General features: G+C 68.3%; 56 protein-coding genes and 1 tRNA gene (2 of these 57 cut by a window edge). 17 read left to right on the top strand and 40 right to left on the bottom strand.

Features of this window, described 5'->3' with window-relative positions; all coding sequences use genetic code 11:
* Positions 1–1,612: the 3' portion of an ATP-binding cassette domain-containing protein gene (locus FHX60_RS05630; protein WP_183282711.1), read on the top strand. 323 nt of this gene lie to the left of the window's left edge; 1,612 of the gene's 1,935 nt are visible here — the last part of the coding sequence; its start codon lies beyond the left edge, outside the window; it ends in the stop codon at positions 1,610–1,612.
* Between the two features lie 232 nt (positions 1,613–1,844).
* Here FHX60_RS05630 and FHX60_RS05625 read toward each other — a convergent pair whose 3' ends face one another.
* The 4 genes from FHX60_RS05625 to alr form a co-directional block, all read right to left on the bottom strand.
* Positions 1,845–2,330 (bottom strand): disulfide bond formation protein B, encoded by a 486-nt coding sequence (locus FHX60_RS05625; protein WP_092309772.1) that lies wholly within the window; start codon positions 2,328–2,330, stop codon positions 1,845–1,847.
* 145 nt (positions 2,331–2,475) lie between these two features.
* A complete protein-coding gene (locus tag FHX60_RS05620) occupies positions 2,476–3,039 on the bottom strand; it encodes a GNAT family N-acetyltransferase (protein WP_112774174.1) in 564 nt (187 codons plus the stop codon).
* 3 nt (positions 3,040–3,042) lie between these two features.
* Positions 3,043–4,404: a DNA repair protein RadA gene (gene radA, locus FHX60_RS05615; RefSeq protein ID WP_183282710.1), complete on the bottom strand. Its 1,362-nt coding sequence runs from the start codon at positions 4,402–4,404 to the stop codon at positions 3,043–3,045.
* 150 nt (positions 4,405–4,554) lie between these two features.
* Entirely contained in the window at positions 4,555–5,676 is a 1,122-nt protein-coding gene (gene alr / locus FHX60_RS05610; protein WP_112774173.1) for an alanine racemase, read from the bottom strand.
* 580 nt (positions 5,677–6,256) lie between these two features.
* Here alr and lplT point away from each other — a divergent pair.
* Entirely contained in the window at positions 6,257–7,576 is a 1,320-nt protein-coding gene (lplT, locus tag FHX60_RS05605) for a lysophospholipid transporter LplT (protein ID WP_092308765.1), read from the top strand.
* Between the two features lie 30 nt (positions 7,577–7,606).
* On the opposite strand, the gene FHX60_RS05600 is transcribed toward lplT, so the two are convergent.
* The 4 genes from FHX60_RS05600 to tsaB are packed head-to-tail and all read right to left on the bottom strand — an operon-like array spanning position 7,607 to position 10,902.
* On the bottom strand, positions 7,607–8,740 hold the full coding sequence (locus FHX60_RS05600) for a DUF1853 family protein (RefSeq protein WP_183282709.1): 1,134 nt from the start codon (positions 8,738–8,740) through the stop codon (positions 7,607–7,609).
* On the bottom strand, positions 8,715–9,593 hold the full coding sequence (locus tag FHX60_RS05595; RefSeq protein WP_183282708.1) for a uracil-DNA glycosylase: 879 nt from the start codon (positions 9,591–9,593) through the stop codon (positions 8,715–8,717). The genes FHX60_RS05600 and FHX60_RS05595 overlap by 26 nt, the downstream gene beginning before the upstream one ends.
* A complete protein-coding gene (gene rimI, locus FHX60_RS05590) occupies positions 9,590–10,150 on the bottom strand; it encodes a ribosomal protein S18-alanine N-acetyltransferase (RefSeq protein WP_183282707.1) in 561 nt (186 codons plus the stop codon). Before rimI ends, FHX60_RS05595 begins: the two co-directional genes overlap by 4 nt.
* Positions 10,147–10,902, bottom strand: a complete 756-nt coding sequence (gene tsaB / locus FHX60_RS05585) for a tRNA (adenosine(37)-N6)-threonylcarbamoyltransferase complex dimerization subunit type 1 TsaB (RefSeq protein WP_183282706.1) — start codon at positions 10,900–10,902, stop codon at positions 10,147–10,149. The genes rimI and tsaB overlap by 4 nt, the downstream gene beginning before the upstream one ends.
* 129 nt (positions 10,903–11,031) lie before the next feature.
* Here tsaB and FHX60_RS05580 point away from each other — a divergent pair, with 129 nt between their 5' ends.
* A complete protein-coding gene (locus tag FHX60_RS05580; protein ID WP_012353003.1) occupies positions 11,032–11,301 on the top strand; it encodes an acyl-CoA-binding protein in 270 nt (89 codons plus the stop codon).
* Positions 11,302–11,321: 20 nt separating this feature from the next.
* On the opposite strand, the gene FHX60_RS05575 is transcribed toward FHX60_RS05580, so the two are convergent.
* Both FHX60_RS05575 and FHX60_RS05570 read right to left on the bottom strand, forming a co-directional pair.
* Positions 11,322–12,803, bottom strand: a complete 1,482-nt coding sequence (locus FHX60_RS05575) for a DHA2 family efflux MFS transporter permease subunit (RefSeq protein ID WP_183282705.1) — start codon at positions 12,801–12,803, stop codon at positions 11,322–11,324.
* Positions 12,800–13,270, bottom strand: a complete 471-nt coding sequence (locus FHX60_RS05570) for an SRPBCC family protein (protein WP_165835128.1) — start codon at positions 13,268–13,270, stop codon at positions 12,800–12,802. Before FHX60_RS05570 ends, FHX60_RS05575 begins: the two co-directional genes overlap by 4 nt.
* 236 nt (positions 13,271–13,506) lie before the next feature.
* On the opposite strand from FHX60_RS05570, the gene FHX60_RS05565 reads away from it, so the two are divergent.
* The 7 genes from FHX60_RS05565 (at position 13,507) to FHX60_RS05535 (ending at position 18,640) form a co-directional block, all read left to right on the top strand.
* Positions 13,507–13,914 carry a VOC family protein gene (locus tag FHX60_RS05565; protein ID WP_112774168.1) on the top strand — a complete coding sequence of 136 codons (408 nt, stop codon included), beginning with the start codon at positions 13,507–13,509 and terminating at the stop codon, positions 13,912–13,914.
* A 165-nt stretch (positions 13,915–14,079) separates the two neighbouring features.
* Complete coding sequence (locus FHX60_RS05560; protein ID WP_112774167.1) at positions 14,080–14,328, top strand: AbrB/MazE/SpoVT family DNA-binding domain-containing protein; 249 nt, start codon at positions 14,080–14,082, stop codon at positions 14,326–14,328.
* Entirely contained in the window at positions 14,322–14,642 is a 321-nt protein-coding gene (locus FHX60_RS05555; protein ID WP_111517828.1) for a type II toxin-antitoxin system PemK/MazF family toxin, read from the top strand. The genes FHX60_RS05560 and FHX60_RS05555 overlap by 7 nt, the downstream gene beginning before the upstream one ends.
* Before the next feature lie 203 nt (positions 14,643–14,845).
* Complete coding sequence (locus FHX60_RS05550) at positions 14,846–15,655, top strand: MetQ/NlpA family ABC transporter substrate-binding protein (protein ID WP_092308792.1); 810 nt, start codon at positions 14,846–14,848, stop codon at positions 15,653–15,655.
* A 116-nt stretch (positions 15,656–15,771) separates the two neighbouring features.
* A tRNA-Leu gene (locus tag FHX60_RS05545) sits at positions 15,772–15,858 on the top strand.
* A 302-nt stretch (positions 15,859–16,160) separates the two neighbouring features.
* On the top strand, positions 16,161–17,714 hold the full coding sequence (locus tag FHX60_RS05540) for a serine hydrolase (protein ID WP_183282704.1): 1,554 nt from the start codon (positions 16,161–16,163) through the stop codon (positions 17,712–17,714).
* 56 nt (positions 17,715–17,770) lie between these two features.
* On the top strand, positions 17,771–18,640 hold the full coding sequence (locus FHX60_RS05535) for a metal-dependent hydrolase (RefSeq protein WP_260163468.1): 870 nt from the start codon (positions 17,771–17,773) through the stop codon (positions 18,638–18,640).
* A 9-nt stretch (positions 18,641–18,649) separates the two neighbouring features.
* Here the strand turns inward: FHX60_RS05535 and FHX60_RS05530 are convergent, their stop codons facing one another.
* Positions 18,650–19,753 carry a mandelate racemase/muconate lactonizing enzyme family protein gene (locus tag FHX60_RS05530; RefSeq protein ID WP_183282703.1) on the bottom strand — a complete coding sequence of 368 codons (1,104 nt, stop codon included), beginning with the start codon at positions 19,751–19,753 and terminating at the stop codon, positions 18,650–18,652.
* Between the two features lie 293 nt (positions 19,754–20,046).
* Between FHX60_RS05530 and FHX60_RS05525 the strand changes: the two genes are divergently transcribed.
* The gene (locus FHX60_RS05525; RefSeq protein ID WP_146748175.1) at positions 20,047–21,477 is read left to right on the top strand and encodes a hypothetical protein; all 1,431 of its coding nucleotides are present in this window, start codon (positions 20,047–20,049) and stop codon (positions 21,475–21,477) included.
* A gap of 98 nt (positions 21,478–21,575) precedes the next feature.
* Here FHX60_RS05525 and FHX60_RS27655 read toward each other — a convergent pair whose 3' ends face one another.
* On the bottom strand, positions 21,576–22,331 hold the full coding sequence (locus FHX60_RS27655; RefSeq protein WP_112774161.1) for a helix-turn-helix transcriptional regulator: 756 nt from the start codon (positions 22,329–22,331) through the stop codon (positions 21,576–21,578).
* A gap of 169 nt (positions 22,332–22,500) precedes the next feature.
* Positions 22,501–22,983 (bottom strand): DUF1801 domain-containing protein, encoded by a 483-nt coding sequence (locus FHX60_RS05515; protein WP_181486964.1) that lies wholly within the window; start codon positions 22,981–22,983, stop codon positions 22,501–22,503.
* Between the two features lie 91 nt (positions 22,984–23,074).
* Between FHX60_RS05515 and FHX60_RS05510 the strand changes: the two genes are divergently transcribed.
* Complete coding sequence (locus tag FHX60_RS05510; protein WP_183282842.1) at positions 23,075–23,494, top strand: DUF1801 domain-containing protein; 420 nt, start codon at positions 23,075–23,077, stop codon at positions 23,492–23,494.
* Positions 23,495–23,506: 12 nt separating this feature from the next.
* Here FHX60_RS05510 and FHX60_RS05505 read toward each other — a convergent pair whose 3' ends face one another.
* Positions 23,507–24,493 (bottom strand): Bug family tripartite tricarboxylate transporter substrate binding protein, encoded by a 987-nt coding sequence (locus FHX60_RS05505; RefSeq protein ID WP_112774158.1) that lies wholly within the window; start codon positions 24,491–24,493, stop codon positions 23,507–23,509.
* Positions 24,494–24,558: 65 nt separating this feature from the next.
* Complete coding sequence (locus FHX60_RS05500; RefSeq protein ID WP_183282702.1) at positions 24,559–25,515, bottom strand: LysR family transcriptional regulator; 957 nt, start codon at positions 25,513–25,515, stop codon at positions 24,559–24,561.
* Between the two features lie 234 nt (positions 25,516–25,749).
* Here FHX60_RS05500 and FHX60_RS05495 point away from each other — a divergent pair, with 234 nt between their 5' ends.
* Both FHX60_RS05495 and FHX60_RS05490 read left to right on the top strand, forming a co-directional pair.
* Positions 25,750–27,513 (top strand): ABC transporter ATP-binding protein/permease, encoded by a 1,764-nt coding sequence (locus FHX60_RS05495; RefSeq protein ID WP_112774156.1) that lies wholly within the window; start codon positions 25,750–25,752, stop codon positions 27,511–27,513.
* Between the two features lie 91 nt (positions 27,514–27,604).
* Positions 27,605–28,123, top strand: a complete 519-nt coding sequence (locus tag FHX60_RS05490) for a hypothetical protein (RefSeq protein ID WP_112774155.1) — start codon at positions 27,605–27,607, stop codon at positions 28,121–28,123.
* Between the two features lie 70 nt (positions 28,124–28,193).
* Here the strand turns inward: FHX60_RS05490 and FHX60_RS05485 are convergent, their stop codons facing one another.
* From FHX60_RS05485 to FHX60_RS05460, 6 genes are all read right to left on the bottom strand, one after another.
* Positions 28,194–28,658, bottom strand: coding sequence for a ferritin-like domain-containing protein (locus FHX60_RS05485; RefSeq protein WP_112774154.1), 465 nt, complete (start codon positions 28,656–28,658; stop codon positions 28,194–28,196).
* Positions 28,659–28,741: 83 nt separating this feature from the next.
* Entirely contained in the window at positions 28,742–29,173 is a 432-nt protein-coding gene (locus tag FHX60_RS05480; RefSeq protein ID WP_112774153.1) for a universal stress protein, read from the bottom strand.
* A gap of 178 nt (positions 29,174–29,351) precedes the next feature.
* Entirely contained in the window at positions 29,352–30,095 is a 744-nt protein-coding gene (gene phbB, locus FHX60_RS05475) for an acetoacetyl-CoA reductase (protein ID WP_112774152.1), read from the bottom strand.
* A gap of 267 nt (positions 30,096–30,362) precedes the next feature.
* Positions 30,363–30,920, bottom strand: a complete 558-nt coding sequence (gene phaP3, locus FHX60_RS05470; RefSeq protein ID WP_092308845.1) for a TIGR01841 family phasin PhaP3 — start codon at positions 30,918–30,920, stop codon at positions 30,363–30,365.
* A gap of 326 nt (positions 30,921–31,246) precedes the next feature.
* A complete protein-coding gene (gene aceB / locus FHX60_RS05465) occupies positions 31,247–32,833 on the bottom strand; it encodes a malate synthase A (protein ID WP_183282701.1) in 1,587 nt (528 codons plus the stop codon).
* Between the two features lie 51 nt (positions 32,834–32,884).
* Entirely contained in the window at positions 32,885–33,586 is a 702-nt protein-coding gene (locus FHX60_RS05460; RefSeq protein WP_092308851.1) for a haloacid dehalogenase type II, read from the bottom strand.
* Positions 33,587–33,878: 292 nt separating this feature from the next.
* Here FHX60_RS05460 and FHX60_RS05455 point away from each other — a divergent pair, with 292 nt between their 5' ends.
* Positions 33,879–34,829, top strand: coding sequence for a LysR family transcriptional regulator (locus FHX60_RS05455; protein ID WP_092308854.1), 951 nt, complete (start codon positions 33,879–33,881; stop codon positions 34,827–34,829).
* 174 nt (positions 34,830–35,003) lie between these two features.
* Positions 35,004–35,438 carry a universal stress protein gene (locus FHX60_RS05450; RefSeq protein ID WP_092308857.1) on the top strand — a complete coding sequence of 145 codons (435 nt, stop codon included), beginning with the start codon at positions 35,004–35,006 and terminating at the stop codon, positions 35,436–35,438.
* 81 nt (positions 35,439–35,519) lie between these two features.
* On the opposite strand, the gene loiP is transcribed toward FHX60_RS05450, so the two are convergent.
* Positions 35,520–36,281, bottom strand: a complete 762-nt coding sequence (gene loiP, locus FHX60_RS05445; RefSeq protein WP_092308860.1) for a metalloprotease LoiP — start codon at positions 36,279–36,281, stop codon at positions 35,520–35,522.
* Between the two features lie 86 nt (positions 36,282–36,367).
* Here loiP and FHX60_RS05440 point away from each other — a divergent pair, with 86 nt between their 5' ends.
* A complete protein-coding gene (locus tag FHX60_RS05440; protein WP_183282700.1) occupies positions 36,368–36,718 on the top strand; it encodes a hypothetical protein in 351 nt (116 codons plus the stop codon).
* A 373-nt stretch (positions 36,719–37,091) separates the two neighbouring features.
* On the opposite strand, the gene aceA is transcribed toward FHX60_RS05440, so the two are convergent.
* From aceA to ssuD, 18 genes are all read right to left on the bottom strand, one after another.
* On the bottom strand, positions 37,092–38,387 hold the full coding sequence (gene aceA / locus FHX60_RS05435; RefSeq protein ID WP_092308863.1) for an isocitrate lyase: 1,296 nt from the start codon (positions 38,385–38,387) through the stop codon (positions 37,092–37,094).
* A gap of 338 nt (positions 38,388–38,725) precedes the next feature.
* Complete coding sequence (locus tag FHX60_RS05430; RefSeq protein WP_181486963.1) at positions 38,726–39,676, bottom strand: alpha/beta fold hydrolase; 951 nt, start codon at positions 39,674–39,676, stop codon at positions 38,726–38,728.
* 110 nt (positions 39,677–39,786) lie between these two features.
* Positions 39,787–40,203 carry a gamma-glutamylcyclotransferase family protein gene (locus tag FHX60_RS05425; RefSeq protein WP_116369904.1) on the bottom strand — a complete coding sequence of 139 codons (417 nt, stop codon included), beginning with the start codon at positions 40,201–40,203 and terminating at the stop codon, positions 39,787–39,789.
* A gap of 2 nt (positions 40,204–40,205) precedes the next feature.
* Complete coding sequence (gene rraA / locus FHX60_RS05420; protein WP_112774139.1) at positions 40,206–40,703, bottom strand: ribonuclease E activity regulator RraA; 498 nt, start codon at positions 40,701–40,703, stop codon at positions 40,206–40,208.
* A 48-nt stretch (positions 40,704–40,751) separates the two neighbouring features.
* The gene (locus FHX60_RS05415; protein ID WP_375790525.1) at positions 40,752–42,491 is read right to left on the bottom strand and encodes a thiamine pyrophosphate-binding protein; all 1,740 of its coding nucleotides are present in this window, start codon (positions 42,489–42,491) and stop codon (positions 40,752–40,754) included.
* Positions 42,492–42,560: 69 nt separating this feature from the next.
* Positions 42,561–43,823: an MFS transporter gene (locus tag FHX60_RS05410; RefSeq protein WP_183282699.1), complete on the bottom strand. Its 1,263-nt coding sequence runs from the start codon at positions 43,821–43,823 to the stop codon at positions 42,561–42,563.
* 153 nt (positions 43,824–43,976) lie between these two features.
* Entirely contained in the window at positions 43,977–44,801 is an 825-nt protein-coding gene (locus FHX60_RS05405; RefSeq protein ID WP_183282698.1) for a LytR/AlgR family response regulator transcription factor, read from the bottom strand.
* Between the two features lie 110 nt (positions 44,802–44,911).
* Positions 44,912–46,090, bottom strand: coding sequence for a sensor histidine kinase (locus tag FHX60_RS05400; RefSeq protein ID WP_092308880.1), 1,179 nt, complete (start codon positions 46,088–46,090; stop codon positions 44,912–44,914).
* A 60-nt stretch (positions 46,091–46,150) separates the two neighbouring features.
* Positions 46,151–46,558, bottom strand: a complete 408-nt coding sequence (locus FHX60_RS05395; RefSeq protein ID WP_183282697.1) for a DUF962 domain-containing protein — start codon at positions 46,556–46,558, stop codon at positions 46,151–46,153.
* 248 nt (positions 46,559–46,806) lie between these two features.
* Positions 46,807–47,751: a CysB family HTH-type transcriptional regulator gene (locus FHX60_RS05390; RefSeq protein WP_183282696.1), complete on the bottom strand. Its 945-nt coding sequence runs from the start codon at positions 47,749–47,751 to the stop codon at positions 46,807–46,809.
* On the bottom strand, positions 47,748–48,860 hold the full coding sequence (locus FHX60_RS05385) for a sulfate/molybdate ABC transporter ATP-binding protein (protein ID WP_183282695.1): 1,113 nt from the start codon (positions 48,858–48,860) through the stop codon (positions 47,748–47,750). The genes FHX60_RS05390 and FHX60_RS05385 overlap by 4 nt, the downstream gene beginning before the upstream one ends.
* Entirely contained in the window at positions 48,857–49,798 is a 942-nt protein-coding gene (cysW, locus tag FHX60_RS05380) for a sulfate ABC transporter permease subunit CysW (protein WP_183282694.1), read from the bottom strand. The genes FHX60_RS05385 and cysW overlap by 4 nt, the downstream gene beginning before the upstream one ends.
* Before the next feature lies 1 nt (position 49,799).
* The gene (cysT, locus tag FHX60_RS05375) at positions 49,800–50,762 is read right to left on the bottom strand and encodes a sulfate ABC transporter permease subunit CysT (RefSeq protein WP_112774134.1); all 963 of its coding nucleotides are present in this window, start codon (positions 50,760–50,762) and stop codon (positions 49,800–49,802) included.
* Positions 50,763–50,920: 158 nt separating this feature from the next.
* Positions 50,921–51,592: an RBBP9/YdeN family alpha/beta hydrolase gene (locus tag FHX60_RS05370; protein ID WP_183282693.1), complete on the bottom strand. Its 672-nt coding sequence runs from the start codon at positions 51,590–51,592 to the stop codon at positions 50,921–50,923.
* On the bottom strand, positions 51,589–52,455 hold the full coding sequence (locus tag FHX60_RS05365) for an EAL domain-containing protein (protein WP_183282692.1): 867 nt from the start codon (positions 52,453–52,455) through the stop codon (positions 51,589–51,591). Before FHX60_RS05365 ends, FHX60_RS05370 begins: the two co-directional genes overlap by 4 nt.
* A gap of 183 nt (positions 52,456–52,638) precedes the next feature.
* On the bottom strand, positions 52,639–53,547 hold the full coding sequence (locus tag FHX60_RS05360) for an ATP-binding cassette domain-containing protein (protein WP_183282691.1): 909 nt from the start codon (positions 53,545–53,547) through the stop codon (positions 52,639–52,641).
* 35 nt (positions 53,548–53,582) lie between these two features.
* Complete coding sequence (gene ssuC, locus FHX60_RS05355) at positions 53,583–54,386, bottom strand: aliphatic sulfonate ABC transporter permease SsuC (RefSeq protein ID WP_092308905.1); 804 nt, start codon at positions 54,384–54,386, stop codon at positions 53,583–53,585.
* Between the two features lie 10 nt (positions 54,387–54,396).
* Positions 54,397–55,542 carry the 3' portion of an FMNH2-dependent alkanesulfonate monooxygenase gene (gene ssuD, locus FHX60_RS05350; protein ID WP_183282690.1) on the bottom strand. It continues 18 nt past the right edge of the window, so 1,146 of the gene's 1,164 nt are visible here — the last part of the coding sequence; its start codon lies off the right edge, out of view — the gene reads right to left on this strand; it ends in the stop codon at positions 54,397–54,399.

Raw genomic sequence — 55,542 nt, 5'->3', positions numbered from 1 at the left:
CGCCGAAGGCGAAGCCCACGCCGCCTATGCCGATGCCGACGGCTACACCGCGCCGGCGCGCGCCGAGGCCCTGCTGCTGGGCCTGGGCTTCACGCTGGCGCAGGTGTCGCAGCCGGTGGCGTCGTTCTCGGGCGGCTGGCGCATGCGCCTGAACCTGGCGCAGGCGCTGATGTGCCCGTCGGACCTGCTGCTGCTCGACGAACCGACCAACCACCTGGACCTGGACGCCATCGTCTGGCTGGAAGACTGGCTGGCGCGCTATCCCGGCACGCTGGTGATGATTTCGCACGACCGCGAATTCCTCGACGCGATCTGCAATGTCACGGTGCATATCGAGAACCAGCAGCTGCGCCGCTACGGCGGCAACTACACGCTGTTCGAGACCCTGCGGCTGCAGCAGATGGCGCAGCAGCAGGCGGCCTACGTGCGCCAGCAGAAGGAAATCGCGCACCTGGAATCGTTCATCACCCGCTTCAAGGCCAAGGCGACCAAGGCGCGCCAGGCGCAAAGCCGGGTCAAGGCGCTGGAGAAGATGGAGCGGCTCGCGCCGGTGCACGTCGCCGCCGGCTTTGCCTTCGAGTTCCGCGAACCGGATGCCGCGCCCAACCCGATGATGGTGCTCGACGGCGTCGATTGCGGCTATGCCGAAGCCGATCCGCCCGTCACCATCCTGCACAACCTGGCGCTGTCGATCCAGAACGGCCAGCGCATCGGCCTGCTGGGCGCGAACGGCCAGGGCAAGTCGACGCTGGTCAAGACCCTGGCTGGCACCCAGGATCCGCTCGAGGGCAACCTGCGCCTGGGCAAGGGGCTGCAGATCGGCTACTTCGCCCAGCACCAGCTGGAAACGCTGCGCGACCACGACTCCGCGCTGCAGCACCTCGCGCGCCTGGCGCCCGACGTGCGCGAGCAGGAACTGCGCGACTTCCTCGGCAGCTTCAACTTCCGCGGCGACATGGCGACCACGCCGATCGAGCCCTTCTCCGGCGGTGAAAAGGCCCGGCTGGCGCTGGCGCTGATCGTCTGGCAGAAGCCCAACCTGCTGCTGCTCGACGAGCCGACCAACCACCTCGACCTCGATACGCGCGAGGCGCTGACCATGGCGCTGGCGCAGTTCGAAGGCACGCTGATCCTGGTCTCGCACGACCGGCACCTGCTGCGCGCCACCGCCGACCAGTTCATGCTGGTGGCCGACGGCACCATCCGGCCGTTCGACGGCGACCTCGACGACTACCGCGACTGGCTGCTGCAGCAGGCCGCGGCCAAGCGCAACGCCGCGGTCGCGGCGCACCAGTCCGAAGCCGCCGGCGATGCCGCGGCAACGGTCAACCGCAAGGACCAGCGCCGCGCCGAAGCGGACGAGCGCCAGCGGCTGTCGGCGCTGCGCAAGCCGCTGACGAAGGAACTGGAAAAGGTGGAAAAGCGCATGGCGGTGCTGCAGGCCGCCAAGGTGGAGATCGACCGGTTCATGGCCGATGAAAGCAGCTATGCCGAGGCCAACAAGACGAAGCTGATGGAGATGCTCAAGCGCCAGGGCGAGGTCAACGGCGAACTCGAGACGCTGGAAGAAAAGTGGCTGGAGCTGCAGGAGCAGATCGAGCAGATTGCCTGATCGGATTCGGCGATGGTTTGCTCCCCTCTCCCGCTTGCGGGAGAGGGGCCGGGGGAGAGGGCCGGCGCGTGGCAAGCATCGCGCCGCGTCACTTCGTGGATGCGCTGCCCTCTCCCCCGCCCCTCTCCCGGAGGGAGAGGGGAGCGAACCCTCAGAACAGGGACGCCGCGATAGGCCCAATAAAAAAACCGGCGCACCCAGCGCCGGTTTTTCATTCGCACTCCGCCATCCCTCAGCGGAAATTCTTCTCCCTCCGGATCAGCCCCACCGCCAGCGTCAGCGTCAGGATAAACAGCCAGATCAGCGACCATGCCGGCACCGACAGCCCCAGCACCGGCGGCAGCGGCGCGGTGCACAGGCCGTCGGAGTAGAACAGCTGCGGCAGCACCTTGGCGGTGGGCAGCGCATTGACCCAGTTCTCGAGCGGATCGATGCCGCACGAGGCCTTGGGATTGAGCAGCAGCGACACGTGATAGACCGCCACCGCGATGCCGGCGATGCCGGACAGCATGCCCAGCCCCTGCCACAGCGAGCGCGTGTTCTGCGCCACCGCAGCCAGCAGCGAGAACACGCCGATGCCGATGAAGGCGAAGCGCTGCATCACGCAGAGCGGACAAGGCTGGTAGCCCTTTTCGAACTGCAGGTAGAGCGCAACGCCGACCAGGGCGAACGAGACGATGGCAATCAGCAGGAAATAGGGGCGGGAATTGGCTTGCATCATTGGAACTCAGGTGATCCGGTAAATCGTTGCCGTCAGTGCGAGGCGCGGCTGTGCTGCGCATTATTACCGATTTTGCCGCGCCTGCCGTCGGCGCCACATGCGGCGCCGGCCTGCTGCCCGGTGGCGGACTGACGCATCGGCCTCATGCGCCCGCTGCCTGCCAGGCCGCGCGCGGCAAGCGGTACAGGCAATGCGGCCGCAACGGGTGCTGCGGCGGCAAGGCGGGATGATCGAAGCCCACCGCGTCCTGGCGCATGCCGAGCCGCTCCATCACTGCGCGCGAGCGGGCATTGGCGAGCGTGGTGAAGGCGACGATCTCGTCCAGCCCGAGGCGGCTGAAGCCGTAGGCAAGCGCGCCACGCGCCGCCTCGGTGGCGTAGCCCTGGCCCCAGGCGTGCCGCGCCAGCCGCCAGGCGATCTCCACGCACGGCGCGAACGGCAGCGTGGCGGCCGGCTCATGCAGTCCGACAAAGCCCAGGAAGGTATCGTCCGCCGTGCGTTCGGCGACCCAGACGCCCCACCCGTTCTGCGCGATCAGGCTGCGGCAGCGCCCGGCCATCGCATCGCTTTCGGCGCGCGACAGTGGGGCCGGGAAATAGCGCATCACCTGCGCATCGGCATTGAGCGCGGCAAACGGCGCAAGGTCTTCATCGCGCCACTGGCGCAGCCGCAAGCGGCCGGTCTCGAAGGCAATGCCGGTGTCCATGGCTCAGTCCAGGTGGCGAACGCGGTCGATGGCCTGCTCGATGCGCTCCACCGCGATCACTTCGAGCCCGTCGATCTTCTGTTTGGGCGCATTGGCCTTGGGGATCACGGCCAGCGTAAAGCCCAGCTTGGCCGCTTCCTTCAGGCGCTCCTGCCCGCGCGGGCTGGGGCGGATCTCGCCGGCCAGCCCCACTTCGCCGAACACCACCAGGCCGCGCGGCAGCGGCTTGTTGCGCATCGACGAGTGGATCGACAGCAGCACCGCCAGGTCCGCCGCGGGTTCGGTGATCTTGACCCCGCCTACCGCGTTCAGGAACACATCCTGGTCGAAGCAGGCGATGCCCGCGTGCCGGTGCAGCACGGCCAGCAGCAACGCCAGCCGGTTCTGCTCCAGCCCCACCGCCAGGCGGCGCGGGTTGGGCACATGCGCGGTATCGACCAGCGCCTGGATTTCCACCAGCAGCGGCCGCGTGCCTTCCTGCGTCACCAGCACGCACGAGCCCGGCACGGTCTCTTCGTGCTGCGACAGGAACAGCGCCGACGGATTGCTGATGCCGCGCAGGCCGCGCTCGGTCATCGCGAACACGCCCAGCTCGTTGACCGCGCCGAAGCGGTTCTTGAAGGCGCGGATCAGCCGGTGCGACGAATGGGTATCGCCTTCGAAATACAGCACCGTATCGACGATATGCTCGAGCACGCGCGGTCCCGCCAGGCTGCCTTCCTTGGTCACGTGGCCAACCAGGATGATGGTAATGCCGCTGCTCTTGGCAATGCGCGTGAGCTGCGCCGCGCATTCGCGCACCTGCGCCACCGACCCCGGCGCCGAAGTCAGCGCCTCGGAATACAGCGTCTGGATCGAATCGATCACCGCGACCTCGGGCTTTTCGGCTTCCAGCGTGGCCTGGATCTTCTCCAGCTGGATTTCGGCGAGCAGCCCCAGCGACGGGCTTTCCACGCCCAGGCGCTGCGCCCGCAGCGCGATCTGCGCGCCCGATTCCTCACCGCTGACATAGAGCACGCGGCGCTGCCCGGCCAGGTTGGCCAGCGCCTGCAGCAACAGCGTCGACTTGCCGATACCGGGGTCGCCGCCGATCAGCACCACGCCGCCCGACACCAGGCCGCCGCCCAGCACCCGGTCGAACTCGTCGATGCCGCTGGAAAAGCGCGGCACGTCGGCGGCGTCGATCTCGGCCAGCCTGCGTACCGTGGCCGATGCCGCCAGCGGCTGGAAGCGCTTGTTCGCGGCGGATTCCGCGACGGTCTCCACCAGCGTGTTCCACTGCTGGCAATGCGGGCACTGGCCGGCCCAGCGTGGCGTGGTGCCGCCGCATTCGGTACAGGTATAGACAGTCTTGCTCTTGGCCAACGGAGGTCCTTGCAGAAAGAATCGAGCCGGGCGTGAAGCGACCCGGCCCGCGGAGGTAGCGTAGTGGGCGAAGCGGCCTGAGGCAGCCAACGCGTGCTGAGCGTAACCGTGCGGCGCTGCGCCCGCATCCGCCCCGCTTGTCAGAGCAAATCAGGCGACCGCGGGCGCGGCGCTGTCCGATGCCGTGATGGTTGCCACCGTGGTCGGCACCCGCGGCGCCAGCGCGCACATCAGCTCGTAGCCGACCGTGCCGCTGGCCTGCGCCACTTCGTCGATCGGCAGGCCCTGGCCCCACAGCGTGACCGGGCTGCCGACCCGGGCCTTGGGGCACGGCGTCAGGTCGACGCACAGCATGTCCATCGACACGCGCCCGACCAGCTCGGTGCGCACGCCGTCGACCAGCACCGGCGCGCGCTGCTCGCCCCAGCCCGACGCGTGGCGCGGGTAGCCATCGGCATAGCCGCAGGCGACCACGCCGATACGCATCGGCCGCTCCGCGGTGAAGAGCGAACCATAGCCGACGGTATCGCCCGGCTGCAGGTCCTGCACCGCGATCAGTTCGCTCTGCAGCGACATCGCCGGCTGCAGCCCGGTGCCCGCGATATCGGCATCGCGCCCGGTGGGCGAGGCGCCGTACACGATGATGCCGGGGCGCACCCAGGCGCGGTGCGCCTGCGGGTGCCACAGCACCGCGGCGGAATTCGACAGGCTGGCCTCGCCCGGCAGGTTGGCGGTGGCGGCGTCGAAGGCCTCGATCTGGTGGGCGATGCCGCGCGGGCCGTCGGCATCGGAGAAATGCGTCATATGGACGATGCTGCCCACGCACGGCATGGCGCGCGCGCGCTCCCAGGCGGTGCGGTATTCCGCCGGATGGAAGCCGAGCCGGTTCATGCCGGTGTTGAGCTTGAGCTGGATTGCCAGCGGCCCCCTGGGGCGCGCGCTTTCCAGCATGCGCAGCTGCTCGTCGCAGTGGATCGCGGTGGTCAGCCGGTATTGCTCGATCAGGGCGATGTCCTGCGGCTGGAAGAAGCCCTCCAGCAGCAGGATCGGGCCCTGCCAGCCGAGGTCGCGCAGCAGCACGGCCTCATTCAGGTCCAGCAGGCCGAAGCCGTCGGCACCACGCAGTGCAGCAAACACGCGGCGGATGCCATGGCCGTAGGCGTTGGCCTTGACTACCGCCCAGACGCGCGAATCGGGCGCCTTGCGGCGGATCACGTCGAGATTGTTGGCCAGGGCGGGTTGGTGGATGACGGCTTGGATCGGTCTTGGCATTGGAAGTCACATCAGGGTAGCGGACAAAGCCGGCAGCGGCGCGGGCGGCTCATGCGCACCCAGCGGGCTGGAGGGACGGCTCTGCCTCAGTATCGATGGCGCAAACGTCACCTGTCGCTGTGCCGCAGCACGTAGCGGCGACGGCTTCGGCGACGGATATGCGGGATGCCCGCAATTGGCACGCCCGGGTATCCCAGTCACCATATCTCGCCGGGCGCACACCAGAACAGGGAAAGACCGGTCCGGCGGGCCGCGGTGGCAGCCGTTATTTGAACACATTCGGATGCTGTTGCCGGGGGTCATCAGGGAATCGGCAAGGCAATTTGCTGTCAAAAAGAGCCGTTGCCGGGGTTCGGGAATGTCATGTTTTCGTGATATAAAGCCGGACGCTCCGGCCATGTTCTAAAAGCGAAGCATTATGTCAATGACTGTCAGGCAGGCCTCACGGCGCCGCAGCGCAGCACCTACGACACAATTCGACACGGCCGCGGCACAAGGTTCCCTGCAAACCATGGCCTCTGCGGCCGGCACCAGCCTGGCCCCCCTGAATGGAGCGCGCGATGGAGAGAAAGTCGACAGCATGAAGAAGGGTTTTTACACCATCATGGCCGCGCAGTTTTTTTCCTCGCTGGCCGACAATGCCTTACTGATCGCCGCCATCGCCCTTCTCACCGAATTGCACTCCCCGCAGTGGATGACTCCGCTGCTCAAGCTGTTCTTCGTTCTTTCCTACGTCATTCTTGCCGCCTTCGTCGGCGCCTTCGCCGACTCGATGCCCAAGGGGCGGGTGATGCTCATCACCAACGCCATCAAGGTGGTCGGCTGCGCCATCATGATGTTCGGGCTGCACCCGCTCCTGGCCTACGGCGTGGTCGGCTTCGGCGCGGCGGCGTATTCGCCGGCCAAGTACGGCATCCTGACCGAGTTGCTGCCCCCCGAAAAACTGGTGCTGGCCAACGGCTGGATCGAAGGCCTGACGGTGGGTTCGATCATCCTCGGCACGGTGGTGGGCGGTGCGCTGATTTCCGTGCATGTCTCCGGCCTGCTGCTGCGCCTGGACGTGCCTTTCATCAATACCGGCATCGACACCCCGGCCGAGGCCGCGATGGTGGTGATCATGCTGTTCTATGTGATCGCTTCGCTGTTCAACCTGTTCATCCCGGACACCGGCGCCCGCTATCCGGCGCAGGAAAAGAACCCGATCAAGCTGATTGCCGAGTTCGGCGACTGCTTCCTGGCGCTGTGGCGCGACAAGCTGGGCCAGATTTCGCTGGCGGTGACCACGCTGTTCTGGGGCGTGGGCGCGACGCTGCAGTTCATCGTGCTGAAATGGGCCGAGAAATCGCTGGGCCTGAACCTGTCCCAGGGCGCGCTGCTGCAGGCCGTGGTGGCCGTGGGCGTGGCCGTCGGCGCGATCCTTGCGGCGGCGCGCATTCCGCTGCGCAAATCGCTGTCGGTGCTGCCGTTCGGCGTGGCGATGGGCGCCACGGTGATGGTGATGGCGTTCTACACCAAGGACGCGATGCCGCAGGTCACGCTCGACGTGCTGGGCCTGCACATGCCGCTCTACATGGCCATCGCCTACGTTTTCCTGATGCTGGTGGGCGCGATGTCGGGCTATTTCGTGGTGCCGATGAACGCGCTGCTGCAGCACCGCGGCCATGTGCTGCTGTCGGCCGGGCACTCGATCGCGGTGCAGAACTTCAATGAGAACGTCTCGGTGCTGCTGATGCTGTGCCTGTACGCGCTGCTGATCAAGCTCAACGTGCCGATCGGCGTGGTCATCATCGCGCTGGGCCTGTTTATCTGCGTGACCATGGCGCTGGTGCTCAAGCTGCACAAGTACAACGTGCGCACCTTCAACTCGCTGGCGATGATCGGCGAGGACAAGCACCACTAGCACCATCGCGGCGCGGCCGGCCAGCCCGCATCAGGCGTCGGCCTGCCCCGCCTGCGCGCCTGCCCGCGGCGGCTCTTCGGTGCGCGCCAGCGCCCGCTCCTGCCATCCCGGCGGTACCACGAACCCGCGCGAGCATTCGCGCCACCAGCCCGGCGCCTGCGGCCCGGCCGGTTCCAGCTCGCACAGCATTACCGGCGACTCGCGGCGCCAGCCGTGGTCATGGCGCGGATCGGCAAAGCGCTGCGCCAGCAGCGCGTGCAGCGTGGCGGCGTCGGCCGTGCCGGCTTCCGGCACCAGCGCGCCGGACAGCCACCCGGTACGCGGCAGGCGACACCAGCGCAGGCCCGGGCGCGCCCTGGCGCGCCCGGCCCAGGCATCGAGCGTCGACCACCAGCCGTGCAGGTGGTCCGGCGCGATCCCCAGCGTCTCCAGACCGGCCGGCACCTGGCCGTCGCGATAGAACAGCCAGCCCAGCAGGTAGACCTCGCTGCGGTCCACGGTATGGCCCAGCGCGGCCCGCGCTTCGGCGGTATGCCCGAGCGGCAGCTGGCGGTGCACGATATGGCCGAGCTTGTCGCCGAGGCGGTCGACCAGGTTCGGGCCGACGAAATCCTGCGCCCGCGGCGGCTGGTGGCCGCCCGCCGCCATCAGGTAGAACTTGGCCGCCATCTCCCAGTGCACCACCGCACCCGAGTCCAGCTCGCGCCAGACGAAATCCAGTTCGCCCAGCGTGCGCACGCCGTGCCGGCCGGCGCGCCGCACCGGCACGTTGGCGGCCAGCAGCGACAGCCCCTGCATATGGCGCAGGGCAAACTGCAGCAGCCGCTCGGCATGCCGCCCCAGTCGCAGGCTGCGGTTGGCGGGATCGGGGTCGGCATCGGCGCAGGGCACGGCGTGGCCGTCGGCCAGTTCGTCGATGGTGGCTGGCAGCGCGGCGGGATCCGCGCCTTCGAGCCAGCGCTGCCAGGCCTCGAGGGTGCCGGCCGGCCAGCGCGCCAGCGCGGCCCCCGACACCGCGTCCAGCAGCGGCGGCGACAGCGTGGTCCAGGCCAGGTCGCGCGCGCGTGCCGACGCAGCGCGGCGCCACAGCGGCGCGTGCGGCGGCCCATGGCCGTCGCCGCCGCGGGTCAGCGAGAGGTCAGGCCCCAGCTCCCGCACGGTCATGGACCTCACGGGCCAGGCACAGGTCTTCCCAGGCGCGCGCCTTGTCGGTCAGCGTGCGCAGCAGGTAGGCGGGATGGTAGGTCACCACCACGGGGATGCCCTCATACGCATGCACGGTGCCGCGCAGCTTGCCGATGGGCGTGGTGGTGCGCAGCAGCGATTGCGCGGCGAAGCGGCCCAGCACCACGATTACGCGGGGCCTGACCAGCGCGATCTGCCGGCGCAGGAAGGGCTCGCACTGCGCCACCTCTTCCGGTTCCGGATTGCGGTTGCCGGGCGGGCGGCACTTGAGCACGTTGGCGATGAACACATTGCGCCCGCGCGCCAGCCCGAGCGCGCCGAGCATGTTGTCGAGCAGCTTGCCGGCCTGGCCGACGAAGGGCTCGCCCTGCAGGTCTTCGTTCTCGCCGGGGGCTTCGCCCACCAGCATCCATTCCGCCTGGCGGTCACCCACGCCGAAGACGGTATTGGTGCGGGTCTGGCACAGCCCGCAGGCGGTGCAGCCGGCCACGGCCGCATCCAGTGCCGGCCAGTCCATTACGGCAATGGCAGCTTCGCGCTCCGCCTGCGCCGAGCCCGGCGCCGGCCCGGCGGGAACCAGCGCAGGAACGGCGGGCGCCCGGGCTGCCGGCTGCACCGCCGGCGCCGACAAGGGCTGTACAGCCTCGGCTGCCGCCGCAGCGGCGGGAGCAGCCTGAGCCGCCGTCGTGGCCACGGGCGCCTGCGCGACCGGCATCGCGGCCGGCGCGGGCGCCAGGGCGGGCACCGCTTCTGCCAGGGCGTCGTTGCGCGCGCGCGGCACCCATTCGGTGGCGATCCCCAGCACCTCGAGGAACTGTGCCCGGCGGCTCATGCCTGGCCCTCCGTGCCCTCGTTGGCGGCATCCTGCGCCGCCCAGGCGCGGCGCAGCACCAGCGCGTCTTCGCGCTTGCCGCCCGGCGCCGGGTAATAGCCCTTGCGGCGGCCGATCTCGGCAAACCCGGCCGCCTGGTACAGCGCGATCGCCCCGGCATTGGAGGGCCGCACCTCCAGCAGCATGGTGTGGATGCGGTGCGCGTGCGAGGTCGCCAGCACCACCGCGAGCATCAGGCGCCCGAGCCCCTGGCGCTGGCGCTGCGGCTCGACCGTGATGTTGAGCAGGTGCATTTCATCGACCACCGGCATCAGCACGGCGTAGGCCACCAGCGTGCCCGCCGGATCGCGCAGCGTCAGCCCGAGATGCCCCGACTTGACCGAGTTCTCGAAATTGCCGCGCGTCCACGGATGGCTGTAGGCGCGCGCCTCGATGCCCGCCACCGCCTGCAGGTCCAGCGCGCTCATGCGGCCCAGCGACCAGCCCTCGGGCAACACCGGCATGGCCGGCACCTCGGGCCAGTCGTGGCGGTCCGCGAGGGGATACGCGGCGCTCACGATGCGCTCCCGGGCCGGGCCGCCGCGCGCGCCGCCGCAACGGCCTCGCGTTCGGCGATGGTCTGGGCGACCTTGTCGCGCAGGTAGACCGGCATGGCCTGGTCAGCGTCGATGGCCTCGCCGCGCGCCAGCGCGCGCAGCGCGAGGGCAACCGTCGGCTGCGCATGGGGCATCGCCTCGGGCAGCACGCGGGCGGCGCGGCCGAGGCCCGCCAGGCGTTCGCCAAACACCGTGGAGGCGTTGCCGGCCAGCCAGAATTCGCCGGCGGGCAAGGCCACGGTTTCCGGCGCGCCGACCTGCATCGGCGTGAGTTCCGCCCACGCCTGCGCGGCCGCGTCCCAGCCGAAGGCCGCCGCATAGGCCTCGTCCATGCGCGCATCCAGCGCCACCAGCACCGCGGTGCCGTCCGGCAGCGCCGGCGTGGCGGCGCGGGCGCGTTCGGCGCAGGCCATCAGCGTATTGACCGGCACCACCGGCAGGCCGGCGCCGAACGCCAGCCCCTGCGCCACGCCGCAGGCGGTGCGCAGGCCGGTGAACGAGCCCGGGCCGGCGCCAAAGGCGATGGCCGCGCAATCGGCCAGCGCAATGCCGGCTTCGGCCAGCAATTCGCCGGCAGCCGGCAGCACGCGCGCCGACGAGCGTGCGCCGGTGTGCTCATGGCGCACCAGGCACTCGAGGCCGGCGCCTGCCGCGCGTCCGAGCGCGACCGAGCACCACTCCGTAGAAGTTTCGACAGCAAGAATCCAGGACATGGCGCGATTGTAGCCGTTGGGCCCGGAATCGAGGGCTTCTTCGGTTTTATACGGACGGCGCGGCCGCGGGGGGCGGCTATCATCGGGCTGCATTTTCGCAATCCAAGACAGTCCACACGGAGGAACCCCATGAGCGACCTGCAGGCACGCTTCGAACAGGCCCAGATCGACGTCAAGCAACTGAGCGAGCGCCCCAGCAATATGTCCCTGCTGCGCCTGTACGCGCTGTTCAAGCAAGGCAGCGAGGGCGATGCGCACGGCGACAAGCCCGGCATGACCGATTTCGTCGGCCGCTACAAGTTCGAGGCGTGGGAAGCGCTGCGCGGCACCGCGCGCGAACAGGCGATGGAGCAGTACATCGCGCTGGTGGAAGAACTGCGCAGCGGCGCCGCCAGCTGAATGTTTCCGGCGCGGCGGCCTCAGGCCGCCGGCGCCGGACGCGGCCGGATGCGCCAGGCCGCCAGCATCGCACTGGCGATCACCACGCCCACCGCGAGGAAGGTCTCGTCGAAGGCGCGGATGCGCGCCGCCTGGAGCGCGCTGTCGCCGGCCTGGCCCAGCAACGCGCCATGCTCGGCCAGGCGCCATTGCAGCCCTACCCCCGCCAGGCTCACGCCAATGGCGCCGCCGAGCTGGCGCAGGAAGTTGATGCAGCTCGAACCCTGCGCGATCAGCGTGAAGTCCACGCCGCGCATCGCGCCCAGCGTCAGCGACGGCAGGATGCAGCCCAGGCCGATCCGCCCCAGCACCGCCAGCGCCACCAGCACCAGGTACGGGGTCGCGCGCGAGCCCAGCGCCATCAGCAGGAACGACAACGACAGCAGCGCCAGCCCGAACGACACCTGCACATGCGGCGGGATCCGGTGCGTGAAGCGACCCGCCACCGCAATCGTCAGCGCCAGCACCACGCCCGCCGGGAACAGCACCAGGCCCGCGCGCGACGGCGTGTACTCCAGCGCCATCTGCATATAGACCGGCAACAGGTAGGTCGAGCCGAACAGGCCCGCGCCATAGATGAAGGCCACCACCGCCCCGGCCGCGAACTGCCGGTAGCTGTAGAGCCGCATATTCATCAGCGGGTACGCCGCGCGCAGCTGCCACATCACGAAGGCCGCCAGCATCAGCACGCCAAAGCCCGACAGCGCCAGTCCCGCGGGCACGCTCTCGCGCATCTCCACCACGCCGTTGAGCAGGCTGACGGTGGCGATGCCGGCCAGGGCCAGCCCGCGCCAGTCCAGCGGCTGGCGCTCGCCCATCATGATCGAGTCCACCGCCATGAAGCGGCGCGCCATCAGCACGGCCAGCAGCGTCAGCGGCACCACCACGAAGAAGATCGAGCGCCAGCCGAAGGCCTCGACCAGGAAGCCGCCCAGGCTCGGCCCCAGCGCCGGCGCCAGCACCACGCCGAAGCCGAACATGCTGATCGCCTTGCCCTGCTCGCGCTCTTCAAAGACGCGCAGGATCAGGATATTGGGCAGCGGCTGCATGATGCCCGCGGCGATGCCCTCGGCCACGCGCATGGCGATCATCACGCCGTAGGTCGGCGAGAAACCGCCCACCAGTCCGCCCGCGCCCAGCAGCAGAGACGCGCCCAGGAACGTGCGCCGCAGCCCGTAGCGGTTCAGCAGCCAGGGAGTCAGCAGCATCGACAGCGTCATCGCGATCATGAAGCTGGCCGCGACCCATTGCGCGCGCTCCTGACCCAGCACGAAGTGCCGGCTCAGGTCGGGAATGGCCACATTGACGATGGTGGACGAGACGATCGACGAGATCGTGCCCAGCATCAGCGTCGCCAGCACCAGCCAGCGCAGCCGTTCGCCGTAGCGCTCGCGCAGCGCCTGCCGGGTCGGCAGAGCCGGCCGCTGGCCGGAACCCTCCGGCGTGGCGGGGCCCTCGCTCACCCCAGCCGCCCGGTATCGGCGATCTCGCGGATCTTGCGAACGGTGTCGATGTCGGCCGCGTGGTAGGCGGACTTGACGATCTCGGCGTAGCGGTCGTCGCCGCTGGCGTCGACGGCCGGCATGGTGGTGTCGTAGATAAAGCGCAGCAGCAGCGCGCCCGGCGCCGGGGTCTCGATGGCCATGGTCAGCGTGCCGCCGGCATGCTCGGCCGTGGCCGCGGTCTCGTAGCGCACCAGCCGGCGCGGCTCGTAAACCACATGATCTTCGATCGAAGCCTCGCCGAAATGCAGCACGCGGTCGATCCAGTTGTCGCCGCGGCCCACCACTTCGGCGCGGTCCAGGCCCAGCACGAAAAGCTCAGGAGATTCGGCGCGCAGCACCAGGCCCTGCCACACCTGCTCGGCCGTCAGCGGTTCCAGCTGCGGGTTGCCCGGATCATTGATCTCAACCAAGTGCTCAAAACGCAACTTCACTCTCCCATTTGCAATAAGTCGATATTATGAAGTCTCCGCGTATTCGCGAGACCTTTTTGTCTGCGCACTGCAACATGGGCCGACCCGGCCCTCTCGGATATCGGCCAGACTTGCGCCAACTGCAGCTCCCGGACGTCGCGCCCGGCTGAAACATCACTCCTGACAGCAGTTGTCAGGAGACCCGGCGCACAATGCGGCCGCTTTCACACGGAACGCTGCAGGAGGCTGTGATGGAGTTGCTGATCAATATCGATGTCGACGACCTGGCGCGCGGCATCGATTTCTACGCGCAAGGGCTGGGACTGCGGCTGGGCCGCAAGCTGTTCGACGGCTCAGTCGCCGAAATGCTGGGCGGCAATGCCCCGATCTACCTGCTCGCCAAGCCAGCGGGCACGCGCCCGACCACGCGCGCCGCGACCCGGCGCGACTATCGCCGCCACTGGACCCCGGTTCACCTCGATTTCGTCGTCGCCGACCTCGAGCAGGCCATCGAGCGCGCGCTCGAGGCCGGCGCCGAGATCGAAGACTGGCCCCAGGAATTTGCCTGGGGCCGGCAGGCCACGCTGGCGGACCCGTTCGGGCATGGGCTGTGTTTTATCGAATGGAAGGGCCAGGGCTACGGGACTGTCGCCGACTGAGCGGCCTCTCCACGCGGCGCGGGCGTTTTCGGACAATTCGCCTGTTGCCCGCTGCGCCGGGATGTCACATTTCCATCCAGCGTCGTGCCTGCCTGTTTCCTTGATGCCCGCGGTGTAATAACATTGTGCTGACGCCACGACTGGCCACACCATGAGCAACAAGACATGAAGGCAACGATCCGCAAGATGGGCAACTCGCAAGGTGTCCTGATTCCCAAGGCCATCCTGGCACAGCTGGGTCTGGAGAATGAAGTGGAAATGGAAATCGTGAATGACACGCTGGTGCTGCGCCGGCCCCGCCAGTCACCGCGGCAAGGCTGGGCCGAAGCCAGCCGGCAGATCGCCGCGGCCGGCGACGACACCCTGGCGCTGGGCGAGCTGCCCAACGCCGACGACGCGGAGCTGAAATGGTAGCGCGTGGCGATGTCTGGCTGGTCGCGCTCGATCCCACCGTCGGCAGCGAGATCGAGAAGACGCGCCCCTGCGTCATCCTGTCGCCGCCCGAGATGCACGACTACCTGCGCACGGTGACGGTGGCGCCGATGACCACCGGCAGCCGGCCGGCACCGTTTCGCATCCCGGTGACCTTCCAGCGCAAGACCGGCCTGATCCTGCTGGATCAGCTGCGCACCGTCGACAAGTCCCGGCTGGTAAAGCGGGCCGGCGGCCTGAGTGACCGGACCGTGGCAGACACCTTGCGGACCTTGCGTGAAGTGTTTGCGGACTGAGTTGCGGCACCGGGGCATTTAATGCCGGCGGACGGGCGCCGCCTGGCTTCATAAGCTTATGAAAAAGAAATAGACGCCAGAATCGTCCGCGCCGCGCCGTCCGGACGCAATTGCGTTAATCTGTGCGCTCGCTCCGGACAGGCGATCCCTGCCCCGCGATTGCCTCTCACTCGCCACATCACAACAAGATCTTCACCACTCCTATGCGCACGTCTTTCATCAAGCGTTTGGCGGCAGCTGTGTCCGCCGTGGGTTTTATCGCCGCCGGCAGTGCCTCGGCCCAGGAACAGACCATCCGTGTCGGCACGGTCAGCGGACCGGACGCCGAAGTCTGGCAAGTGGTCCAGAAGGTGGCCAAGCGCAATGGCCTGAACGTGAAGGTCGTCGAGTTCAACGACTACGTCCAGCCCAACGCCGCGCTCGATGCCGGCGACCTCGACGCCAACAGCTTCCAGCACCAGCCGTACCTGGACAGCCAGGTGAAGCAGCGCGGCTACAAGATGCAGAGCGTGGGCTACACCTATATCTCGCCGCTGGGCATCTATTCGAAGAACCTGAAGTCGCCCAAGGACCTGCCGCAGGGTGCCAAGGTGGCGGTGCCCAACGACCCTTCCAATGAAAACCGCGCGCTGCTGTTGCTGCAGGCGCAAGGCGTGATCAAGCTCAAGGCCGGCGCCGGCACCAACGGTTCCAATGCCACGCCGCTGGACGTGGCCGAGAACCCCAGGAAGCTGAAGATCGTGGAACTGGACGCGGCCCAGCTGGCGCGCGCGCTGCCCGATGTCGGCGCCGCCGTGATCAACACCAACTACGCGCTCGCCGCCGGCATGCAGCCGACCAGGGACGCGATCGCGCTGGAAGACATCCACAGCCCGTACGCCAACATCATCGTGGTGCGCACCCAGGACAAGGACAAGCCGTGGGTCAAGAAGCTGGTGGCCGCGTACCAGTCGGAAGACGTGCGCCAGTTCATGAAGGCACAGTACAAGGGCGCGATGGTGCCGTCGTTCTGATCGCCGGCGGGCGCCCCGACCGATGCTGAGCGCGGTCGCCAAAGTTTTTTCGCACGGCGCCCGCGCAAGGGCTTGCAAATTCCGCCGCCTTCGGTAGAATTCGCGGCTCACCACCTGCCCAGGTGGCGGAATTGGTAGACGCACTAGGTTCAGGTCCTAGCGGTGGCAACACTGTGGAGGTTCGAGTCCTCTCCTGGGCACCACAATTCGAAAAAGGTCTGCGCATGCAGACCTTTTTTTTTCCGCCCAGGAAGAAAAGCGCTTGAGCGCTTTTCGCGAGGACGAGAAGGGCTGCGCTTGCCAGCGCAGCCGGGGTCGCGCATGCGTGACCGAGTCCTCTCCTGGGCACCAAGTTTTAAGCAAAAGGCCCGCGCGAAAGTGCGGGCCTTTTGCTTTGCAGCGCCGTCCATCATTCGCCGCCCGGCGATCGATCGCATACAGTAGTTCTACCTGGCCCCGACACTGCCGTGCCATGGCCTGTTCCGCCTCACAACGGAGAACTACCGTGGGCAAACTGCAAGAGCGTCGCCGTTTCCTGGGAGCCGCGCTGGGCGGCCTGCTGGTCCCCGCGCTGCCGGCGTGCGGCGGCGACGACGACGAGCCGCCGCCCGCGCCGCCCGAGCCGGTCCCCGCGGCACAGATCACTCAGGCCATCGCCCGGCTCGACCAGCTGGTCGCGGACCTGATGACCAGCTCACGCGTGCCCGGGATGGCGGTTGCGGTAGTGCGCGGCAACCAGACCGTTTACGCCAAGGGCTTCGGTCGCCGCCTGGTGACCGATCCTGCGCCGGTCGATGCCGACACGGTATTCCAGCTGGCCTCGGTGTCGAAGTCCATCGGCGCCACGGTGGTGGCGCGCCAGGTCGGCCGCGGCGGCATCGGCTGGGATACGCCGGTGCGCACGCACCTGCCCTGGTTCACGCTGGCCGATGCCGAGGTGTCGGCGGCCGTCACCATCGGCGACCTCTACGCCCACCGTTCCGGCCTGCCGGACCACGCCGGCGACCGTCTCGAAGACATGGGCTACGACCGCCAGCAAGTGCTGACGCGCCTGCGCTTCCTGCCGCTGCATCCGTTCCGCGCGGTCTACGCGTACACCAACTTCGGCATGACCGCGGCCGCCGAAGCCGTTGCCGTCGCCGCCGGCACCGACTGGGCCACGCTGTCGGAACAGGCGCTCTACCAGCCGCTGGGCATGACGCGCACCAGCTCGCGCTTTGCCGACTATGCCGCGCGCGACAACCGCGCGATCGGCCACGTGCGGGTCAACGGCAACTGGGTTCAGGGCACGGCGCGGATGCCCGATGCGCAATCGGCTGCGGGCGGCGTCAGTGCGTCGGTCAACGACATGGCGAAATGGCTGGCGATGCTGCTCGCCAAAGGCGAGTTCGGCGGGCAGCGGGTGGTCGACGCCGCCGCGCTGGCGCCCGCGGTGAGTCCGCAAATGCAGAGCACCCCGCCCGCCGGCGAGCGCCCTGCCGGCTACTATGGCTATGGCTTCAATGTCGGCACGACCGAACTGGGCCTGACCTCGCTCAACCACTCCGGCGCCTTCGCCCTGGGCGCCGCGACCAGCTTCATGGCGGTGCCTGAGCTCGACCTGGCGATCGTGACCCTGACCAACGCGCAGCCCATCGGCGTGCCGGAAACCCTGAGCGCCCAGTTCTTCGACCTGGCGCAATACGGCACCATCCGCCGCGACTGGGGCAAGCTCTATGGCGATGCGCTGGCACCGCTGCTGGAGCCGGAAGGCCGGCTGGTGGGGCAGCCGCGCCCGGCCAATCCGCTGCCGGCGCGCGCGCTGTCGGTCTACACCGGCACCTACCGCAACGATTACTACGGCCCGCTGCAGGTCGCCGACCAGGGCGGCACGCTGGTGATGACGCTCGGCGCGACGCCGCTGGTGCTGCCGCTGAGCCACTGGGACGGCGATATCTTCACCTTCACGCTCGACAATGAGAACGCCATGCCGGGCACGATCTCGCAGGCCGCGTTTTCCAGCGACCGCGTCTGGCTGGAGTTCTACGACCACGAAGGCCTGGGCATGTTTGCGCGCTAGCGGCCCGGGCTGCGTTGCGTATCGATCCGGCATCGATCCACTCACGGAGGCAGGACATGCTCAGACACCTTGGGATGATGCTAACCACCCTCTGCGCCCTGCTCGGCGCCTGTGCCGCGCCGACGCCCCCGGCGGACGCGCCGCGCCCGCTAGCGCCCGGCCAGCCCACCGCGGGCAAGACCGAAGTGCTGTGGCTGGGCCAGGCCGCCACGCGCATCACCACGCCGGGCGGCAAGGTCATCGTGATCGACCCGTGGCTGACCAACAATCCGAAAACCCCGCCCGGTTTCAGGCAGCTGTCCGCGCTCGGCAAGGTCGACCTGATCCTGGTCACGCATGCCCACAATGACCATCTGGGCGATACCCCCGCGCTGGCCCGGCTGAGCAACGCACCGGTGTACAACGGCGGCGGCCTGGGCCGGGCGCTGGTCAGCCTGGGCCTGGTGCCGGAGGCGCAGGTGCAGCGCTTCGGCAAGAGCGGCACGGTCATGCCGTTTGGCCCGGCGGGCCCGAAAATTACCGCGGTGCACGCGGAACACTCCTCGGAACTGGCGCTGAAGAACCCGGCCACGGGCAAGGACGAAACCCACTACGGCGGCGAGCCGGTGGGCTACATCATTGAAATGGAAAACGGCTTCCGCATCTGGCATATGGGCGATACCGGGCTGTTCGGCGACATGCGCCTGATCGGCGAGATCTACAAGCCGGATCTGGTGCTGATCCCGATCGGCGGGCATTCCACCATGGGACCGCAGGATGCCGCGATCGCCGTGCGCGACCTGATCCGGCCCCGCTTCGCGATCCCGATCCACTACCAGACCTCGCCGCAAGCGAGCGGCACGCCGGAGGCATTCAGGACGGCGCTGGGCGCCGGTGCCGCGGCGAGCGTGATCGTGCCGCAGCCGGGAGAGAAGGTCGATTTCTGAGCGCCGGCGTCAGCCGACGCGGTAGCGCCGGATCACTTCCGAATCGGGGTCGACGCCCAGGCCCGGGCCCGCGGGTAGCGCGATCATGCCGTCGCGCGGCACCACGGCATTGCCAAGCACCTGTGCGGCCATGTCGAAGTACCGCCATTCGATCATGGCGTCGGCATCGCCCAGCGCCGCGGTGGCATGCATGGCGGCCAGCAGCCCGGGGCCGTCGTAGAAGGTATGGACCATGACCTGCGCGTTGTGCGCCCGGGCCAGGGCAAAGACATCGCGCAGGGCGCTGATGCCGCCCATCTTGGCCGGGCTGGGCTGCACCACGTCGACGGCACCGGCGCTCAGCAGCTGCTCGAATTCCATCAGCGTGGTGGCATTCTCGCCGGCGGCGAGCGGGATCGCGCAGCGCCGGCGCAGCGCCGCAAGGCCGGCGTAGTTCTCGGGCGGCCACAGCGGCTCTTCCAGCCACCTCAGCGACAAGGGCTGCAGCGCGTGGGCCATGTCGATGGCCTGATGCAGCGTCCATGGACAGTTCGTATCCAGCGTGATCTCGATATCCGGGCCCGCCGCCGCGCGCGCGGCGCGGATCACGGCCAGGTCGACTTCGTGCAGCTTCAGGCTGCGATAGCCATCGGCGATGGCGCGCCTGACGTTGACCGCGATCGCTTCGGCGTCGGCATAGCGGATCAGGCTGGCGTAGGCCGGGAGCTGCTCGCGCCGCGCCCCGCCTAGCAGCCGGTAGACGGGCAGCCCCGCCGCCTTGCCGCAGAGGTCCCACAGCGCGATATCGAGCGCCGACAGCCCATAGAACAAGGGCCCGCTGCGCCCGAACACATGGAAGCTGCGCTGCAGGTCGAGGCCGATCGCATCGATCTGGCTCGCGTCACGGCCGATGCAGGCCGGCGCCAGCATCTGCTCGATCGCCGCCCTGGCCACCGGAACGCCGACAAAGCCGAAGGTTTCGCCCCAGCCGACCAGGCCGTCATCGGTGCTCACCTTGAGCAGCAGCGAGTCGGCGGCCTGCATGCCGGCCCCGCCCCAGACGCCCGCGGCCGACACGCCGCCGACCGTGAACGGAATGCGCAGGGCGATGGCTTCGATGCTGGCGATCTTCATGGCGCGCTCCTTCCTGCCGCGGCGGGCCCGGCGACGCCGGTGCCCATGCCGCAGGACTTCAATATAGGCCAGAAGCCGGGTGGCCCGGCATGAGCGCGCCACCGCCGCGCGTTGCGGCCACCCTGTGGAATCCCACAGGGTCGGCGCGCCACCCTGCCCGCCTTTCACTATTCTCGCCCGTGGCAATTCGCGCCAGCCCCAGGCGCCGGGTCCGCTGCGGCCTCCACAGCGCCGTCATGCCGGCCCGGGCGCGAATTGATCGTTGAAGAACAAGATCCGAAAGGGAAGACTCAATGCGTAAGACAATTTTGCTGATGGCGGTTTGCGCGGCGCTGTCCGCGTGCGGCGGGGACGATAACAGCACGACACCGCAACCCAACTCCGGCAACCCTGGCACTCCGGGCACCCCCGGAACGCCTGGCAACCCCGGCAACCCCGGCACGCCCACGCCTGCGGGCTGGACCGATCCGGCGCCCTTCAGCGAGGCCGGCGCGGGCAATGTCAACGTCGCCATCGATGCCGCGGGCAACGCCATCGCGGTCTGGATGCAGCTCGATGCGGGCACCGCCAACGAAAGCGTGCTGGCAAGCCGCTACGTGCCGGGTTCCGGCTGGAGCGCGCCGGTGGCGCTGGAGAACGACGCTGCCGGCGCCACCGACGGTCCGCAGATCGCGATGGACCGCGCCAGCGGCCGCGCCATGGTGGTGTGGGCTCAGCTGACCAGCGCGGGCGCCTACGACATCTGGGCCAGGCCCTTCGATCCGGCCGCCGGCTGGGGCACGCTGGCGCGCATCGAGGCCGGCGCTGGCCTGGCCGCGCAGCCGCAGGTCGGCATGGACACCAGCGGCAACGCGATCGCGGTGTGGAGCCAGCGCGACGGTCAGTTCGGCCCGTTCAAGATCGTCGCGAACCGCTACACCGCCGCCGGCGGCTGGGGCACGGAATCGATGTTCGCGACCCCCAATGACACCGGCATCCAGAACCTGCGCCCGCAGGTTGCCGTGGCGCCCTCGGGCGAGGCGATTGCCGTGTGGGAACTGACCGACCTGGCCAGCAACGGCATCTGGACCAGCCGCTTCAGCGGCGGCAGCTGGGACGCGCCCAGCGAACTGGTGCGCGACGACAGCATCGACCGCTCGCTCGGCTATCCCGCCATCGCCATGGACGGCAGCGGCAACGCCACGCTGGTATGGGGCCAATCCGATGTCGCCAACGGCACCGCGGCAAGCACGCTCTACGCCAGGCGCTTTACCTCGGCCTGGCAGAACCCCGTCGCGGTGGCGCCGCCGGCGGCCGAAGCCTTTATCAGCAAGGCCCGGCTGTCGGTCAATGCGCGCGGCGACGCCATGGTGGCCTGGGGCCGCAGCGACAACACGCTGGTGGCCAGCGTGGCGCCGGCCAACGGCGCCTGGGGCACCGCGACCGTGCTGCTCGGCGCCAGCACGCGCACGCCCAGCCTGCCGACGGTCGGCCTGGACGGCGCCGGCAACGGCTTTGTCGCCTGGACCCAGGAGCCCGACGGCAGCAGCGTGGCCGACCTGTGGACCAACCGCTATGTCGCCGGCACCGGCTGGGGCACCGCTGCGCTGGGCGAGAGCTACGGCGACAGCGCCGCGATCCCCGCCCTGGCGGTTAACGAAAAAGGCAATGCGGCGCTGGTCTGGAACCAGTGGAGCGACGCCGGCACCCGTATCGCCGGCCGCTATTACACGCCGGCCAACTGACGCGCGCTTGTCGCGCTGGCTTCGAGCCCCGGGGGAGGTGTTGCCCCCGGGGCTTGTGCGCGTGAGCGGCAGACCGCCCGGTCAACGCCGCGGCGGTGTCAGATGGAAAGCAGCCCCAGCGCCACCGCGCGCGCGCAGGTGGCCTGGCGCCCGCGCGTATTGAGCTTGTCGGCGGCAACGTTCAGGTGGAAGTAGACGGTGCTCTCGCTGATGCCGAGGATGGTGGAGATCTCCCATGTGGTCTTGCCGATCGCCGCCCAGTGCAGGATCTCGCGCTGGCGCCGGCTCAGCGCCGGGCGCGCGGCGTCGCCTTGCAGCCGCCGCAGCGCCGAGTGCAGGCAGTGCGCAAAATAGCTCATCGGTGCCAGCGTGGTGCGCAGCGCGCGCAGGTCGGAGGTGGCATCGGTGGTCAGCGTCATGAAGGCCCAGTCTATTCCCGGCGTCCATAGCGGAATGGTCAGGCCCGCGTTGAGCCCGTGCTCGCCCGCGCTGCGCAGCAGCTTGCGCGCGCTCTGTCCGATATCGCGGCGCGTGTGGTCGACCTCGCCCAGCGCATTCCACGATGTCGCCGGCATGCCCGCGCGCACGTGCGCCACGCGCGCGTCGCCATCCTCGTGCCGCTTCGCGCGCAGCGGCTCGTAGCGCGCACGGGCCCAGTCCGCCGGGAAATCGTGGAAGCAGACGAAGTCGTTGTCGTCCTGCGGACCGAGCGCGGGCTGCTTCATGACGTAGGCATGGTGGTTGAAGCCCATGGCCCGGGCCGCGCGCAGCGCGACCTGTGCGACTTCCTGCGGCGTGCGCGCATTCAGCACGGTCTCGGCGTATTGCCAGTCACGGAGTGGATCTATCTTCATGCACTCTCCGGCAGGATGCGCGCCCGTCGCGGGTGCGATCGTGAAGACGCAGCCGAGCGGCAACTGGCCGCCGGCCGATGAAGCTTGCAAGGGTAGGTAAATTCCGGCGCCGATGGAACGCCCCGTTCGGGGGAAGCGCTTCGGCTCGCGCGGGCCGCGCGGCGCCTGGCTAAGGCTTCCACCCCGGCAGCGCCGCGGCCTGCCGGATCCAGTGCGCCAGCAGCGCCTCGTCGAAGTCCTCGCCTTCGTGGATATGGAAATAGCGCGTGTCCTTGTCCCTGGATTCGACCGGCGGCACGGGATCCAGCGACATGCCGCGGAAAAACGCCACCTTGATGTAGCGGGTCATGCAATGGAAGCTGAGAAACCAGCCCTGCCCCGCCCTGCCGTAGAACGGCGAATTCCAGCGCACCGCCTTGTTCACATCGGGCACGTTGCGCTCCACCAGTGCATCCAGGCGCCGGCCCGCGTCCTGCTTCCAGCCCGGCATCGCCGCGAGATAGGCTTGCACCGGCGCATCGCCATCGCCTTTCGGAATCTGCGGATTGCCGCCTGCCAGCAGCACCGGCTTGCCGGTGGCGGGCCGGGTGGCGGCTTTCCGCGGAGGCTTGCGCGCACCCCCTGCCGGGGTCCGGGACGTGCTGTTGGCCATGGATGAACTCCCCCGATTGACGTTGGTCGGCGAGACCGCACTGAGCGGCTATGATAAGCCGGTCAGCCAGAACCTTGAGGAACAAGCATCGATGAATCCGTCTGAACAGATCGACCAGCTGATCGCGGGCCTGGCCGACTGGCGCGGCCAGACCCTGGCCAGCCTGCGCAAGGCCATCCTCGCAGCCGACCGCGGCATCGTCGAGGAATGGAAATGGATGGGCAGCCCGGTATGGTCGCGCGACGGCATGATCGCCGTCGCCAACGCCCACAAGGCCAAGGTGAAAATTACCTTTACCAACGGCGCCAGCCTGCCCGACCCGGACCATCTTTTCAACGCCGGCCTGGGCGGCAACAAATGGCGGGCGATCGACCTGGCCGAGGGCGACAAGATCGACGCACGCGCGCTCAAGGCCCTGGTCCGCGCCGCGATCGCTTTCAACCAGGGCAAGGCGAAGACAAAAGCGCCGGCGCGCACCCGGGCAAAGGCCAGCCAGCAAGACGACGCGTGAAGCGCCGGAGGTTCAGCTTCCCTCGATCTTGAACCCGATATCCTTGATGAACTGCCCCCAGCGCGCATGGTCGGCGCGGATCTGCGTGGCGAACGCATCGGGCGTGACCGCCTGCGGCGGCAGCACGCCCACGCCCGCCAGCCGCTTCTGGTAGGCGGGATCGGCCAGCACCTTGCGCACCGCGGCGGAGACCGCCTCCACCGTCTCGCGGGGCATCGCCTTGGGGCCAAACAGCGCGAAATAGCCGCTCAACTGCTCCATCTCGGGGTAGCCCAGTTCGCGGAACGTAGGCGCGCCGGGCGCGAGTTCCGAGCGCTCCGGGATGGTGGTGGCCAGCACCTTGGTCTTGCCGGCCTGGTACAACGGCACGCCGGTGGTCAGGCCGTCAATCATCAGCGGCACCACGCCGCCAACCAGGTCCTGCGTGGCCGGCGCCGAACCCTTGTACAGCACCGGTTCGAGGTTGGTGCCGGCGAGCCGGTTGAACAGCAGCGGGCCGAAGTGCGACGACGTGCCCGGACCGTACGAGGCCGAGTGGATCGGCTTGCCCGGATTCGCCCTGGCGTAGGCGACCAGTTCCTTCAGCGTGTTATACGGCGCGTCCTTGTTGGCGGCCATCAGCACCGGCGCGCGGCCGAGTTCGGCGAGCGCGGTCAGGTCGGTCAAGGGATCGTAGGGCACGCGGTTGATATGCGCGCCCGAGGTGGCCGAAGAGCCCAGCGTCACCAGCAGGGTCTGGCCGTCGTTCTTTGCGCGGATCACGTCCTGCGTGGCCGGAATGGTGGCGCCGCCGGGCTTGTTCTCCACCACCACCGACTGCCCGGTCACGCGCGCGAGGTAGTCGGCGAACAGGCGCGCCACCACGTCGGTGCCGCCGCCGGGCGGATAGGCCACCACCAGCCGGATGGCGCGGGCGGGCCACTGCTGGGCCAGGGCGTGCGGCGCCACGCCGGCCGCCACCGCGAGTGCCGCGGTGCCAAGGAACTGTCGACGATCCATAGATGAAGTCTCCGCGTTATCGTTGTGCGCCGCACCGGCGGCAGGTCTTTCATCTTAGTGAGGGTTCAGGCCGGGGACACGCCCGGGTTTCCACCATGCGCGGCGTCGGCTGTGGCCCGCGGCGGCCCGAACCGTTCCGCATAGATGCCCGCCACCCAGTCGACAAAGACCCGTACGCGCGGCGCCAGCTGGCGGTGGAACGGATACAGCGCCGACACCGGCAGGTCCGGGCATGGCCAGGCTTCCAGCACCGGCACCAGCCGCCCGGCGCGCACATGGTCTTCGACGCGGAAGCGCGGCACCTGGATCAGGCCGCAGCCGGCCAGCGCCGCGCTGGTATAGCACTCGGCATCGCTGACCGAAATCCAGCCGCTGGCCCGGAACGCACGCACCTCGCCATCGACGGTCAGGGTGAACGGGTAGCGGTTGTCATGGTTGCGGGAAAAGAAGCCCACGCCGACGTGTTCGCCCAGCTGCGACGGATGCCGCGGCGTGCCGTGTGCCGCCAGGTACGCGGGGCTGGCGCACAGCACCTCGGGCATCTCCGCCAGGCGCCGCGCCACCAGCGACGAATCGCGCGGCCGGCCGGCGCGCACCACGCAATCGATGCCCTCGCCGATCAGGTCGACCAGGCGGTCGCCGCTGCTGATGACCAGGTCGATATGCGGATAACGCGCGCGGAACTCGCCGATGCGCGGCAGGATGATCAGCGTGGCATGGGTGCCATGCAGGTCCAGCCGCAGCGTGCCGCGCGGGTCGGCCACCTGGGTGCTGAGCGAGGTCTCGGCATCTTCCAGCGCCTGCAGCACACGCTTGCCGCGCTCATAGAAGGCCTGCCCGTCCAGCGTCGGGCGCACCTGCCGCGTGGTGCGCTCCAGAAGCCGCGCGCCGACGCGCGCCTCGAGTTCCTTGATCGCGTGGGTCGCCGTGGCGCGCGGCATGTCCAGCGCGCTGGCGGCGCGGGTGAACGAGCCCAGTTCCACGATCCGGGTGAAGAGTTGCAGCGCGTCGAAGCGGTCCATGCGGGGTCGGCCTGTGATGGGAAACGGACACCCGGGATTGGAATCAGCTTCGACGCCTGCGTCAAGCCACGGCCAGCGGCGCCTGGCGCCCGCCCGGGCCGGGCACGTGCAAAAGCGCCGGGCATCGATTTTGCTGGCCTATATTTCAATAGTCATTTTCCGCCGCGCCGCGCTCCCGGAGCCGTGCCGCCATGTGACGACAATGAAATCCGCTCAGCACCCCGGAGGTGGATTATGAGCGCCGTGCCTGAGCCGCAAGTGGCCGACAGCACTACGGCCGCCGGCAAACGCCCCGCCACGTCCACGCGGCACGTCTGGACCCGCTATTGGGTAATCGCCAAACCCTACTGGGTCTCGCAGGAGCGATGGAAAGCCGCCAGCCTGCTGCTGGTGCTGATCCTGCTGCTGCTGGGCCAGACCCAGGCCGAGGTGCTTATCAACGAGCAGACCGGCGAATTCACCTCGGCGCTGGCGGCGCGCGATGCCGACCGTTTCTGGGCCTCGATCCGCACCTGCCTGTACATCCTGATCGTCGCCATTCCCGTCTATGCGGTCTATTACTACATCCGCAACACGCTGGGCCTGCACTGGCGGCGCTGGATGACCCACCATTACCTGGACGGATATTTCAAGAACCGCATTTTCTACAAGCTCAATGCGGATGCCGGCATCGACAATCCCGACCAGCGCATCTCAGAGGATATCAACACCTTTACGCGGCAGTCGCTGTTCTTCCTGTCGATCGGCATCGGCGCGCTGCTGCAGCTGATTGCGTTCAGCGCGGTGCTGTGGATGATCTCCAGGGAACTGGTCTATTTCCTGGTGGTGTACGCGATCGCCGGCACCTTTGTCTCGATCGCCTGTTTCGGGCGGGTGCTGATCGGCCTGAACTTCTACCAGCTCAAGCGCGAGGCCGACTTCCGCTTCAGCCTGATCCGCGTGCGCGAGAACGCCGAGTCGATTGCGTTCTATCGCGGCGAGCCGCAGGAGTCCTCCCATGTCCGCGGGCGCTTCGGCAAGGCGTTCCAGAACTTCGAGCGGCTTATCAAGTGGCAGCTGGGGCTGAACATGTTCCAGTATGGCTATGGCTTCCTGACCATCCTGCTGCCCAGCGCGATCGTGGCCTCGCGCGTGCTGGACGGCGAGCTCGAGGTCGGCAGCGCGATCCGCGCCGCGGGCGCCTTCGCCGCCGTGCTGAACGCGCTGACGGTGATCGTCGACAACTTTGAAGACCTGAGCCGGTTCGTGGCCGGGCTCGATCGCCTGGACACGTTCTCCAGCACCCTGACCGGGAAAAAGACGACCGCGCCGCGGGCTGCCGCCACCATCGAGTCCCGCCAGGACTCGCGGCTCGCGCTAGAACATGTCACGCTGCAGACGCCCAACCAGGAGCGCACGCTGGTCACCGACCTGAGCGTGTCGATCCCTCCCGGCGAGGGACTGCTGATCGTCGGCGCCAGCGGCGGCGGCAAGAGTTCGCTGATGCGCGCGATCGCGGGCTTGTGGAACAGCGGCACCGGCCGCATCGTGCGGCCGGCGCCGCAGGACATGCTGTTCCTGCCGCAGCATCCCTACATGGTGGTCGGCAGCCTGCGCAGCCAGCTGCTCTACCCCAACCATGTCGGCCGGCACGTTGCCGACGACGAGCTGCAGCAATTGCTGGATACCGTCAACCTGCGCGACATCGCCGGCCGCTTCGGCGGACTCGACACGGAAGTGGACTGGAGCAAGGTGCTGTCGCTGGGCGAGCAGCAGCGGCTGACCATTGCGCGCGTGCTGCTGGCCAGGCCGCGCTATGTGATGCTGGACGAGGCCACCAGCGCCCTCGACATTAGCAACGAAGATGCGCTGTACCAGTTGCTGGCGGGCTTGCAGGCGACGCTGGTCAGCGTCAGCCACCGGCCCACGCTGCTGAAGTACCACCACCAGGTGCTGGAACTGCCGGGCGACGGCAGCTGGCGGCTGCATCCGGCAAAGGATTACCGATTCGGCTGGTAACGGGCGGGGCACCGGCAGCGGCGGCACGCGCCCGGATGCGTTGCGCTATGCTGAACGGATTCCCATCCGCAGTGCTTACCGGAGACCCACCATGCGCCATCGCCTGTCCGTCTGGCTGGCCGCCACCGCGGCAACCCTGCTGTGTGCCTGCGCAACGCTGCAGCCCATGCAGACCGCGCAGAAGATGATCGGCAGCCCGCAGAGCGCCGTGCGCGATACCTTCGGCGCGCCTTCCGAAACCTACCCGCTCGCCAACGGCACCAGCCGCTGGATCTATTCCAAGCAGCCGCTCGGTTTCGAGGTGTATGCCGCGGACTTCGACGCCGGCGGCAAGCTGACCAGCTTCCGCCAGATGCTGACCGAGAAGGAAATCTACGCCGCCCGCCCGGGCGTGTGGACCAAGCAGGACGTGGCCGAGCACTTCGGCCTGCCGCGCGAGCCGGTCGAATACTATCCGATGATGAAGCGCGAGGCGTGGTCGTACCGGCTCTACGCCGGCGCGTACCAGCCGGCGCACTTCAGCGCGTACTTCGACGAGCGTGGCGTGCTGGACCGCACCATGATCATCGTCGATGCGATCGGCGGGGATGCGCGCGACGGCAGCAAGTAGGCAGCGCAGCCTGGCAGGGTCACGATGCCGTGCCGTGGCGGGACAGCAGCCTTGCCTGCGCTGGCGCTGGTCAGCCCTTCCCTGCCTGCCCGGCTACCGCAACCCCGGGCTTGCGCAGCATTTTCTCGACCTCGCCGGCATGCAGCTCCTCCAGCTGGATCAATTGCCGCGCATATTCCTCCAGCGCCACGGAGCGGCCCTCGACCAGGGTCAGCAGTTCGCGGTACGCCTCGAGCGCCTGCTGTTCGGTTGCCAGCGATTCACGCAGGATCGCGCCGATATCGGTGGTGTGGACGTCCAGCAGTTCGCCGATGCCAAGCGAAGGATAGGCGCCCAGTGTGGTTATCCATTCGCCCGCCTGGTGCGCGTGCAGCAACGACTCGTTGGCTTGCTCACGCAGCCACGACACGATGGGAATGCGGCCGAAGCCGAACACCAGGAACGAATAGTGCGTGTAGCGCACCACTCCGGCGAGCTCGGCCTCCAGTATCCGATTGAGTACGCCGACGACCTTTTCCTGTTCGATATCCGCCATGGCAGTACCTCCGTGGGATGGAATTCGACAGCAACCGCGCCCCGGGCCGCAATGGTTGCGCCCCCGCGTCGGCGTCCGCGCCTTCAGCGGTAGACCAGCACGGGCACCCGGCAATGGGTGAGCACCTTCTGCGTTTCACTGCCGACCAGCAAAGCGTCCAGGCCCCTGCGCCCGTGCGACGCCATGAAGATCACATCGCACTCGTGCCTCGCCGCGGCATCGATGATGCCCTTGTAGGGAACGTTCGCCGTCATGTCGGTGGCGCAGGACACGCCTGCCGCCCTGCTCGCGGCGACCACCTCTTCGAGCCGGGCCCGCGCCCGCTCGGCTTCCCGCTCCTCGAACGCCTGGCGCCTGGGATGGCCGGCATCGCCCGATGCCAGATAGGGATACTCCTCCATGCACGTATAGGCGGTCAGCCTGGTGCCGTCGGCTTTGACAAAGCCGATGGCTGCCTCCATCGCCATTCTTGACAGTTCTGAGCCGTCGGTGGCCAGCAAGATGTGCTTGAACACGATTTCCCTCCGTCCGCAGTGGTCCCCGGCGGGGTGAGGCGGTCCGCCGGTCAAGCTTCAGTATGGACAAGAATCCGGCTTGCGGAAGGAACGCGGCGATGAACGGCGTCTGGCACTTGCGCCGTGCCGCTCCCGGAACGGGCTTTCCGGGAGCGGGCACGGGCCGGTGCCGACCTGCTTACTGCATGTGCTGCCCGCCGTTGATGGCGATATTGGACCCGGTCACATAGGCCGCCTCCTCCGAGCAGAGGTAGGCAATCAGCGCCGCCACTTCTTCAGGCTTGCCGACGCGGCCAACCGGAATCTGCGGCAGGATCTTGGTCTCCATGATGTCCTTGGGCACGGCGTTGACCATCCTGGTGGCCAGGTAGCCCGGCGAGACCGTGTTGACGGTCACGCCCTTGCGCGCCACTTCCAGCGCCAGCGACTTGGTGAAGCCGTGCATGCCGGCCTTGGCCGCGGCATAGTTGGTCTGGCCGAACGCGCCCTTGGAGCCGTTCACCGACGAGATATTGATGATGCGGCCCCAGCCGCGCTCGACCATGCCTTCGCACAGCGGCTTGGTCAGGTTGAACACCGAATCGAGATTGGTCCGCATCACGGCATCCCAGTTCGGCTTGTCCATCTTCTTGAACGCCATGTCGCGCGTAATGCCGGCATTGTTCACCAGGATGTCGACCTGGCCGACGTCGGCCAGGATGCGCGCGGCGCAGGCCTGGCAGGCGTCATAGTCCGAGACGTCGACCTCATAGGCGCGCATCTCGCGGCCGTTGGCCGCCATCGTGGCCAGCCAGTCCGCGGCGTTGGCATTGCCGGGCGAGTGCGTCACCACCACGGCATGGCCGGCGTCGTGCAGCCGGATGCTGATGGCTTCGCCAAGTCCACCCATGCCACCTGTTACCAATGCGATTCTCTTCGTCATGCTGATTGCGTCGTTTTCGTGAGTTTGAAAGACCCCTGCCGTGCAGCAAGGGACATTCCCCCGGTGGTCCCCGAGCAAATTCCCGCCGCCGTCGCGCAGGCAAAGCGCGGCCATGCCGGGCCGGACGTGCCGGTCCCGGTGCGCATGGATGGGGCGGGAAGATATGGTGTCGCGGTGCCGCGGGCCCGGGAACGCGGGGTTCCCGGCCTGCATGCCTGCGATCTGTGTGCGGCGCGTGCTCCGGCCTGGCCGGGGCAGCGCTGTGGGTTACGCCTTGGCGGCGCGCGGCGTAGCGTTCGCGGCCGTGGCCGACGCGGCTGCGGCGGTCTTGGCGAAGTTGGCCTTGGCGACTTCAGCGGTCTGCTTGGCGGCGTCCTGGAACGACTGGTACGTGGTGTTGGCCGCGGCAACGCCCGACTGCAGCAGCGCGGTCAGCGCTTCCGAACCGGCCGGCGCGTTCTTCACGAAGGTGTCGACGAATGCCTGGACGTTGCGGTTGTGCTGTTCGTACTGAGCCTCGACCGCCTTGCTCAGTTGCGCCTGCGTATTCGAGGCGATTTCATAGACGTGGCGTACATACGCCACTGCCTTCTCGGCGGCCGGCTGGGCCAGGTTGCCCTGCGCCGCGAACACTTCGCGAACATCCTTGCCGGCCAGCACCGCTTCGACGTTTTCCTGGCCTTCGGCGAGCGAGGTCCTGATGGCTTGCAGGTTCAGCTCGGCCAGCTTCTGGAAACCTTCAAACGCCGTGTTCGTCAGCGCGAACAAATGGCTCACGTTGGACTTCTGCGCCGCAGCAAATTGTTCGGGCGTAAAAGGTGACATGCAGATCTCCTAGGGATAAATCGGACGGAATGGCGCGACAGCACTGGCAATCGTTCGCGGCACAGCGTGCCGGAGTGCCAATCTTGCAGCGCACCATCGAACCCGCATCCTAGAGTGTTTCCTCCAATTTAAACCCTAGGGATAAACCCAAAAAGTATTGAAGACAGGACAACGAAAGTGCAGCATGGAGCTCTAATGTTACAAGTATTTACCCTGTATTGCTGCACTGCATGACAGGTGTAAGGCCGGCTTAACGCGGCCCGGCGGCGAAAAAAAAAACCGCAGCCAGAGCTGCGGTTTTCCTTAATTGCGAACGCGGGTTGCGCTCAGACTTCTTCGTACAGCGGCAGCGTCAGGAACTCTGCAAAGTCTTCCGACGTGGACATCTGCTCGAAAATCTCGGCAGCGCGATCATAGGTGCTGGTGTCGCCACCAACCAGTTCCTTGACCTTGGCCAGCTCTTCCGGAATCAGCTTGCGCACCAGCTCGGCCGTGACCTTGGTGCCGTCTTCCAGCTTGCCCTTGGGCGAGCGGATCCACTGCCACACCTGCGAGCGCGAGATCTCGGCGGTGGCGGCATCTTCCATGAGGTTGTGGATCGGCACGCAGCCGTTGCCGGCCAGCCAGGCGCCCAGGTAATGGATGCCTACGTTGATGTTCATGCGCAGGCCGTGCTCGGTGATCGGCGTTTCCGGCTGGAAGTTCAGCAGGTCGGCGCCCTTCACCTGCACGTCCGGACGCTGCTTGCCGAACTGGTTCGGCTTGTCGCCCAGTACCGCGACGAATTCCTTCATCGCCGGCTCGACCAGGCCCGGGTGCGCCACCCAGCCGCCGTCGTAGCCATCGGTGGCGTCGCGGCGCTTGTCGCTGATGATGCCTTCCATGGCGATGGCGTTCTTCTCCGGATCGTTCTTGATCGGGATCAGCGCGCTCATGCCGCCGATCGCGGGCGCGCCGCGGTGGTGGCAGGTCTTGAGCAGCAGCAGCGCATACGAGCGCATGAACGGCGCGGTCATGGTGACCTTGGCGCGGTCGGCCAGGCAGAAGTCCTTGTCGTTCTTGAACTTCTTGATGCACGAGAAGATGTAGTCCCAGCGGCCGGCGTTCAGGCCGGCGCTGTGCTCGCGCAGCTCATACAGGATTTCGTCCATCTCGAACGCGGCGAGGATGGTCTCGATCAGCACGGTGGCCTTGATGGTGCCTTGCGGCAGGCCGATTTCGTTCTGCGCCATCACGAAGATGTCATTCCACAGGCGCGCTTCCAGATGGCTTTCCATCTTCGGCAGGTAGAAGAACGGGCCGGCGCCGCGGGCGATCTGCTCCTTGGCGTTGTGGAACAGGAACAGCGCGAAGTCGAAGATGCCGCCCGAGACGCGCTTGCCGTCGATGGTGACGTGCTTCTCGTCCAGGTGCCAGCCGCGCGGACGCACCTGCAGCGTGGCGATCTTGTCGTTCAGCTTGTATTGCTTGCCCTTGGATTCCAGCGTCAGCGTGCGGCGCACGGCAGCCTTCAGGTTGACCTGGCCCTGCAGCTGGTTGTGCCAGTTGGGGGTGTTGGAATCCTCGAAGTCGGTCATGTAGCTGTCAGCGCCCGAGTTGAAGGCGTTGATCACCATCTTGGCTTCGACCGGGCCGGTGATTTCCACGCGGCGGCATTCCAGCGCCTTGGGCACCGGCGCAACCTTCCAGTCGCCATCGCGGATGCTCTTGGTTTCCGGCAGGAAGTCGGGCACCTCGCCGGCGTCCAGGCGCTTGGCGCGCGCGACGCGCGCAGCCAGCAGTTCCTGACGGCGCGGCTCGAAGGCGCGGTGCAGCTTGTCTACCAGGGCCAGGGCTTCCGGCGTGAGGATATCTTCGTAGGCCGGCAGGATTTCGCCGGTAATCTTCATGCCCGCGGGCAGCGTGATAGCCATCAGTGTTCTCCTGTTAAACGATAGCGATAGCTTTGGTTGTTGGGCGCCCTGCTATGCCGCCACGCCATGGGCGCGGACGAATTCGAGCAGGTCGTTCATGTCGTGCCCGGTGCCGGAGGGGGCTACGTCGAGCCGCTCCGCCGGATGGCCGGCACGGTTGATCCAGAAAGTGGTGTAGCCATACCAGCTGGCGCCGCAGGCGTCCCAGCCGTTGGACGAGACGAACAGCATCTCCTGCGCCTCCAGCCCGAAGGCCAGCGGCCCCAGCGCATAGGCGGCGGGCGCGGTCTTGTACTGGCGCACCGCATCGACCGACAGCACATGGTCGAACAGCCCGTGCATGCCGGCGCTCTTCACCGAGATGTCGAGCATCTCGGCGTTGCCGTTGGACAGGATGCCCAGCGGCAGCCCCGCCTTGCGCAGGCGCTTGAGCGCGCCGAGGTTTTCGGGGAACGCCGACAGGCACGCGTATTCCTTCAGCAGCTGCGCCTCGGCGGCCTCGTCCAGCGGCAGCCCCAGGCGCTCGGCGGCGTAGCGCAGCGCGTCCACGGTGATGGCCCAGAACGGCTTGTAGTGCGCGCCGTCGGGCGCCGCCATGGTGCGGATGCGGGTGTAATCGATCTGGCGGTCGCGCCACAGCAGCGCCAGCGCCTCGCCACGGCCCGGGAACAGCTGCTCCGCGCGCGCGGTGACGGAATACACGTCGAACAGCGTGCCATAGGCATCGAAGACGACGGCGCGGATCTTGTTCATGGGAGCCTGGGCAACCTGCAACGGTAGGGCGCAACTGAGTAAGCGGCGGCCAGACCACAGCTGCGTGGCTCTGTACACCATTGAATGCATCGAATTGTAGGGAGACGCTGCAGTGCGGCAAAGTGGCCGTCGGTCACTTGATCTTTTACTTTTACCCAACTAATCTTGGCTGACTAAAACAAAACTCCGCACCAAATCCTCTTCACTGGTGGCCAAAGGCCCGCCCCGGCACCCGGGGCGTGGCCAGCGCAGCACCCCGCGGGTTCTCCCGCGCATATCAGGCGAAACATTCGTGGACCATTTCAAACAACTGGAGACCTTTGTATCCGTCGCCTCGCGCGGCAGCCTGTCCGCCGCCGCCGCGGCCGAGGGCGTGGCGCCCGCCATCATCGGCCGGCGCATCGATGCGCTGGAAGAGCGGCTGGGCGTCAAGCTGCTGGTACGGACCACGCGCAAGATCAGCCTGACCTTCGAGGGCTCGGCGTTCCTAGAGGATTGCCAGCGCATCCTGAACGACCTGCACAACGCCGAGGCCAGCGTCTCGGCTGGCGGCGTCAAGGCCAGCGGACACCTGCGCGTGACCGCGCCGGCCGGCTACGGGCGCAAGCACGTGGCGCCGCTGGTGCCGCTGTTCATCGAGTCGCACCCGGACGTGTCGATCACGCTGGACCTGTCCGACCGCGTGGTCGACCTGGTCAACGAAGGCTTCGACTGCGCCATCCGCCTGGGCGACCTGCCCGATTCCAGCCTGGTCTCGATCCGGCTGGCCGAGACCCGCCGCGTGGTGGTGGCCGCGCCGGAATACCTGGCGCGCGCCGGGCGCCCGGGCACGCCCGAGGACCTGCAGCGCCACAACTGCCTGGCCTTCGGCGCCAGCGCCAACATGCAGCGCGGCTGGGTGTTCCAGGAAGAAGGCCGTGCCGTGACGGTGAAGGTGGGCGGCACCATGGAATGCAGCGATGGCGCGGTGCTGCACGAGTGGTGCCTGCAAGGCAACGGGCTGGCCTGGCGCTCGTGGTGGGAAGTCGGCAGCGAGATTGCCAGCGGACGACTGGTGACGGTGCTGGACGAGTTCCAGGCGCCGCCGATCGGCATCCATGCGGTGTTCCCGCAGCGCAAGCACCTGCCGCTGCGGGTGCGGCTGTTTATCGACCACCTGAAGAACACCTACGGCAATCCGTCCTACTGGCGGCGTGCCGAGCAGGCTTTGGCGCTGCCCGTGGCGGAAGTGCTGGCGGACTAGGCACGGTGCCAATGCGGACTTGCGCCCCTTCGGATGCCATTGACATTACGCAATGACCTTCTCGGCACACTGACTACAATGCATTCAAGACAGGCGCTGCCCGGCGCCGCGGCGATGCCGCGAACCGGCGGGTCGCCGCCCTGCCCCGACCCCTAGTCAGCAAAGGAGCCCCGCATGTTCCAACATATCCTGCTTCCCACCGACGGCTCGGAACTCTCCAAGAAAGCCATCAACGGCGGACTGGAACTCGCCAAGGCCATCGGCGCGCGCGTCACGGCCTATGTCTGCCTGGAGGAATACCCGTACACACCGTTCAGCGAAATCGTGGTCGAGGCCCCGCAGGCGTTCAAGGACCGCATCGAGAACCAGGCCAAGCTGTATCTGAAAGAGATCGAGAACCTGGCCACGGCGGCCGGCGTGACCTTCGACGCCGACATGTCGACCTTTGCCGTGCCCTACCTCGGCATCATCGATGCCGCCGAGCGCCATGGCTGCGACGTGATCTTCATGGCCTCGCACGGCCGGCGCGGGCTGTCAGGCCTGCTACTCGGCAGCGAGACGCAGAAGGTGCTGACGCATACCGACATTCCGGTGATCGTCTACCGCTGAAGCCCGGCGCAGCGCGCGCCAAAGCAAAACCGCCCGCACCGGTCATGCCGGTGCGGGCGGTTTTTTGCTTGCGCAGGCCGCTTACGAAGCCTTGCTCATGCGCTGCTCGATATGCTTGGCGCGGTCTTCCGAGCCCGGGTGCGACGAGAACATGCTGGACTTGCCGCCGTCGAGCTTGGCCAGCTTCTGGAACGCCGTGACCAGGCCCTTGGTGCTGGCCTTGTTCTTGGTCAGCAGGTCGAACGAATAGTCGTCGGCAGCGGTCTCCTGCGACTGCGAGAACTGCGCGTTGATCAGCTTCTCGCCCAGCTCGCCCAGCTGCGATTGCGACAGCGCCGCCACCGCGCCATTGCCCGCCGAGGCCGCCGCGCCACGCGCCGCGGTGGCGGTGTAGGCCACCTGCATGGCCTTCTTGGTGTGGCCCAGCGCCACGTGGCCCAGTTCGTGGCCCAGCACGCCGCGCACTTCGTCGTCGGTCATCATGTCCATCAGGCCGCTGTAGACGCGCACGCAGCCGTTGGCCATGGCCCAGGCGTTGACGTCCTTGGTCATGTAGACCTTGGCGTTGACGTTGGGCACGTCGCTGTTCTTCAGCCCGCTCATGATCTTGACCAGGCGCTTGCTGTAGGTGGTGTTGGCAGCGGCGATCTTGTTGGTCTTGTCCGATTCCGCGCAAGCCTGGTCCGACAGGCTCTTGACGTCGGCGTCGGACAGCGTGGCAGCCTTGGCCAGCGAGGTGCCGGCGCTGAGCATGCCGTCGACATTGGTGGGCATGCCGCCGGAACAGCCGGCCAGCAGTGCCGCCGCGACGGCGCAGGCAGCGAGCGAGAGAGTTGCTTTCATGATGTTGTTCTGGGTGGAGTGGCTCGGAGGTGCCGATAAAGGCCCCGGCACTTTAAGCCATCTGCCCGCGGGAGGGAATCACCCAAATGCTGCAAGCCGCCAAAAATGACAATTTGTTGCATTTGGACAATCTTCCAGTTCGGAGGGCGCAAAAAATGCGCCCCCGGGCGCGTTTGCAGCGATTCCCCCACGCGGGTCAGCGCAGTCCGGCCGCAGGAACCACGGTCGTGCCCGGCGGCGCAATGAAGGGAATGAACTTGCATGGCTCGCGCTGGCCCAGCGAGCAGTTTGACCCGATCGCGCAGCCACTGACGGCCAGCACGAGCAACAGACAGACGAGCTGTTTCATGGCACCCAATTTTGTTGTTTTGCTGGAGGGTATCACCCGGGGAGTGGCTCATCCGCACCGCAACAAACCTTTACAAATCCTTCCGTGAAATCTCAGCTCGGTGCCCTAGCCTGTTCCCATGCTTTCGAGGGAGACGGCCATGCCTTCGTCACGGGACACATTCAAATTGCGTCGACCTGGGCGTCGCACGATGAACTGGCACGACGTCGCCCTGATCGCGATTGGATGGGTGGGTCTATGCCTCGGCGTGGGGTGGACGCTCTCCAAGGCGGCTGGCACCTTCGAGTGAATCGCGGTACGCGCCCCTGCATCCGGCGCGCAGGTACGGCAGTCGCATCGAGAATAAAAAAATCGCGCCGTCCCTGAGAGAGAACGGCGCGTCGCCTAAAAGGGAGCTCGCGATGGTCGCACGCGCTCCCGATCCCGCCGGACCCACGAGCCGGCGGGAGTGACCAGGAGAGTCAGGCCACTTTCTTGTCTTCGAAGAACTGCTCGTCTTCGGTCGAGCCCTTCAGCGCAGTCGTCGACGACTGGCCGCCTTCGATGGTCTGGGTCACGGCGTCGAAGTAGCCGGTGCCGACTTCGCGCTGGTGCTTGACCGCGGTGAAGCCCTTCTCGGCGGCCTTGAACTCGGCTTCCTGCAGTTCCACGAACGCGCTCATCTGCTTGCGGGCGTAGCCGTAGGCCAGGTTGAACATCGAATAGTTGAGCGAGTGGAAGCCGGCCAGCGTGATGAACTGGAACTTGTAGCCCATCGCGCCCAGTTCGCGCTGGAATCTGGCGATGGTGGCGTCATCCAGGTTCTTCTTCCAGTTGAACGACGGCGAGCAGTTGTAGGCCAGCATCTTGCCCGGGAAGCGGGCGTGCACGGCTTCGGCAAACTTCTTGGCGAACTCCAGGTCCGGCTTGCCGGTTTCGCACCACACCAGGTCAGCCACCTCGGCATATGCCAGCGCGCGCGAGATCGACTGCTCCAGGCCGTTGCGCACGCGGTAGAAGCCTTCGACGGTGCGCTCGCCGGTGCAGAACGGCTTGTCGTTGTCGTCGATGTCCGAGGTCAGCAGGTCGGCGGCCTCGGCGTCGGTGCGGGCGATCACCAGGGTCGGCACGCCCGACACGTCGGCAGCCAGGCGCGCGGCGGTCAGCTTGGCGACGGCTTCGCGGGTCGGCACCAGCACCTTGCCGCCCATGTGGCCGCACTTCTTCACCGAAGCGAGCTGGTCCTCGAAGTGGACGCCGGCGGCGCCCGCCTCGATCATGGACTTCATCAATTCGAAGGCATTCAGCACGCCGCCGAAGCCTGCTTCCGCGTCGGCGACGATCGGGGCGAAGAAGTCGGTGTCGCCCGAGCCTTCGCTCCACTGGATCTGGTCGGCGCGCTGGAAGGTGTTGTTGATGCGCTTGACCACCTGCGGCACCGAGTTGGCCGGATACAGCGACTGGTCGGGGTACATCTCGCCAGCCAGGTTGGCGTCGCCGGCGACTTGCCAGCCCGACAGGTAGATCGCCTTCAGGCCCGCCTTGACCTGCTGCATGGCCTGGTTGCCGGTCAGCGCGCCGAGCGAGTTGACGAACGGCTCGGTATGCAGCAAGTGCCACAGCTTTTCGGCGCCACGGCGCGCGAGGGTGTGCTCGACCTGAACCGAACCGCGCAGGCGCACCACGTCTTCGGCGGTGAAATTGCGCTTGATACCCTTCCAGCGCGGATTGGTGTCCCAGTCTTTCTGCAGGGCCTGGATCTGCTCTTGGCGGTTCATGGTCGCTCTCCTGGACGTGATTGGGGATGGCTGAGAATCTCGTGCTCGCCTGACCCGGGCTGCCATCGTGCCGCTGCAGCGTTGGTCGCAGTTTTCGCACCCGAGGTCCTGTGTCTTATATAAGAGTGTAGAGAACGCTACTGCGTTGCAACAACCCCGAACCCGGGAGGCAGCCAAGATTTATTTTTCTTTTAAATCATCGACTTGGCAAAAATATTTCATGATGCGGGACAGAATCTTTCATCATGAGAAATGGCCTTGTGCCACGCAAACCGGTATTTTTGCGGCCCAAAACCTTTTTCCACATTGTGAAAAATCGGCGGATGTGGCGCAAGCTGCTAGCGGATGCGACTCGCCTGCAGCGCCGCGGAAGCCGGCGCGCCTTCGATATGGTCGACGAATTCGCCGACCATGGCGGCAAACCCCGCCGGGTCCGCCAACGGCAGCCAGTGCTGCGCCGGCACGGTGCGGCGCCACAGCTGCGGGGTCCAGCGGTGCATGCCTTCTGTCACCGCGGGCGTTACGTAACGATCATGCAGCGGCACGATCAGCTGCACCGGCGCATGCGCAGCACGGCGGCGTGGCGCGCGCAACACCGGCAGGATATTGGCGCGGTACAGGCGCAGGCCGTGGCAGCCGTCGGCGATCTGGGTAGGGTTCGGCCCGACGCGCACGCCCTCGGTCAGGCGCAGGTAGCGCGGCCAGGCCCGGCCCAGCCACAGCCGCCAGGCCAGTTCGGGCAGCCACGGCAGGTGGAACACGCCGATGTACCAGGAGGCCATCAGTTGCCGCAGCGCCTGGCCGAGCGCCGCCGGCGAGCGCTGCCCGCGCAGTTCGCGCAGCGCAATGGCCGCGTGGTCCAGGCACGGGCCCGAGCAGGAGGTGAACGAGGCAATGCGCCCCTGCAGGCGGGGATCGGTGACAAATTCCCAGCCCTGGATCGAGCCCCAGTCGTGGCCGGCCAGATGCACCGCGCGCTGCGGCGACACCGCGTCGATCACGGCGATGAAGTCGTCGGCCAGCTTTTGCAGCCGGTAGGCCGCGGTCGCGTGCGGGGCGCTCGAGCGCCCGGCGCCGCGCACGTCGTAGGCCACCACGTCGAAGCGCCCGGCCAGTTGCGCCGCCACCGCGTGCCAGACTTCGCTGTTGTCGGGATAGCCGTGCACCAGCACGATGGTCGGTCGGGTTGGTCCGGGCACGCTCCAGCGGGTAGCGGCCAGGCGCACGTCGCCGGCATCGATGCAGCACCGTTGCGGCAGAATTTGCTGCGGGACTTGCGGAGCATGCATGGCCGTCGGTTCCATCGTTCGATGTCATGGTCGGCCATGCTACGCAAAAGCCAACGGCACCGCCAAATCTGACCGCCAACCGACGCCGCTGTTTGAAACGCTTGCGGGATTCAGGCCGCGGCCGTATCGCGGGCGCGCCGATAGGCTACCCAGTCACCGCTGTCGATGCGCGGCAGCGCGGCGGCCGCGGCGTCGGCCACCGGGTACAGCAGGCAGGCAACGGGCTGGCCGTTGTGCTGCACCGCCTGTTCCTCGCGCACGAACAGCGTGGCCTGGCCCGGATAGACCTCCTCGATCTCGTCCAGCACCGGCAGCAGGGCGTCGGCAATCTCGTAGATATCGCCGACCACCGGTCCGCCGCCGGCGTCCAGCACCAGGCCGGGATACGTGCCGAAGTCATAGAGCCTGCCCGCCACCGTACCCGTGCCCAGCAGCGTGGGCGCGGCAATGCCGTGGCGCCGCGCCGCAGCGTTCAGGTCGTTGACCTCGCCGGCGCGCAGCGTGCCGTAGACGAAGACGCGCGGCATGCTCAGCGCTCCAGCTGTTCGTCGGCGACCAGGATCCCGTCGACATCGACGTAGATCCAGTTGCCCGGACGCACCACCGCGCCCGGCATCTGCACCGTGACCTCGCTCTCGCCCACGTTGCGCTTCTGGCTCTTCTGCGGGTGCGCGGCCAGCGCGCGGATGCCGATGTCGCACACGTCCAGCTCGGCGGTGTCGCGGATGCAGCCGTTGACGACGATGCCGACCCAGCCGTTCTTCTCCGCCAGCAGGCCCAGGTTGCCGCCCACCAGCGCGCAGCGCAGCGAGCCGCCGCCGTCGACCACCAGCACGCGCCCGCGGCCCGGCGACTCCAGCGTGGCGCGCACCAGCGAGTTGTCTTCAAACACCTTGAGCGTCGCGGCCGGACCGGCAAACGCCGGCTGCTTGCCGAAGGCGCGGAACACCGGCGCCATCACGCGCAGCGTGCCTTCGGCAAGGCGGTCTTCATGCGCGTCGCACAGGTCGGTGGTGACGGGCTTCATCTCGGGTCTCCTGGTCGGTAAGAAAGAATGCGGTCTGGTAGTGCCGCGTCACGGCTTCTGGCTGGCCAGCGCCTGCGCCCGGATCGCGCTCAGCGTGGTGCGCGGCGTGATCACGTCCGGGTCCACCTGGATTTCGATCAGCGTCGACACCGGCGCGGCCAGTGCCTCGCGCAAGGCCGGCGCAAAGGCTTCGGTGGCGGTCACGGTGGCGCCGCGTGCCCCATAGGCGCGCGCCAGCGCGGCAAAGTCGGGATTGCGCAGCTCGGTGCCGGACACATGCGTCGGGTATTCGCGTTCCTGGTGCATGCGGATGGTGCCGTACATGCCGTTGTTGACGACGATGATGATCACCGGGGCCTGGTATTGCATCGACGTAGCAAGTTCCTGGCCATTCATCAGGAAGCAGCCGTCGCCCGCCAGCGCCACCACGGTACGCTGCGGGAAGGCGATCTTGGCACCCACTGCCGCCGGCACGCCGTAACCCATCGCGCCGCTGGTCGGCGCCAGTTGGCCGCGGCCGCCGCTGGTGAACGGGCGATAGTGGAAATAGCGGTGCAGCCAGCCGGCATAGTTGCCGGCGCCGTTGGTCACCACTGCGTCGGCCGGCAGCAGCTGGTCCAGCGTGCGGATGACTTCGGCCATGTCGACGCCCTGCCCCGTGAACGGCGGCGGCTGCAGGTAGCGTTCGTAATCGGCATGGGCGGCTTCGGTCCAGGCTTGCCAGCGTGGCGCGGCCGGCGCCTGCAGGCCGGCCAGGCGCGCGGCGATGGCCGGCATCGCGGCCTGGATCATCAAATCGGCCTGGTACACGCTGCCCAGCTCTTCGGCGCCGGCATGCACATGGACCAGCTTCTGGGCCGGCCGCGGCGCCGCGATCAGCGCGTAGCCGCCGGTGGTCATCTCGCCCAGCCGCGGGCCGATCGCGAGCACCAGGTCGGCCTTGCGGATACGCTCGGCCAGCGCGGGATTGATGCCGATGCCGACATCGCCGGCGTAGTTGGGATGGCGGTTGTCGAACAGGTCCTGGCCGCGGAAGGCGCAGCCCACCGGCAGCCTGAAGCGCTCGGCAAAGGCCTGCAGGTCGGCGCAGGCCTGCGGGGTCCAGCCGCTGCCGCCGGCCAGCACGAACGGGCGCTCGGCGGCCTGCAGCATTTCGGCCAGCCGCGTCAGCTCGGCCTCGCCGGGCCAGGCCATCACGCGCTGATAGGACTGCAACTGCGGCACCGCGGCGGTTTGAGCCAGCATGTCTTCGGGCAGCGCCAGCACCACCGGACCGGGACGGCCCGAGGTGGCGGTCTGGTAGGCGCGCGCGATGTATTCGGGGATGCGCTCGACCCGGTCGATCTGCGCCACCCACTTGGCCATCTGGCCGAACATGCGGCGGTAGTCGATTTCCTGGAAGGCCTCGCGGTCCATGAAATCGGTGCCCACCTGGCCGATGAACAGGATCATCGGGGTCGAATCCTGGAACGCGGTATGCACGCCGATGCTGGCATTGGTGGCGCCCGGGCCGCGCGTGCAGAACGCCAGCCCGGGGCGGCCGGTCAGCTTGCCGTAGGCTTCGGCCATCACCGCGGCTCCGCCCTCCTGGCGGCAGACGATGAAGCGCAGCCGGTCGCGGCGGCAGTGGAAGCCGTCGAGCACCGCCAGGTAGCTCTCGCCCGGCACGCCGAAGGCCAGTTCGGCTCCGTGCGCCAGCAGCGCATCGACCAGGATATGGCCGCCCGGCAGCGGCGCGCCGCGATCGGTGTCTTCAGGCTGGGTGGCGTTGGCCGGCGTCATTGGCATGGAAACGTTCCTCAGGCAAGCGGATTCGGATAGCGGCGGGCTGGCGTGCTGGCGGGCTGGCCGGCCGGGCTAGGCAGCCCCCGCCCGTGCCGCGGCCTGGCTGCGCGAGCGGTTGCCATTGCCCACGGTCACCGCGGTGAAGATCGACAGCAGCTGGAAGCCGCCGATCATAAAGAAGACCCAGGCCGGCAGCCTGGCGTCCATCAGCGCGCCGAAGAACAGCGGGCCGCAGGCCAGGCCGATATCCAGCCCGGAATAGACCACGCCGTAGACGCGCCCGGTGGCGCCGGCAGGCGCTGCCGCGCGCACCAGCAGGTCGCGCGACGGCCCGGCGGTGCCGGCGCCAAAGCCGATCACGCCCATCAGCACCGGCACCAGCAGCGCCGGCACCAGGTTCAGCCCCACCAGCACCGCGACCAGGCCGGACACGGTGAAGCTGACCGCGATCAGCCGGTCATGGTTGCTGGTGCGGCTGGCGGCAAAGCCGCCGACGATCATGCCCCCGGCGCTGCACAGCATATAGACGGTGTACGACGCGGTGGCCAGCGTGAACGGCATGCCGTAGAGGTAGGTCAGCGCGGTGGGCGCAAAGCTCTGGATGCCGGCGGCGGAGAACGTCGTCAGCAGGAAGAAGCCCCAGCACACCCACACCTGCGGCAGGCGCAGGAAGCCCAGCACGCTGGCGCCCCCTGCCGCGGCCCGGGCAGCGGGCCGGCCCACGGCGCCCTGCACTTCGCGCGGGTCCAGCACGTGGCGTAGCGCCACCAGCACCGCCAGCACGATCAAGGCCACCGCCGAGGCCGCCGCCAGCGCCACGCGCCAGCTGGCCAGGTTGGCGATCGCCACCAGGAACAGCGGCGCCGCGGCCCATCCCAGGTTGCCGGAAATGCCGTGCACCGAGAACGCATGGCCCAGCCGCGGCTGCGACACATGCTTGTTCAGCAGCGTGAAGTCGGCCGGATGGAACACCCCATTGCCCAGGCCTGCCACCGCCGCGCCGAACAGCAGCCCGGCATAGCCGACGCTGGCCGACAGCAGCAAGGCCGCCGCGCCCAGGCAGGCCAGCCCGCCGAACAGCACCGGCCGCGCGCCGAAGCGGTCCACCACGAAGCCCGACGCGGTCTGCACCACCGCCGAGACCGCGAAGAACACCGTCATCAGCAGGCCCAGCTCGGCATAGCTGAGCCCGAACTCGGCCTTGATCCACGGGAACAGCGGCGCCAGCAACAGGTGGTAGAAGTGCGAGACGCCATGCGCCAGCCCCACCAGCCCGATCACCTGGGCGTCGTGGCGAAGGGAATTGGGCGTGGGTTCGAGGGCGGCGGTGGGCATGGCGCTGGCGGTCGGAGGGGCGATGCGGTGGGCTGGGCGGCGCGCAAAAAAATACGGGCCGAAGCCCGCATCATAGAGGAAAACCCCTGTTGGCTGCTGGCAGGTGCCGGCCACGCCGCCTCCGCGCCGGCCAGTCCTGCCCCACCCGCGCCGTCACATCTGCTTGAACAGGTGCGCGTACTGGCGCGCCACCGGCAGCAGTTCCGGCCGGTCGCGCAGCCGCAGCGACAGCCGGCCCAGCGACTGGTTGACCGCACTGGCGACGCAGCTGATGTTGACCACGGTGCCGCGGTGCACCTGCCAGAAGCGCTCGGGATCGAGCTGCTGGGTCAGCTCGCGCAGGCTGGTGCGGATCAGCGCCTCGCCGGCGCCGGAGACCACGTTGACGTACTTGTCGGTGGCTTCCAGGTAGATCACCTCATCGACCGGGATGATGCGCACCTCCTGCCCCACCAGCGCCTTGATAAAGCGCAGGTACTGGCGCTGCGGCGCGCCGGCCGCGCCCGGCGTGGCATTCTCCAGCGACTCCAGGCGCGCCAGCAGCTGGCCGAGCCGGTCGGTCTCGGCCACCGCGGCTTCGTCGCCGCCGTCTCCCGCTTCCGCGGGCGCGGCCAGCCGGTCCTTCAGGCGCTGCACGGTCGCCTCCAGCCGTTCGCGCTGCACCGGCTTGAGCACGTAGTCCACCGCGGCGCGCTCGAAGGCCTCCAGCGCAAACTGGTCGTAGGCGGTGACGAACACCACCAGCGGCGGGGCATCGAATTCGATCAGCTCGCGCGCCACGTCCATGCCACTCATGCCCGGCATGCGGATATCGAGGAAGGCCACGCGCGGCTGGTGCTCGCGCGCCGCCGCCAGCGCGGCCACGCCGTCGTGGACCACGGACACGACCCGCGCCTCGGGCCACAGGGCCGCCAGTTCGGATTCCAGCACGCGGGCAAGCAGCGCTTCGTCGTCGGCAATCAGCAGGGTGGGTGTCATTGGGGGCGTGGGGGCGTTGGCGTTGGCAGCTTCGTGGCGCTGCAGGCCCACCGGCACGGGCGAAAACCGCAGCGCTTGTTCTTTTCAGGTGAACCGACAGCGAATGCGCGTCAGAGCCGTGGCATGGCCGGGGCGGATACCGGCATGCCCTCCGGCATGGCGGTGACGGTCTGGGTCACGGTGGGCGCCTCGGCCGGGCGCTCCAGTGGCAAGGTCAGCCGCACCACCACGCCGCGCGGCGTGTTCTCTTCCATCTGCATGCTCGCCGCCGCGCCAAAGATACGCGCCAGGCGCTCGCGCACATGGGTGATGCCCAGTCCCGAGCCCTTGCCCGAGGCATGGCCGAAACCGACCCCGGTATCGGCGATCACGACCTGCACCGCGTTGTCGCCGGCCGCGCGCGCCGACAGCCGGATATGGCCGCCGATCATGCAGGGTTCGATGCCGTGCGTGACCGCGTTTTCCACCAGCGGCTGGATCAGCATCGGCGGAATCTCGACCTTCGCCAGTTCGCGCGGCAGGTCGATGTCGTACGAGAGCCGCTGGCCGAAGCGCATGGCCTGGATCTCGAGGTAGCTGCGCAGCAATTCGAACTCCTGCCGCAGCGTGCATTGCTCGGCGCGGGTATGCGCCAGCGACATGCGCAGGAAGCCGATCAGCCGCTGCAGCAGCTGCCGCGCCGCCGGCGGATCGGTGGCGATCAGCCCGTCGAGGTTGGCCAGCGAGTTGAACAGGAAGTGCGGCTCGATCTGCGCCTGCAGCGCCATCAGCTGCGCGCGCACCAGCTGCTTTTCGGCCTCTTCGCGCTGCAGCGCGTCCAGCGCCGCCTGCCGCTCCAGCGACGCCAGCTTCTCGCGCGACCAGTAGAAGTAGATCATCGACGCGGCCGCCAGCATGCCCACCACCAGGCACATGCGCAGCATGCCGCCGGCCTCGTCGGCCGACTTGGGCGGCAGGTCCAGCACCACGCGCGTGGCCCAGCTGCCGAACACCACGCCGGCGGGCACGGCCGCCGCAGCGAGCAGCAGGAAGGGCCAGCGGCGCGGCCGGTCGTTCCACCAGATCACCACGCGCGGGATGTCGATCAGCACCCAGATCGACAGCCCGATCAACTGGCTGTAGACGAAGTTGTGCCACAGCGTGCCGCCGGTCTGGAAGCCGTAGTTCAGGCTGATGGCGATCACCGAGTTCATGCACAGCACGAACAGCAGGTCGCGCCCGAGGATATTCAGGCGGGACGGGATGGCGGCGGTGCAGGCGTGTGTGAAGCAGCGGTCCATGGCGTTCATGTTAGCGCGGCTTTCGCCATGCGCAATACAGCGGGTGATGTGACGGCGACATGGGGTGCGTCAGCCACCCTGCCCGGTTGCGTCGCCTGACCGCGCGGGCGCAGGCGCCGGCGCCGCGCCGCGGCCCGCCAGCGCGCGCCACCATTGCCCCGACAGCACATAGCGCGGAAAGGTGATCCACTGCTCGGCCAGGATGCGGCCGGCGATGTCGGCCGGTCCGGCAAACGGCTCGGGCGCGTGGGCCTCCAGCCGGTGGCCGCGGCCTTGCAGCGCCATCGACATGCCCATGCACACCAGCCCCAGCGCGATCGCCGGCAGGTTCAGGCGCAGCAGGCCATAAAGGCCCAGCACGGTACCGGCCATGAACATCGGCACGGCCACGATATGCAGCAGCAGGTTGCGGGGATCCTGGTGGTTGCGGGCATAGCCGCGCCACTGCCAGCGCAGCAGCGGTTCGTCGTCGCGCATGATCGTCTCTCTCTCCCTTGCCCGGCCCCTTGCCGGCCGGCGGCCGCGCGCAAACTTTGCTGCGCTGCGGTACACGTGCGGCACTGGCCGGAATGCCAGCGCGGGCACGTGCAGGGAATGTACCCCGGGGCGGGGGTAGAAGAAAGTCTGTTGCGACGAACGGCGGGCACGGGGTGCGAACGGCACCGGGCGGGGGCGGACGGCGTATCCGCCTGGCCCCGCGGGTGCTGCCGGCGCCGCGCGCCGGATCAGGCGGCCAGCGCCTGGCGGTCCTGCTCGGACAGCACGCTGCTTACGGTGTCGCGCGACAGGTGTGGCGCGAACATGTTGATGAAGGCGTGCGCATAGCCGCGCAGGTAGGCGCCGCGGCGCACCGCCACGCTGGTGGTGTTGGGCGCGAACAGGTGGTCTGCCGAGATCCGTACCAGCCCGGAGTCCTTGCGTTCGTCATAGGCCATCGACGCGATGATGCCGACGCCCAGGTCAAGTTCGGCATAGGTCTTGATCACGTCCGCGTCCAGCGCCGTCAGCACGATCTCGGGTTGCAGCCCGGCCTCGGCAAAGGCGCTGTCGATCTTGCGGCGGCCGGTGAAGCCGGCGTCGTAGGTAATGAGCTGGAAGCCCGCCACGTCTTCGAGCGTCGGTTCCGGCAGGCGCGTAAGCGGATGTTCCGGCGACACCACCAGCACGTGCTGCCAGCTGTAGGCCTCGAACGAGGTCAGCCCGGCCTCGGTCGCCAGCGCCTCGGTGGCGATGCCGATATCGGCCTGCCCGGTCAGCAGCAGCTCGACGATATGCGTGGGCGACGCCTCCTGCAGTGCCAGCGTCACATGCGGGTATTCGCGGCGGAACGCCTGCACCACGCGCGGCAGGGCGTAGCGCGCCTGGGTGTGGGTGGTGGCGACGGTGAGCCGGCCGGTGTGGCGGCCGGCGTATTCGTCGCCGGCCTGGCGCAGGTTCTCGGCCTCGAGCAGCAGGCGCTCGACGATGCGCACGATCTCGCGGCCGGGTTCGGTCAGCCCGGTCAGGCGCTTGCCGTAGCGCTCGAAGATCTCCACCCCCAGCTCTTCCTCCAGCTCGCGGATCTGGCGCGACACGCCGGGCTGCGAGGTATAGAGCGCGTTGGCGACCTCGGTCAGGTTGAACTGGCGGCGCACCGCCTCGCGGATCGATCGGAGTTGCTGGAAGTTCATCGCGTGGCCTCTTGTTTTTTGGTGGGGGCAGTGCCGCTGGCCTGCGTAAAGACGCGCAGCTGGCGCGGGCGCACGGCGAGCAGCTCGCCTTCGCGGAAGCCCGCGTGGCGGAAGCGCTCGAGCGGCAGCGCCACCTCGATCACGTCCTGGTTGTCTTCGCGCTCGAGTTCGAGCTGCGCCACCGGGCCCAGCGTCAGCGCGCGGCGCAGCGTCACGGCAATGCCGTCGGCGCCGGGCGCATAGCGCTCCAGGTCCAGGTCGTGCGGACGGACATAGGCGACCGCGTCGCCGGCGGTCTCGTGGCCGCTGCCGACCACCGGCAGCACCGCCTCGCCGGTATGCAGCAGGCCACCGCTCTCGCCCACTTCGAGCCGGCCGTGGAACAGGTTCACGTTGCCGAGGAAGCCGAACACGAAGGGCGTGGCCGGATGGTTGTAGACCGCCTCGGGCGAGCCGTATTGCTCGACACGGCCGCGGTTCATCAGCACCACCTGGTCGGCCACTTCCAGCGCTTCTTCCTGGTCATGCGTGACGAACACGCTGGTCACATGCAGCTCGTCGTGCAGGCGCCGCAGCCAGCGGCGCAGTTCCTTGCGCACCTTGGCATCGAGCGCGCCGAACGGTTCGTCGAGCAGCAGCACGCGCGGCTCCACCGCCAGCGCACGCGCCAGTGCGATCCGCTGGCGCTGCCCGCCAGAGAGCTGCGAAGGGTAGCGGTCGGCCAGCCAGTCGAGCTGGACCAGGTCGAGCAGCGCATGCACCTTCTCGCGGATCTGCGCCTCGTTCGGCCGCTCGGCGCGCGGCTTCACGCGCAGGCCGAAGGCCACGTTCTCGAACACGCTCATATGCTTGAACAGCGCGTAGTGCTGGAACACGAAGCCCACCTGGCGCTGGCGCACGTGCTGGTCCGAGGCATCGCGCCCGGCCAGCACGATCTGGCCGGCGTCGGCGCGCTCCAGCCCGGCGATGATGCGCAGCAGCGTGGTCTTGCCGCAGCCGGACGGTCCCAGCAGCGCGGTCAGCTCGCCCTCGTCGAAATCGAGCGAAACATTGTCCAGCGCGACGAAATCGCCAAAGCGCTTCTCTACGTTCTTGACCTGGATGCTCATGATGCTTGTCCTTGCACTGAAGCCGGCAGGCTTGCCAGCGGCCGCTCCGGCGCGGCCTCTTCGGTTTCCTTGCGGGCGCGCCATTCCACCAGCGTCTTGATGCCCAGCGTGACCAGCGCCAGCAGGGTCAGCAGCGACGCCACCGCGAACGCGGCCGCGAAGTTGTATTCGTTGTAGAGGATCTCCACATGCAGCGGCATGGTGTTGGTCAGCCCGCGGATATGGCCCGACACCACCGACACCGCGCCGAACTCGCCCATCGCGCGCGCATTGCACAGGATCACGCCGTACAGCAGGCCCCAGCGGATATTGGGCAGCGTGACATGGCGGAAGGTCTGCCAGCCCGACGCGCCCAGCACGATCGCGGCCTCTTCTTCTTCGCTGCCCTGCGCCTGCATCAGCGGGATCAGCTCGCGCGCGACGAAGGGGAAGGTCACGAAGATGGTGGCCAGCACGATGCCCGGCACCGCGAACATGATCTTGATGTCGTGCGCTTCCAGCCACGGGCCCAGCCAGCCCTGCGCGCCGAACAGCAGCACATAGACCAGACCGGAGATCACCGGCGACACCGAGAACGGCAGGTCGATCAGCGTGATCAGCAGGTTCTTGCCGCGGAAGTCGAACTTGGCAATGGCCCACGCCGCCGCCACGCCGAACACCACGTTCAGCGGCACCGCGATCGCCGCGACCGTCAGCGTGAGCTGGATCGCGGCCAGCGCATCGGGCTCGACCAGCGCTTCCCAGTAGGTCTGCACGCCCTTGCGCAAGGCTTCGTAGAACACCGACGCCAGCGGCACGAACAGGAACAGCGTCAGGAACAGCACCGCCACCGCGATCAGCGTGTAGCGCACCCATGGCGCCTCGCCGGTGGCGTCGAAGCGGTGATGTCCGCTGGCGCTGCCGTGCCCGCCGAGGCGTGCCGAGATTGCTCCGGCCATCTCAGAACTCCTTGCCCGAGGCGGGCGCTTCGGCGGCCAGCGCGGCGCGCGCACCCGACTGGTGGCGGCGCGTCCAGGCCTGCAGCAGGTTGATCAGCAGCAGCAGCCCGAACGAGATCACCAGCATCACCACCGCCACCGCGGTCGCGCCGGCGTAGTCGTACTGCTCCAGCTTGGAATAGATCATCAGCGGCGCGATCTCGGACACCATCGGCATGTTGCCCGAGATAAACACCACCGAGCCGTACTCGCCGGTGGCGCGCGCGAACGACAGCGCAAACCCGGTCAGCAGCGCCGGCAGGATCGCCGGCAGGATCACGCGGCGGAAGGTTTGCAGCCGGTTGGCGCCGAGGCTGGCGGCGGCCTCTTCCAGTTCCTGCTCGACGTCTTCCAGCACCGGCTGCACCGTGCGCACCACGAACGGCAGGCCGATAAAGGTCAGCGCCACCACCACTCCCAGCGGCGTGAACGCGACCTTGATGCCGAGCGGCTCCAGGTAGCGGCCGATCCAGCCATTGCCGGCGAACAGCGCGGTCAGCGCGATGCCCGCCACCGCGGTCGGCAGCGCGAACGGCAGGTCGACCAGCGCATCGATCAGGCGCTTGCCGACAAAGCGGTAGCGCACCAGCACCCACGCCACGATCAGTCCGAACACCGTATTGACGATGGCGGCGATCAGCGACGCGCCGAAGCTCAGCTGCAGCGATGCCACCACGCGCGGCGCCGTGATCGCGGTCCAGAACGCGTCCCACGTCATCGTGAACGTCTTCAGGAACGTGGCCGACAGCGGCACCAGCACGATCAGCGTCAGGTAGAACAGTGTGAAGCCGAGCGACAGGCCGAAGCCCGGCAGCACGGTGAAGCGCTGCGTGGACGGCTGGCGCGGCGCGGGCGCGGCACCGGACCCGGGCGCGCGGGGCGCGGCTGGCGGCGGCGTGTCCGCCAGGGAAATGGATGGAGGCATGTCGTCTCGTCTGTGAGCGGTGCGCTGCCAGGGCCTGGTGGCCTGGTCCGGCGCGCCGTTCTTTATGACGCCGGCGCATATTGCGCCGGCCTACGAGACAGATTCTGCAGAGCCGCCTTTATAAAAAGAACGAATCTTTATGAATTTTCTTAGACGCTTTAGATATAAGGGACCGTCGTGGCGACCTCGACCCCGGCCTCCCAAGGGGTGTCTGACGCACTTTGTGTGCCGGTATCGCCGGCTTGGCCGATGCGCTGCACCAGCGTATCGAGCAGCGCGAGCCCTTCGGGCCACTCGCCTAGTCCCGAATCGGCATTGATATGGCCAAGATGGCCCACGTCGACCAGTTCGCTGCCCCACAGCGTGCCCCACGAGAACGCGGTGCGCTGCGGCATCCACGGGTCGTTGCGGCTGGCCGCGAGAATGGTCGGGAACGGAAGCCGGTAGGTGGGCAGCAAGGCCGCCACGCCGAACTTGTCCGGATCCGCCGGTGCCACCAGCAAGGCACCGGCGATGCCGACCGGGTCCAGCGCCGCCTGGCGCAGCGTCGCCAGGCAACCAAAGCTGTGCGCCACCAGCACGGCCCCGCGCGCGGCCACGCGCCGGGCCCGCATCACCCCTTCTGAAACGCGCTCGGCCCACAGCGGCAGGCTCGGGCGCGACCAGTCGTGCTGTTCGATCCGCTGCCAGTCCGGAAACTGCTGCTCCCAGCGGCTCTGCCAGTGCCCCGGGCCGCTGCCGTGCAAGCCGGGCACCGTCAGCACCTGCAGATGGCGCGGAATTTCCGGCCGCATGGCGCGGCCCGACGCGGTCCTGTCCGATTGCGTCATACCGGCTCCTCGCTTAGTGCATGCGATGTCGCGGCGTGCGTGGCCGCCCCCTCCAGCGCGCGCAGCCCGGCAGCGCTCACCAGCCCGCCGGCAAAGGCCCCCTGCCCCAGCCCGATGCCGGCGGCCTGCAGGCGCTCGACGCTCTCGGCATCCTGCAGGCGCCGCCCGATCAGCGTGACGCCGGCGCTGGCCGCGCTGGCGCGCAGGCCCGACAGCTGGCGGTCGGTCCAGGTGCGGCGCATGTCCAGCTTGAGCCAGTCCGGCAGCGCATGCGCCATCAGCGCGCCCGCCTCCGCCGGATCCGACGCCTGCAGGCTCACCGCGAAGCCATTGCGCCGGTAGTTGCCGACCACATGCAGCAGCAGCCCGAGGTCATCATTGGCGCTGGCCGGCACCTGGATCACGAAGCGCTCCGGCGGCAACCCCAGCGACTGCAGCGCGCGCCGGAAGGCCGCGCCGTGGTCGTCGGCCACCGCGGCCAGCAACCGATTGTGCACGTTCAGCACCAGCTTGTGCTCGCCGTCCGCGGCAAAGTAGTTGATGGCATGCAGCAGGCGCGAGAGCCGGTCCAGCGACACCAGCGTGTGATCGTCCGCCGCCATCGCGAACAGCTTCCATGCCGCCAGGCCGACGCCGTCCTCGGCATAGGTATGGATGGCCCCTTCATGCGCCACCACCTGCCGGTCCGCCAGCGTTACCAGCGGCTCGAACGCGCTGGTCAGCGAGCAGTTGAAGAACTGGCCCTGCACCTGCCCGCGCGCATCGCGCCACAGCTGCCGGTCCGCCAGCGGCTGGCGCGGCAGCGATTCGAGATAGCGTTGGAGCGCAGACGCTGCGCCCGTGGGTTCATGCACGCCTGGCATGGTGATCCTTGGGTTGACCGGGCCACTCGGGCCGGCGGTCCTGATTGGTAAGGGCAAGCGCGATGCCGGCGGCCGCCTGCCTGCTCATGATAGGAGCTTGGCGGGCACCGGCGTATGAAGATTAAGGACTGTCGATATGCGTCGGCCGGCACCACGGCGCAAGCCTGGCCGGGCGCGCCGCCGTCAGGCCGCCCAGCTCACATTCGGCGGCGCGGGCGCGGCGGTTGCGGCGGTTGCGGTGGGCACGGCGGCCGGCGACGGTCGCATCACCCGCTGCAGCACCTCGGCCTCCAATCGCGCAAAGCCCGCCGCGCCGCGTTCGCGCGGCCGCGCCAGCGCAACGCGCGTATCCATGGCGATGCGGCCGTCCTCGATCAGCACGATGCGGTCGGCCAGCGCCACCGCTTCGGCAACATCGTGCGTGACCAGCAGCGCGGTGAAGCCCAGCCGGCGCCACAGCGATTCGATCAGCGCCTGCATTTCGATGCGCGTCAGCGCATCGAGCGCGCCCAGCGGTTCGTCGAGCAGCAGCAGCTGCGGGTGATGCACCAGCGCGCGCGCCAGCGCCACGCGCTGGCGCTGGCCACCGGACAGCCGGGCCGGCCACGCCTGCGCGCGGTCGGCCAGCCCCACCTGCGCCAGCACCTGGGCCGCTTCGGCGCGGCGTGCGCGCGGCAGGCCCAGCGCCACGTTGTCCAGCACGCGCTTCCACGGCAGCAGCCGCGCGTCCTGGAACATCACGCGCACGTCCGCCGGCCGCGCGCTGCCCGTGGCAGCGGCCTCGCCATCGATGGCGATGCTGCCGCCGTCGGCCGCTTCCAGCCCGGCCACCAGCCGCAGCAAGGTGCTCTTGCCGCAACCGCTGCGCCCGACGATGGCGAGGAACTCGCCCGGCGCGACCTCGAGCGCCACGTCGTGCAGCACCGTGCGGCCGTCGTAGCGCTTGACTACCTGGTTCACGCGCAGCGCCACGCCGCCTGCCGCCTTGGCGGGCACCGCGCGCGCCTGGTCTGGCACAGCGGACGCCTCGCGCCGCGCCAGGCCCGCTTCCAGTTCGGCCAGGGCCGCCTGTTCCACCGGATACATCTGCATCTCGCTCTCCTTGCCTTGATTGGTTGCCGCGCCGCTCAGGCCGCGGCGTAGCCCGGGTGCCAGCGCAGCCAGTAGCGCTCCAGCCCGCGCGAGAGCCAGTCGGCCAGCTTGCCCAGCAGCGCATAGAGCAGGATGCCGACCAGCACCACGTCGGTTTGCAGGAACTCGCGCGCGTTCATGGTCATGTAGCCGATGCCCGATTGCGCGGAGATGGTTTCCGCGACGATCAGCACCACCCACATCAGCCCCAGCGCAAAGCGCACGCCCACCAGGATGCCCGGCAGCGCGCCGGGCAGGATCACCTCGCGATACAGCTGCCAGCCGGACAGCCCGTAGCTGCGCGCCATCTCCACCAGCCCCGCATCGACCGAGCGGATGCCGTGGTAGGTGTTCAGGTAGACCGGGAAAAACACGCCCAGCGAGACCAGGAACAGCTTGGCGCTCTCGTCGATGCCGAACCACAGGATCACCAGCGGGATCAGCGCCAGCGCGGGAATGTTGCGCACCATCTGCAGCGTGCTGTCGAGCAGCGTGGCGGCGCTGCGGAAGGTGCCGGTCAGCAGCCCCAGCAGCAGGCCCAGCCCGCCGCCGATGGCAAACCCCAGCAGCGCGCGCCAGGTGCTGACGCCGACGTGCCGCCACAGCTCGCCCGAGCGCGCCAGTTCCCACGCCGCCTGCACCACGGCCAGCGGGGCCGGCAACACGCGGCTGGACAGCCAGCCGTGCTGCGACGCCAGCTGCCACGCGACGATCAGCAGCACCGGCACGATCCACGGCGCCGCGGCGCGCCACAATGCCTGCGGCGCCTGGCGCGCCGGCGGTATCAGCGGAGCCGTCATGGTTGTCTCCTCAGCTTTGCGCGGCGCGCGGCACGAGGCCGGTCGCCATGACTTCACCAAACGGGCCGGACAGCACCTTGCCAGGCAGCGTGTCGAACTTCGCGCGCGGCAGCAGCGGGAACACCAGTTCGGCGAAACGGTAGGCCTCTTCGAGGTGCGGATAGCCGGACAGCACGAAGGTGTCGATGCCCAGCGCGGCGTATTCGCGCAGGCGCTCGGCGACGGTATGCGGGTCGCCCACCAGCGCGGTGCCGGCGCCGCCGCGCACCAGGCCGACACCAGCCCACAGGTTGGGGCTGATCTCCAGCGCCTCGCGCGTGCGGCGCGTGCCGCCCGCATGCAGCGCGGCCATGCGGCGCTGGCCCTCGGAATCCATGTTGGCGAACACGGCCTGCGCGCGCGCCACGGTTTCGTCATCCAGCCGGCTGATCAGGTCCTCGGCCGCGGACCACGCCGCGGCATCGGTTTCGCGCACGATCACATGCAGCCGGATGCCGGACTTCACCGTGCGGCCGTGGCGCGCGGCGTGGCGGCGCACGTCGTCCAGCTTCTGCGCCACCGCCGCGGGCGGCTCGCCCCAGGTCAGGTAGGTATCGACCTGCTCGCCCGCCAGCGCATGCGCCGGCGCCGACGAACCGCCGAAATACACCGGCGGATGCGGCCGCTGCAGCGGCGGATAGAGCACGGTGGCGCCCTTCACGCTCAGGTGGCTGCCCTCGTAGTCGACCTTGTCGCCGTCATGGCTGGCGGCCAGCACCTGGCGCCAGATGCGCAGGAATTCGGCCGAGGCCTCGTAGCGTTCGGCGTGGTCGAGGAACAGGCCGTCGCCCTCCAGCTCGGCGCGATCGCCGCCGGTGACGAGATTGATCAGCAAGCGGCCGTTGGAAATGCGGTCGAAGGTCGCGGCCATGCGCGCAGCCAGGGTCGGCGCCATCAGTCCGGGGCGGACCGCCACCAGGAATTTCAGGCGCTGCGTGACCGCGGCCAGCGCCGATGCGACCACCCACGGGTCTTCGCACGAACGGCCCGTCGGGATCAGCACGCCTTCATAGCCGAGCGTGTCGGCGGCCACGGCCACCTGCCTGAGGTAATCGAGACCGACCGCGCGCGCGCCTTCGGAAGTGCCCAGGTAATGGCTGTCGCCATGGGTAGGGAT

It is taken from the genome of Cupriavidus alkaliphilus, assembly GCF_014191175.1.
Taxonomy (GTDB): Bacteria; Pseudomonadota; Gammaproteobacteria; order Burkholderiales; family Burkholderiaceae; genus Cupriavidus; species Cupriavidus alkaliphilus.
Note: the sequence above shows the minus strand (reverse complement) of the source record. Positions and strands in the feature narration are given on the sequence as shown.

Excerpts from the sequence above, each read along its gene's own strand:
- FHX60_RS05625 (WP_092309772.1), bottom strand. The coding sequence starts at position 2,330 with ATGCAAGCCAATTCCCGCCCCTATTTCCTGCTGATTGCCATCGTCTCG.
- FHX60_RS05620 (WP_112774174.1), bottom strand. The coding sequence starts at position 3,039 with ATGGACACCGGCATTGCCTTCGAGACCGGCCGCTTGCGGCTGCGCCAG.
- alr (WP_112774173.1), bottom strand. The coding sequence starts at position 5,676 with ATGCCAAGACCGATCCAAGCCGTCATCCACCAACCCGCCCTGGCCAAC.
- lplT (WP_092308765.1), top strand. The coding sequence starts at position 6,257 with ATGAAGAAGGGTTTTTACACCATCATGGCCGCGCAGTTTTTTTCCTCG.
- FHX60_RS05600 (WP_183282709.1), bottom strand. The coding sequence starts at position 8,740 with ATGACCGTGCGGGAGCTGGGGCCTGACCTCTCGCTGACCCGCGGCGGC.
- FHX60_RS05595 (WP_183282708.1), bottom strand. The coding sequence starts at position 9,593 with ATGAGCCGCCGGGCACAGTTCCTCGAGGTGCTGGGGATCGCCACCGAA.
- tsaB (WP_183282706.1), bottom strand. The coding sequence starts at position 10,902 with ATGTCCTGGATTCTTGCTGTCGAAACTTCTACGGAGTGGTGCTCGGTC.
- FHX60_RS05580 (WP_012353003.1), top strand. The coding sequence starts at position 11,032 with ATGAGCGACCTGCAGGCACGCTTCGAACAGGCCCAGATCGACGTCAAG.
- FHX60_RS05565 (WP_112774168.1), top strand. The coding sequence starts at position 13,507 with ATGGAGTTGCTGATCAATATCGATGTCGACGACCTGGCGCGCGGCATC.
- FHX60_RS05560 (WP_112774167.1), top strand. The coding sequence starts at position 14,080 with ATGAAGGCAACGATCCGCAAGATGGGCAACTCGCAAGGTGTCCTGATT.
- FHX60_RS05555 (WP_111517828.1), top strand. The coding sequence starts at position 14,322 with ATGGTAGCGCGTGGCGATGTCTGGCTGGTCGCGCTCGATCCCACCGTC.
- FHX60_RS05550 (WP_092308792.1), top strand. The coding sequence starts at position 14,846 with ATGCGCACGTCTTTCATCAAGCGTTTGGCGGCAGCTGTGTCCGCCGTG.
- FHX60_RS05535 (WP_260163468.1), top strand. The coding sequence starts at position 17,771 with ATGCTCAGACACCTTGGGATGATGCTAACCACCCTCTGCGCCCTGCTC.
- FHX60_RS05530 (WP_183282703.1), bottom strand. The coding sequence starts at position 19,753 with ATGAAGATCGCCAGCATCGAAGCCATCGCCCTGCGCATTCCGTTCACG.
- FHX60_RS05525 (WP_146748175.1), top strand. The coding sequence starts at position 20,047 with ATGCGTAAGACAATTTTGCTGATGGCGGTTTGCGCGGCGCTGTCCGCG.
- FHX60_RS27655 (WP_112774161.1), bottom strand. The coding sequence starts at position 22,331 with ATGAAGATAGATCCACTCCGTGACTGGCAATACGCCGAGACCGTGCTG.
- FHX60_RS05515 (WP_181486964.1), bottom strand. The coding sequence starts at position 22,983 with ATGGCCAACAGCACGTCCCGGACCCCGGCAGGGGGTGCGCGCAAGCCT.
- FHX60_RS05510 (WP_183282842.1), top strand. The coding sequence starts at position 23,075 with ATGAATCCGTCTGAACAGATCGACCAGCTGATCGCGGGCCTGGCCGAC.
- FHX60_RS05505 (WP_112774158.1), bottom strand. The coding sequence starts at position 24,493 with ATGGATCGTCGACAGTTCCTTGGCACCGCGGCACTCGCGGTGGCGGCC.
- FHX60_RS05500 (WP_183282702.1), bottom strand. The coding sequence starts at position 25,515 with ATGGACCGCTTCGACGCGCTGCAACTCTTCACCCGGATCGTGGAACTG.
- FHX60_RS05495 (WP_112774156.1), top strand. The coding sequence starts at position 25,750 with ATGAGCGCCGTGCCTGAGCCGCAAGTGGCCGACAGCACTACGGCCGCC.
- FHX60_RS05490 (WP_112774155.1), top strand. The coding sequence starts at position 27,605 with ATGCGCCATCGCCTGTCCGTCTGGCTGGCCGCCACCGCGGCAACCCTG.
- FHX60_RS05485 (WP_112774154.1), bottom strand. The coding sequence starts at position 28,658 with ATGGCGGATATCGAACAGGAAAAGGTCGTCGGCGTACTCAATCGGATA.
- phbB (WP_112774152.1), bottom strand. The coding sequence starts at position 30,095 with ATGACGAAGAGAATCGCATTGGTAACAGGTGGCATGGGTGGACTTGGC.
- phaP3 (WP_092308845.1), bottom strand. The coding sequence starts at position 30,920 with ATGTCACCTTTTACGCCCGAACAATTTGCTGCGGCGCAGAAGTCCAAC.
- aceB (WP_183282701.1), bottom strand. The coding sequence starts at position 32,833 with ATGGCTATCACGCTGCCCGCGGGCATGAAGATTACCGGCGAAATCCTG.
- FHX60_RS05460 (WP_092308851.1), bottom strand. The coding sequence starts at position 33,586 with ATGAACAAGATCCGCGCCGTCGTCTTCGATGCCTATGGCACGCTGTTC.
- FHX60_RS05450 (WP_092308857.1), top strand. The coding sequence starts at position 35,004 with ATGTTCCAACATATCCTGCTTCCCACCGACGGCTCGGAACTCTCCAAG.
- loiP (WP_092308860.1), bottom strand. The coding sequence starts at position 36,281 with ATGAAAGCAACTCTCTCGCTCGCTGCCTGCGCCGTCGCGGCGGCACTG.
- FHX60_RS05440 (WP_183282700.1), top strand. The coding sequence starts at position 36,368 with ATGCTGCAAGCCGCCAAAAATGACAATTTGTTGCATTTGGACAATCTT.
- aceA (WP_092308863.1), bottom strand. The coding sequence starts at position 38,387 with ATGAACCGCCAAGAGCAGATCCAGGCCCTGCAGAAAGACTGGGACACC.
- FHX60_RS05430 (WP_181486963.1), bottom strand. The coding sequence starts at position 39,676 with ATGCATGCTCCGCAAGTCCCGCAGCAAATTCTGCCGCAACGGTGCTGC.
- FHX60_RS05425 (WP_116369904.1), bottom strand. The coding sequence starts at position 40,203 with ATGCCGCGCGTCTTCGTCTACGGCACGCTGCGCGCCGGCGAGGTCAAC.
- rraA (WP_112774139.1), bottom strand. The coding sequence starts at position 40,703 with ATGAAGCCCGTCACCACCGACCTGTGCGACGCGCATGAAGACCGCCTT.
- FHX60_RS05415 (WP_375790525.1), bottom strand. The coding sequence starts at position 42,491 with ATGCCAATGACGCCGGCCAACGCCACCCAGCCTGAAGACACCGATCGC.
- FHX60_RS05410 (WP_183282699.1), bottom strand. The coding sequence starts at position 43,823 with ATGCCCACCGCCGCCCTCGAACCCACGCCCAATTCCCTTCGCCACGAC.
- FHX60_RS05405 (WP_183282698.1), bottom strand. The coding sequence starts at position 44,801 with ATGACACCCACCCTGCTGATTGCCGACGACGAAGCGCTGCTTGCCCGC.
- FHX60_RS05400 (WP_092308880.1), bottom strand. The coding sequence starts at position 46,090 with ATGAACGCCATGGACCGCTGCTTCACACACGCCTGCACCGCCGCCATC.
- FHX60_RS05395 (WP_183282697.1), bottom strand. The coding sequence starts at position 46,558 with ATGCGCGACGACGAACCGCTGCTGCGCTGGCAGTGGCGCGGCTATGCC.
- FHX60_RS05390 (WP_183282696.1), bottom strand. The coding sequence starts at position 47,751 with ATGAACTTCCAGCAACTCCGATCGATCCGCGAGGCGGTGCGCCGCCAG.
- FHX60_RS05385 (WP_183282695.1), bottom strand. The coding sequence starts at position 48,860 with ATGAGCATCCAGGTCAAGAACGTAGAGAAGCGCTTTGGCGATTTCGTC.
- cysW (WP_183282694.1), bottom strand. The coding sequence starts at position 49,798 with ATGGCCGGAGCAATCTCGGCACGCCTCGGCGGGCACGGCAGCGCCAGC.
- cysT (WP_112774134.1), bottom strand. The coding sequence starts at position 50,762 with ATGCCTCCATCCATTTCCCTGGCGGACACGCCGCCGCCAGCCGCGCCC.
- FHX60_RS05370 (WP_183282693.1), bottom strand. The coding sequence starts at position 51,592 with ATGACGCAATCGGACAGGACCGCGTCGGGCCGCGCCATGCGGCCGGAA.
- FHX60_RS05365 (WP_183282692.1), bottom strand. The coding sequence starts at position 52,455 with ATGCCAGGCGTGCATGAACCCACGGGCGCAGCGTCTGCGCTCCAACGC.
- FHX60_RS05360 (WP_183282691.1), bottom strand. The coding sequence starts at position 53,547 with ATGCAGATGTATCCGGTGGAACAGGCGGCCCTGGCCGAACTGGAAGCG.
- ssuC (WP_092308905.1), bottom strand. The coding sequence starts at position 54,386 with ATGACGGCTCCGCTGATACCGCCGGCGCGCCAGGCGCCGCAGGCATTG.